The following is a 57446-nucleotide window of genomic DNA, read 5'->3' as shown; positions in this document are numbered from 1 at the left end:
GGTGGTATCGCTCCTCGTGTTCGGCGTGGTCGCCGTGGCTGAGGTTGAGTCGGGCGATGTCCATTCCGGCGTCGACCAGGCCTTTGATCTGGTCGTACGAGTCGGTGGCGGGGCCCAGTGTGCAGACGATTTTGGCTCGGCGCATGGGGGTGACCCTATGAGTTACCGGCGGGTAGAGAGTTGGCCGCGCGTGACTACACAACAGACTTTGCATGAAGCGTTATGGACAAGTGTTGAATTGTGCGGCCGGGCGCTCCGATGAGCATTCGATTGGGTTCGATTGAGTATTCGATCGGGGAATTCGTTCGCGTTTTCGCTCCGCGCTACAACCGCGGCGGCACCATCGTGAAGCGGGCGTTGATCTGGGCGTGGACGTACTGGCGCTGGGGTTCGAGGTCGAGGGGGGCCGCGGTGGCGTTCTCGGCGGCGCCGGCGAAGGCCGCGGAGCGCATGCGGCCGCCGGGGGGCTGGGGGAAGGCCGGCGGGGTGTTCTCGGCGCCGATGTCGGCGAGTTCGACGAGGGCGGCGAGGCTGGTGCCGAGTGCCTCGGCGTATTCACGGGCGCGCTGGACGGCTTCTCCGACGGCCTTCTTGCGGGCTTCGCGGTGGGCCGGTGAGTCGGGGCGCAGGGCCCACCAGGGGCCGTCGAGGCGGGTGAGTTCGAGGTCGGCGAGGCGGGTGGTGAGTTCGCCGAGGGCGGTGAAGTCGGTGAGTTCGGCGGTGACATGGACGCTGCCCTGGTAGGTGCGGACGCGTTCGCCCCGGCCGTGCTTGACGAGTTCGGGGGTGATGGAGAAGGCGCCGGTCTCCAGGCGTTCCACGGCGTCGCCGTAGGACTTGACGAGGTCGAGGACGGAGGCGTTGCGGCGGGTGAGGTCGTCGAGGGCGGAGCGGCGGTCGCGGCCGCGGGCGGCGATGGTGATGCCGATGCGGGCGATCTCGGGGTCGACTTCGAGGTGGGCCTCGCCGCGGACGGCGATGCGTGGGGCGTCTGGTGTGCCGTAGGGGACGGCGGGTTGGGCGGCATCTCCGGTGGGCGCGGTCATACGTCCCACTCTGTCATGTCTTGGCTGGTCGCAGGTGTGGAAGGGGCGACTCGAGTCATCTAATCGCAACCCTTGGGGGCTGTTGCTGCCGGTCATGTGCGGGTCAGAATCTACGCGCGTTATCTACGCGCGTCGTTCACAGATTCCGCGAGGAGAGTCAGCCATGCCGTTGAACCGCCGGAAGTTCCTGGAGAAGTCCGCCGTGACCGGGGCGGGGGTGGCGCTGGCCGGTGCGGTCTCGGCGCCGGGTGCTCGGGCGGCCGAGGAGAGCGGCACCGCCGAAGAGGGCGCGAAGCGGTACGCGTTCACCGTGATGGGGACGACGGACCTGCATGGCAACGTCTTCAACTGGGACTACTTCACGGACAGGGAGTTCGACGACAAGGACCACAACGACGTCGGCCTCGCGAAGGTCTCGACGCTGGTGAACCGGGTCCGTGCGGAGAAGGGCCGCCGCAACACGCTGCTGATCGACGCGGGCGACACCATCCAGGGCACGCAATTGTCGTACTACTACGCCAAGGTCGACCCGATCACCGCCGAGGGCGGTCCGGTGCATCCGATGGCGCAGGCGATGAACGCCATGGAGTACGACGCGGCGGCGCTCGGCAACCACGAGTTCAACTACGGCATTCCGGTGCTGCGGAAGTTCGAGCAGCAGTGCCGTTTCCCGCTGCTGGGCGCGAACGCGCTGGACGCGCAGACGCTGCGGCCGGCGTTCGCGCCGTACAGCATGCACCGGCTGCGCACGCCGCACGGGCGGGACGTGAAGGTGGCGGTGCTGGGTCTGACCAACCCGGGGATCGCGATCTGGGACAAGGCGAACGTGCAGGGGAGGATGACGTTCCCGGGTCTGGAGGAGCAGGCGGCGAAGTGGGTTCCGAAGCTGCGGTCGATGGGCGCGGACGTCGTGATCGTCTCGGCGCACAGCGGTTCGTCGGGGACGTCGTCCTACGGTGACCAGTTGCCGTACATCGAGAACGCGGCGGGGCTGGTGGCCGAGCAGGTGCCGGGCATCGACGCGATCCTGGTCGGGCACGCGCACACGGAGATCCCCGAGTACTTCGTGACCAACAAGAAGACCGGCAAGCGGGTCGTGCTGTCGGAGCCGCTGAAGTGGGGGCAGCGGCTGACGCTGTTCGACTTCGAGCTGGTCTGGGCGAAGGGCTGCTGGCAGGTCGAGAAGGTGGGCGCGAAGGTTCTCAACTCCAACACGGTGGAGGAGGACTCGAAGATCACGCAGCTGCTCTCCGACGAGCACCGGAAGGTCGTGGCGTACGTCAACCAGGTCATCGGCACCAACGCGGCGGAGATGACGTCGGCCGAGGCGCCGTACCGGGACGTGCCGATCATCGACCTGATCAACCACATCCAGGCGGACACGGTGAAGCAGGCCCTGGCGGGCACCGAGTACGCCGCGCTGCCGGTGCTGTCGCAGGCCGCGTGCTTCTCGCGGTCGGCCAGGATCCCGGCGGGCGCGGTGACGATCCGGGACGTGGCGGGCCTGTACGTCTTCGAGAACACGCTGGAGGCGCGGCTGATGACGGGTGCGCAGATGAAGGCGTACCTGGAGTACTCGGCGAACTACTTCGTGCAGACGGCGCCGGGTGCCGCGGTGGACCCGGCGAAGCTGACCAACGCGAACGGCACGCCGGACTACAACTACGACGTGGTGAGCGGGCTGCAGTACGAGATCGACATCGCCAAGCCGGCTGGTTCGCGGGTGACGAACGTGCGGTTCGAGGGGCAGCCGCTCGCGGACGACGCGAAGTTCGTGTTCGCGGTGAACAACTACCGGGCCAACGGCGGCGGGAACTTCCCGCATGTCGCCGCTGCCCGGCTGCTGTGGTCCAACTCGGAGGAGATCCGCAACACCATGATCGCCTGGGTGAAGGCGAAGGGGTCGATCGATCCGGCCGGGTTCGCCGCGGTGGACTGGCGGCTCACGCGGGACGGTGCGCCCGTCTTCTGAGCCCGGGGCTTTGTCACCTTCGGTCGACGAGCGGGGTCAGGACCGGTGCCTCGCGGGGTGGCGGTACCTGCTGCGGCCGGGTCAGGCCGAAGGTGGTGAAGGCGGTTCGGCGCGGCAGCGCGTACGCCTCGCGGCCGGTCAGGGAGTTGAGGATGAGCGCGCTGCGCCAGGCGGTGAGGCCGAGGTCCGGGGTGCCGATGCCGTGGGTGTGGGTCTCGGCGTTCTGGACGTAGACCGTGCCGGTGACGGACGGGTCGAGGACGAGGCGGTGGTCCTCGTCGACGCGGGGGCGTTCGCGGTTGTCGCGGCGCATGTAGGGGTCGAGGCCGGCGAGGATGCGGTCGAGGGGGCGCTCGCGGTAGCCGGTGGCCAGGACGACGGCGTCGGTGGTGAGGCGGGAGCGGCTGTTCTGCGGGCCGTGTTCCAGGTGCAGTTCCACCTTGGTGGTGGCGACGCGGCCGGCGGTGCGTACCCGGACGCCGGGGGTGAGGACGGCGTCGGGCCAGCCGCCGTGCAGGGTGCGGCGGTAGAGCTCGTCGTGGATGGCGGCGATGGTGGCGGCGTCGATGCCCTTGTGGAGCTGCCACTGGCCGGCGACCAGGCGGTCGCGGGTGGGCTCGGGCAGGGCGTGGAAGTAGCGGGTGTGGTCGGGGGTGAAGTGCTCCAGGCCGAGTTTGGAGTACTCCATGGGCGCGAAGGCCTCGGTGCGGCCGAGCCAGTGGAGTTTCTCGCGGCCGGCGGGTCTGCCCCGCAGCAGGTCGAGGAAGATCTCGGCGCCGGACTGCCCGATGCCGACGACCGTGACGTGCTCGGCGGCGAGGAGGGCGGCGCGGTGGCCGAGGTAGTCGGCGGCGTGCAGGACGGGCACGCCGGGGGCTTGGACGAGGGGCTTGAGGGGGTCCGGGACGTGGGGCTCGGTGCCGATGCCGAGGACGACGTTCCGCGTGTGGGTGCGGCCGAGGGCCTCGGCTTCTCCGTCGGTGCCGAGCTGGGTGAAGTCGACCTCGAAGACGTCGCGTTCGGGGTTCCAGCGGACGGCGTCGACCTGGTGGCCGAAGTGGAGGCCGGGGAGGTTCTCGCAGACCCAGCGGCAGTAGGCGTCGTACTGGGCGCGCTGGATGTGGAAGCGTTCGGCGAAGTAGAAGGGGAAGAGCCGCTCGTGGGATCTGAGCCAGTTGAGGAAGCTCCAGTGGCTGGTGGGGTCGGCGAGGGTCACCAGGTCGGCGAGGAACGGGACCTGGATGGTGGCGCCGTCGATGAGCAGGCCGGAGTGCCATCCGAAGGCGGGGCGCTGCTCGTAGAAGGCGGTGTCGAGTTCGCGGAGCGGGTGGGCGAGCGCGGCGAGGGAGAGGTTGGCGGGGCCGATGCCGATGCCGACGAGGTCTCGGGGGGCGTGGGGCTCGTGGTGCGGGTGGGGTTGCGGGGTGGGGCCGGGGGTGGGGGCGTTCATCGGGGGGTGTTTCCTTCCGCGAGTGTCGCTTGCCTCGCTGCGACGAGGTGCAGCAGGGCGGCCAGGTCGTCGGGGCCGGTGGCGGGGTTGAGGAGGGTGGCCTTGAGCCAGAGCCGGCCGTCGAGGCGGGCCCGGCCGAGGACGGCGTGCCCGTCGGTGAGGAGCGCGCGGCGTACGGCGGCCACGGTGTCGTCGGTGGCGTCGGTGGGCCGGAAGAGGACGGTGCTGATGGCCGGTGGGGAGTGGAGTTCGAAGCCGGGGTGCTCGTGGACGAGCCGGGCGAACTGGCGGGCGTGGGCGCACACCTGGTCGACGAGCGCGCCGAGGCCGCCGCGTCCGAGCGTCTTGAGGGTGACGGCGAGTTTGAGGACGTCGGGGCGGCGCGTGGTGCGCAGGGACCGGCCGAGCAGGTCGGGCAGGCCCGCTTCGGTGTCGTCGGCGGCGTTCAGGTAGTCGGCGCGGTGGCGCAGGGCGGTGAGGTCCTGGGAGTTTCTGACGGCGAGGAGGCCTGCGGCGACCGGCTGCCAGCCGAGTTTGTGCAGGTCGAGGGTGACGGTGTCGGCGGTGTCGAGGCCGGTGAGCCGGGGGCGGTGGCGGTCGCTGAGGAGGAGGCCTCCGCCGTAGGCGGCGTCGATGTGCAGGCGGGCGCCGTGGGCGGTGCAGCGGTCGGCGATCTGTGGCAGGGGGTCGATGAGCCCGGCGTCGGTGGTGCCTGCGGTGGCGGCGACGAGCAGCGGGCCGGGTGTGCGGGTGAGTGCCTCGTCCAGCGCGGCCGGGTCGAGGCGGCCGGCCGGCGCGGGGAGCACGAGGGGCTCGGGCAGGCCGAGCAGCCAGGCGGCCCGGGCCAGCGAGTGGTGGGCGTTCGTCCCGCACATGAGCCGCACGGTCCCGCCGTACGTCTCCCGTGCGAGGAGGAGGGCGAGTTGGTTGGCCTCGGTGCCGCCGGTGGTGATCAGGGAGCCGGCTGTCGCGCTGTGCGGGTAGACCTCTTCGGCCAGTGCGGCCGTCACGAGGGCCTCCAGCTCCGAGGCCCCCGGTGCTTGGTCCCACGAGTCGAGGGACGGGTTGAGGGCGCAGGCCGCGAGGTCGGCGGCTGTGGCGAGGGCGAGGGGCGGGCAGTGGAGGTGGGCGGCGCACAGGGGGTGGGCCGGGTCGGCCGCGGTCTCGGCGAAGGCGTGGACCAGGGTGTGCAGGGCGTGCGGGTCTCCCTGGCCGGGCAGGATCTCCCCCACCGTCTCCCGTATCCGCGCCGCGACCGCGTCCGGCCCGCCCGCCGGCAGCGGCCCGCCCCGTGCCCTGGCGCCGGTGTCGAGCGCTGTGAGCACGGTGTGCAGCAACGGCCGCAGGGCGGACGGGCCTTGGGGGCCTGAGGCGAGGGGCGGCGTGCTCATGGGCTGTCCTCCGGGGCGCTGGGGCGGCGCGCCCGGATAGCCCAACGACCGGATGGGGCATGAGGTACCTCCGTGCGGGGGAACCTGCCGGAACCCGCGGGGCGGGCTGTCGTCCCGCTACGTCGTCCGCCCGGTCCTCGCCCCGGTCCGCGCGGGGGCGGGCAGGGTGGTCGGTGCTCTCCCGGACGGTGACCGCGCTCTGCGGCGGCGTGCCGACCGGGCGGCGGACGGCCTCAGCAGGCGCCCCCGGCGGGGTACGTGGGGATGGGCTCCGGCCCGCCTCGTCGCGGCGGACCGCGCCCGGAGGCCGGGGGAACACTCACCGCCCGCCCGTCTTGGCGGGAACAGCCTGCCGGCCCGCGGACAGGGGCCGCCGGCCCGGCCCGCCGGCGAGGGGACGGGACAGGTGACGAGCCCTTGCCGCGCCTCAGTCCTCCCGCGGGCCCCGCTGCACTCGCAGGGCCCGTGCCAGGTCGTCGAGTTGGTCGGTGAGCTTGCGGCGGAGCGCGGGGATCGGCGCGGCGTCGCGCAGGCACTCCTCGCCGAGTCGGAGGTTCTCGGCGTCGACGGCGTGGGCGGGGAAGGCGTCGTGGCCGACGGCGACGGCGATGGCGGGGCCCCGGCGGTCGGCGACGGTGACCGCGTCGGTGTAGTAGCGCGGTACGTACGCGCGTACCAGGTCGGCCTGTTCGGGCTGCCAGAAGCCCTGGGCGGTGGCGGTGAACAGGTAGGCGGACAGGTCGTCGGAGTCGAACATCGACTGCCAGGCGCGCGCCTTGCCCTCCGGGTCGGGCAGGGCGGCCCGGCAGCGGGCGGCGCCCTCCTGGCCGGTGGCGCTCGGGTCGCGTTCCAGTTCGGCGGTGATGGCTGCCTCGTCGGTGGCGCCGAGGACGGCGAGCCGGGCGAGGACGCGCCAGCGCAGCTCGGGGTCGAGTTCGGGGCCGCCCGGCACGGTGCCGTCGGCGAGCCAGGCGGCGATGGTGTCGGGGTGGGCCGCGACGTCGATGCGGTGGCGTACGGCGATCAGGCGCAGGCCGGGGTTGTCGCCGTCCTCGGTGCGGCGGATGAGGTCCCGGCACAGTTCGGTGAGGGTGGCGAGGGCGGCGGGCCGCTCCTCGGGCGTGACGTAGCGGTCGGCGATGTGTGTGGCCGCGAAGGCGAGCACGCCTTGGACGATGGCGAGGTCCGTCTCCAGCGGGAGATGGGCCCGGGCGGTCTCCAGGTAGGCGGCGGGTGCCAGTTCGCCGTCCCGGACGGCGTCGCGCAGGGCGTTCCAGACGACGGCCCGGGTGAGGGGTTCGGGGAGGCCGGACAGGTCCTTGCGGACGGTTTCGAAGGATTCCGGGTCGAAGCGGACCTTGGCGTAGCTGAGGTCGCCGTCGTTGAGGAGGAGCAGGGCGGGGCGCTTGCCGATGGGGTGGGCTGTGGTCCGCGGCAGGTCCAGGTCGAGGCGTTCGCGCAGGACGAGGTGTCCGCCGTCGTCGCCGAGGTCGCGGTCGTACAGGCCGGCGGCGATGTGGTGGGGGCGGCTGCCTGCGCGGTCGACGGTGAGGGCGCAGGTGCCGTGGTCGCCGGGGGCGACGTGCGGGGTGAGGGTGTCGACGCCGGTGGTGCGCAGCCAGGCGTCGGCCCAGGCGGGCACGTCGCGTGTGGTGGCGCCGGCGAGGGAGTCGATGAAGTCGGCGAGGGTGGCGTTGGCGAACCTGTGGCGGGCGAAGTGGGTGTTGATGCCGGCGAGGAAGTCCTCCTCACCGAGCCAGGCGACCAGTTGACGCAGCGCGCTCGCGCCCTTGGCGTAGGAGATGCCGTCGAAGTTCATCAGTGCGGCGGCGGTGTCGTCGACGGCCTCGGGGGCCACGGGGTGGGTGGAGGGGCGCTGGTCGGCGTCGTAGCCCCAGGCCTTGCGGTTGATGCCGAAGTCGGTCCAGGTGTCGCGGAAGCGGGTGGCTTCGGTGAGGGTCTGGTAGCCCATGTACTCGGCGAAGGACTCGTTCAGCCAGATGTCGTCCCACCACTTGAGGGTGACGAGGTCGCCGAACCACATGTGGGCCATCTCGTGGGCGATGACCATGGCGCGGGTCTGCCGCTCGGTGTCGGTGACGGCGGAGCGGTAGACGAACTCGTCGCGGAAGGTGACCAGTCCGGGGTTCTCCATGGCGCCCGCGTTGAACTCGGGGACGAAGGCCTGGTCGTAGGAGTCGAACGGGTAGGGCTCGTCGAACTTCTCGTGGTAGCGGTCGAAGCAGGCGCGGGTGACGTCGAGGATTTCGTCGGCGTCCTCGTCAAGGTGGGGGGCGAGGGAGCGGCGGCAGTGCAGTCCGAAGGGCAGGCCGCGGTGTTCGGTGCGCACCGAGTGCCAGGGGCCGGCGGCGACGGCGACGAGGTAGGTGGAGATGAGGGGGGTGGCGGCGGCCTTCCAGAGGCCGTCGCCGGTGTGTTCGGTGATGCCGTTGGCGAGGACGGTCCAGCCTTCCGGTGCTTTCACGGCCAGTTCGAAGACGGCCTTCAGGTCGGGCTGGTCGAAGGCGGCGAAGACGCGCTGGACGTCGTCCATGAACAGCTGGGTGTAGACGTAGGTTTCGCCGTCGGTGGGGTCGGTGAAGCGGTGCATGCCCTCGCCGGTGCGGGAGTAGCGCATCCGCGCGTGGACGCGCAGTTCGTGCTCGCCGGCGGTGAGGTTCTTCAGGGGCAGCCGGTTGTCTTCGAGGGTTTCGGGGTCCAGGGGTTGTCCGTCGAGGGTGACGGAGCGCAGTTCGGCCGGCTTGATCTCGACGAAGGTGTCCGCGTGCGCGCGGGCGCTGAACCTGATCAGGGTGCGGGAGTCGAAGGTCTCCGCGCCGGTGGTCAGGTCGAGTTCGATGGCGTAGCGGGTGACGTCGAGGAGCTCTGCTCGGGTCTGCGCTTCGTCGCGCGTCAGTACGGACATGAAGGACATGCTGCCTGATGGCACCGGCGAGGCACAGAGGCGGATCGGTATGCGCCCGATGTCCGCTCTACGTACGGTCTTTTTCCAGTTCCCCGGCGTGCGCCCCCATGGGTCGCGGGGGTGGTACCCGCGTGCCGGGAGGCATCAGGGAGGGGCGCGCGGGGTCCGCGTCGGTGCCTTCGTGCTCCTGGACGACGGCGCGCAGGCGGCGCACCTCTCGTTCCAGGGCGAGGTGGCGCCGGCGCGCGTCGAAGAGGTAGCGGACCTTGGTGCGCAGGGCCCAGGGGTCCACGGGTTTCAGGACGAGGTCGGCGACGCCGAGGCCGAAGGCGGCGGTGGTCAGTTCGTGGTCGGCGCCGAATCCGGTGAGCAGGATCACCGGGATGTGCTGGGTCTGTTCGACGCGCCGCATGTAGCGCACGACCTCCAGGCCGCTGACGCCTGGCATGCGCACGTCGAGCAGGAGCAGGCCGACCTGGCCGCGTAGCACCTGTTTGAGTGCCTCGTCGCCGCTGGTGGCCCGGCCGAGCAGGTAGCCCAGCGGGGCCAGTGCGCTCTCCAGCGCGTACAGCGTGTCCTCGTGGTCGTCGACGATGAGGATCCTGGTATCCGACGGCATGGCCCGACGCCCCTCCCTCGTGGAGGACCAGAGTAGTCCGGGACACTGACGCGCAGTGCTCGTCAGCTGACATGCTGTGCACAGCGCAGCATGCCCCGCGCGCGCCGTGGTGTCACTCCCCCTGCGGGAGCTCGCGCGCCGTCAGTCGTGGCCCGGCGCGGTGCCGTTGAGTGCCTCCTCGGCGATGCGCTCGTGGTGGCGGATGACCTCGGCGACGATGAAGTTCAGGAACTTCTCGGCGAAGGCCGGGTCAAGTTTGGCGTCCTCGGCGAGCGCGCGCAGCCGGGCGATCTGGCGGGCCTCGCGGGCCGGGTCGGCGGGTGGCAGCTGGTGCTCGGCCTTGAGGTGGCCGACCTGCTGGGTGCACTTGAAGCGCTCGGCGAGCATGTGGACGACGGCGGCGTCGATGTTGTCGATGCTGTCGCGCAGCCGGGCGAGTTCCTCGCGGACGGCGGGGTCGACGTCACCGGTTCCGGTGTTGCTGGTGGTCATGGAGCGTCAGCCTACGGGGAGGGCGCCCGGCGTCCGCGGGGTGTCTCACGACTCGGCGGGGCTCAGGCGCTTGTGGAAGCAGACGTCCTCGTGCCCGCCGGGCACGCCCTGGACGCGGCCGCTTTCCCGGTACCCGAGCCTCGGGTAGAAGCCGGGCGCCTGGAAGCTGTAGGTGGAGACGATCATGTCGGTGCAGCCGCGCCGGACGGCCTCGGTCTCCGCCGCGCGCATCAGCCGGCTGCCCCAGCCGGCGTGCCGCTGGTCCTCACGCACCCAGAGCAGGTCGACGGAGCACAGGGTGCCCCAGGTCCAGGCGGTCAGGCCGCCGATCAGATCGCCGCTCTCGTCGGTGATGCGGACCGAGAGGGGTTCGGTGGTGGCCCCGCCGGCGGCGGCGGTGTTGAAGGCGGTCAGCTCCTCGTCGAGCCGCTTTTCCAGTTCGTCGTCCTGGCCGTCCACCCGGAGCCGGGCGGCGACGGAGCGCTGTTCGCTGGTCACGGCACGGATTGTGCCAGCGGCGGCGGGCGGCCACGACCGGTTTTCGCGGCCGCGGCACGGTCCCGTGGCCGTCACACTTCCGTAGAGTGGAACCGGGTTCTGGGCGTCTTGGGGGTGAGGCGTGGCGAACGACGGGCCGGTCGAGCACGGCTACCCGCATCTGGAGACGGTGCGGGCCGCCGTCACGGCGCTGTACAGGCGGCTGTCCTGGGACACGATCCAGACGTTCGGGACCAGTGTGCTCCCCGCCGACGTGGCGTTCTGCGACACCGACGACCTGTATCTGGGGGCGCAGCGGGTGGCGCGCGAGCTGGTGCGGCACTTCCGGCTGCCGGACGCCCGGCTGATCGTGAGCTTCCGGGAGATGCGGCACGCGGCGAGCGTCGAGCTCGCGGCCGGGCCGGAGTACTTCGTGGAGCTGAACGACCGGTTCCGTACGCATCGGCGGGACATCGGGGCGGCCCTGGCCCACGAGGTGGCGCACGTGTATCTGCACCGCCTGGACCTGTCGTTCCCCGGCGTGAGGGACAACGAGATCCTGACGGACACGGCGACGACGTACCTGGGCGCCGGCTGGCTGCTGCTGGACGCGTACCGGGAGCACGGGGCGTCGTCGCAGAAACTGGGGTATCTGACGCCGGAGGAGTTCGGGTACGTGCTGGCCAAGCGCGCGCTGGTCTTCGGGGAGGACCCCTCGCTGTGGTTCACCAGCCCCCAGGCTTACACGGCGTACGTCAAGGGCATGACGCTGGCCCGCCGCGACGGGCAGGAGCCGCCGCTGACGGCGGCGGGATGGGCCGGGCGGCGCCGCTACGCACGGGACCGGCGGCACGCCCCGGCCGGACCGCCGCAGCCGGGGGTGCGCTACCGGTTCTCTCCGGACGGGGGCGGGCGGCTGCGGGTGTCGTTTCCCTGCCCGACCTGTCATCAGCGGATCAGGGTGCCGGTCAGCGGGCGGGTCCGTGCGCGGTGTGCGCTGTGCCGGAGCGTGCTGGAGTGCGACACCTGAGCGGCCGGCGCGTTCAGTGCCGGTGATCGCCGCTGGTGATCTCCCGGTACTCCTCCACCGTCGGCTTCTCGATCCGCGCGTCGGGCCCGAACATGGCCTTCGCGAGCCGGGCGCGCAGCCGCTCGGAGCGCTTGACCCTGCGGCGCACGCCGTGCGCGTCGACCACGGGTCCGATCTCGTACGGCGGGTTCTGCTCGTGCTGGGTGAGGGTGAACAGCTGATCCTGCGACAGGGGCTCGTGCACCTCGGTGTACTCGCCGGTGGGCAGCCGTTTGACGGTGCCGGTCTCCCTGCCGTGCAGCACCTTGGCACGGTCGCGGCGCTGGAGCCCCATGCAGATCTTCTTGGTGACGACGAAGGCGGCGACCGGCAGCACGAACACGCCGATCCGCACGAACCAGGTGATCACGTTGATGGACAGGTGGAGATGCGTGGCCACGATGTCGTTGCCGCCGCCGATGAGCAGCACCGCGTACAGGGTCAGCCAGGCCACGCCCAGGCCGGTGCGCACGGGCGCGTTGCGGGGCCGGTCCAGGATGTGGTGCTCGCGTCTGTCGCCGGTGATCCACGCCTCGACGAACGGGTAGACGCCGATGGCGAGCAGGATCAGCGGGAACAGCGAGAAGGGGATGAACACGCCGAGCACCAGCGTGTGGCCCCAGAGGTTGATCTCCCATCCCGGCATCACCCGGATCAGGCCCTCGGAGAAGCCGAGGTACCAGTCGGGCTGGGCACCGGTGGTGACCAGGTCGGGGCGGTAGGGGCCGAAGGCCCACACGGGGTTGATCTGGGCGAGGGCGCCCATCACCGTCAGGACCCCGAAGACGAGGAAGAAGAATCCGCCGGCCTTGGCCAGGTAGACCGGCAGGAAGGGCATCCCGACGACCGACCGCTCCTTGCGTCCGGGGCCCGGGAACTGGGTGTGCTTGTGGTAGAAGACCAGGATCAGGTGGGCCGTCACCAGGCCCAGCATGAGCCCGGGCAGCAGCAGGATGTGGACGGGGTACAGCCGCGAGATGATGTCCTCGCCCGGGAACTCCCCGCCGAAGAGGAAGAACGACAGGTAGGTCCCGACGATCGGGATCGACAGGATCGCGCCCTGCGCGAAGCGGATGCCGGTCCCGGACAGCAGGTCGTCGGGGAGGGAGTAGCCGGTCAGGCCGGTGATGATGCCGAGCATCAGCAGCGTCCAGCCGAACACCCAGTTGAGTTCGCGCGGCTTGCGGAAGGCTCCCGTGAAGAACACCCGCATCATGTGCACCAGCATGCCGGTGATGAAGACGAGCGCCGCCCAGTGGTGGATCTGCCGGATCAGCAGCCCGCCACGCACGTCGAAACTGATGTCCAGCGTGGACTCGAACGCCTTGGACATGAGCACGCCGTTGAGTTCCGTGTAGGAGCCGTCGTAGACGACCTCCTGCATGCTCGGTTCGAAGAAGAGGGTGAGGTAGACGCCGGTGAGGATCAGGACGACGAAGCTGTAGAGGGTGACCTCGCCCAGCATGAACGACCAGTGGTCCGGGAAGACCTTGCGCATGTTGGCCCTGGCCAGGGCGTAGAGGCCCAGCCGCCCGTCCGCCCAGTCCGCGAGCTTCTCACCCTTGCCGGCCGGGGGCCTGCGGTGAGCGGAACCCGTCCCGTACACCCGGCGTGCGCCGTCGTCGCCCATGCGTCGTCGCCTCCCCGTGGGATCCTTCCCAGCGTGGCACGGCGCGGCCAGGGCGCAAACGGGGCGACAGCCAGCTGGGCCAAGGGGCGGGTTGAGGGCGAGCGGCGTCTCAGCGGTCCTCGGGGCCGGGCACGATCCCCCGGGCCCTGGCGGCCACCAGCCACCTCGGGAACTCCCCCACCAGCCGGTCGTACAGCTCCTCGTCCGGCACGCTCCGAGGATTTTCACCCGCGGGGAAGAACCCGGCGTTGTCGACGATCCGCTTCTCCGGTACGGCCAGCTCGTCGAGCCCCCGCAGGAAGTCGAACTGCTTGCCGCCCGGGTCGCCGAAGCCGATGAACTGCCAGAACAGGGGCAGCTTCGCGGCCTTGCACAGGTACCGTTCCGCGGCGGGTCTGCTGCTGGGCCCGCCGTCGGTCTGGAAGACGACCAGGGCGGGATCCCGGGACCCGCTGTCCAGGTAGTGGTCGATGACGGCGTCCATCGCCAGGTGGTAGCTGGTCTTCCCCATGTGGCCGAGCCCGGCGGCGATCCGGTCGATCCGCCCTTGATGGCCGGCCAGGGCGATCTCGGTCTCGGCGTCGACACCGGTGGAGAAGAACACGACCGGCACGGTGCCGTCGTCGTCCAGGTGCGCCGACAGCCCGAGCACCCGGTCGGCCAGCGCCTGCACGCTGCCGTCCTTGTAGTACGGCCGCATCGAGCCGGAGTGGTCGATCACGAGGTAGACGGCGGTGCGCAGCCCGTCGAGGCCGTGCTCGGCGAGGGACACGCCGGCGCTCTTGTAGAGGTTCACCAGCGCGGGAGCGGTCTGCTGGACCTTGCTCAGACTGATCGCGGCCATGGCCGACAGCCTTTCACGCCTCGACGACCACTCCGTCGCTCAGTTCCAGCACCCGGTCGGCCAGGCCGAGGAGTTGGGGGTCGTGGGTGGCGACGAGGGCCGTGACGCCCTCGCTGCGGACCACGGCCCGCAGCAGTTCCATCACCGCCAGAGCGGTGGCCGCGTCCAGCTGGCCCGTCGGCTCGTCGGCGAGCAGCAGGGCCGGGCGGTTGGCGAGGGCCCGGGCGATGGCGACCCGCTGCCGCTGACCGCCGGAGAGCTCGGCGGGCCGCTGCGCCTCGTGTCCGGCTAGACCCACCAGGGCCAGCAGCAGCGCCACCCGCTCCTCGCGGTCACGCGGCTCGGCGCGGCGCAGCCGCAGCGGCACGCCCACGTTCTCGGCGGCCGTGAGGATGGGGATGAGCCCGAAGGACTGGAAGACGAAGCCGATCCGGTCGCGGCGCAGTTCCAGCAGTTCGCTCTCGCTCAGCGCCGACAGGTCGGTGCCGTCGACGACGACACGGCCGGCCTGCGGCGAGTCGAGGCCGCCGATCATGTGCAGCAGCGTCGTCTTGCCGGAGCCCGAACGGCCCCTGAGGGCGACCAGTTCACCGCGCCGCACGGAGAAGGAGGCCCCGCGCAGCGCGTGCACGGCCCCGGCGCCCGTGCCGTAGGAGTGGTGGACGTCCTCCACCCGCAGCATCTCCTCGCCGGACGCGTCGCCGGCGAGGGCGGCACCGGATCCCGGGCTGGTGTTCTCGGTCATCACCGCATCCCATACGGAACCGGTCGGGAAGGTCAAGAGCTGGACGACCGGCGCTCGAACTCATGTGCCGGGCCGGTAACTCCGTGATATTCATGCGGGGTTGGGGAAACGGCTGGGCCGACGGGTGGGGAAAGAGTGACGGGCTTACTGCTGCTGCGCGCACGCGCGCATCGGCTGCTGCTCACCGCGGCCCTGCTCGCCGTACTGCTGACCACCTCGGTACTCGCCGCACTCGCGGCCTTCTCCGGCTCCGTCGGCGACACGGCGCTGCGCGGTGCCCTCAGCGGCCGGGCCGCCGGCTCCACCGCCCTGCTCGTCGAGGCGGACGTCTCCGGAGAGGACCGGGAGGCGGCGCAGCGGGCCGTGGCGCGCGGGGCGCGGGAGGCGTTCGGCGGACTGCCGGTGACCGTGCGGAGGCTGGAGCGGTCCGGGCCGTACGCGCTGCCCCGTTCCCTCCAGGACGCCGACGCCCGCGCCGGGCAGCCCGACCTCACGCACTTCGCGGCCCTCGACCGGTCGCGGATCAGGCTGGTCTCGGGCAGCCTGCCGGGCCCGGCCCCGGCGGACCGCACCGCCGCCGTGCCCGTCGCCCTGCCCGAGGCGGCCGCCGGCCGGCTGGGGCTGCGGCCCGGAGCGCGGCTCACGCTCACCGACCGGCTGGGCGACGAGCCGCTCCGGGTGCGGGTGACCGGCGTGTACCGGGCGGCCGACAGCTTTGATCCCTACTGGCAGGCGGACGCCCTCGGCGGCCATGGCGTGCGCACCGTCGACTTCACCACGTACGGGCCGCTGCTGGCCGACGCGTCGGTGCTGGCCTCCGGCCGCACCTCCGCGGACGGCACCGGCTGGGTGGCGACCGCCGACTACCGCACCTTGACCACCGACGGCATCGGCGGGCTCCGCGCGGCGGCGGTGCGCGCGGCCGAGTCGCTGCGTGAGGCCCCGGAGCTCGGGGGCGGCGCGGACGTGCGCACCAGGCTGCCCGAGGTGCTCGACCGGACCGAGCGGGCCCTGCTGGTGTCCCGGTCCACCCTGCTGATCGTCTCCGTGCAGCTGGTGCTGCTCGCCGGGTACGCGCTGCTGCTGGTGGCCAGGCTGCTGGCCGGCGAGCGGGCGGGCGAGACCGAGCTGCTGCGGGCCAGGGGCGGCTCGCGCGGCCGGATCGCGGCACTGGCCGCGCTGGAGGCGCTGCTGCTGGCCGTACCGGCCGCCGTCTGTGCCGCGCTGCTGTCCGGCCCGCTGGCCCGGCTGCTCGCCCGGTGGTCCTCGCTCGACCGGATCGGACTGCGGCTCGGCGTCGTCCCGGCGGCCCAGGTCTGGCTGGTCGCGGGCGGGGCGGCGGTGGCCTGCGCGGTGGCGGTGGTGGCGCCCGCGCTGGCGACGGCGGGCACGCCGGTGCGGCTGCGGCGGGTCCGGGCCGCGACGTCGGCGGCGCCCGTGCGCGCCGGAGCCGATGGGGCGCTGCTGCTGATCGCGGGCGTGGCGTACTGGCAGCTCGGCCGGCAGACCGACGCGACCGGCGGCGGGGTGCTGAGCCGGGACCGGGCCGGCCGGCTGGGCATCGATCCGCTGCTGGTCGTGGCACCCGCGCTGGCGCTGCTGGCGGGCACGGTGCTGACGCTGCGTCTGCTGCCGCTCGCGGCCCGGCTCGCCGAGCGGCGGTCCGCGAGCGGGCGCGGGCTGCCCGCGGCGCTGGCCGGATGGCAGTTCAGCCGGCGCCCGCTCGCCGGGGCCGGTCCGGTGCTGCTGCTGGTCGTCGCGGTGGCGACCGGGATGCTGGCGATCGGGCACGGCGCGTCCTGGGACCGGTCGCAGGGCGACCAGGCCGACTTCCGGACGGGCGCGTCGGTCCGGGTCCTCGACTACCGGCCCGGGAGCCCCGGGCAGACCGGTCTCTACGCGGCGCTGCCCGGGGTCCGGGAGGCCGCTCCCGCGCACCGCGCGGCCGTGGGCCTCTCCGGGGAACGGCAGGCGACGGTCCTCGCCCTGGACACGGCCCGCGTCGGGGACGGGATGCGGATGCGCGGCGATCTCGCCGGCGAACCCCCGGCGGAGCTGCTGCGGGCACTGGCGCCGCCCGCTCCGGACCGGGACCGGGCCGTGCGGCTCCCCGAGGACACGCGGCGGCTCGCCCTCGACGTGCGGATCAGGGACGAGCAGGCCCGGTCGGGGCGCTCCCCGTCCGGCCGTTCACCCGCGCTGACCGCGGTCGTCGAGGACCGGTACGGCATCGCGTACCGGCTGGGCGCCGGGAACGTCCCGGTGGACGGCCGGGTCCACCGGATCACGTTCGGGCTGGACGTGACGGCGACGGGCCGCCGCGCCGCCCCGGCCGGGCCGTTGCGGCTGACCGGACTGCAGCTCGACGACACCTCCCCCACCGGCCGCGCCGAACGCCACCGGTTCACCGTCGAGCGGCTGCTCGCCGCCGGCCGCGACGGCTTCGCGCGGACCGTGCCGGTGCCCGCCGGGACACGGTGGCGGGGCGGCCGGACCGTGACGAAGAACGGCGAGGTCGTCGCCCGTGGGGCCGTGGAACCCGCCGCGTCGGGGAGCGCGCCGCCGGCCGTGTCGTACGGCACCGGCTCCGACAGCGGCGAGGCATACGGATCGGCTCAGACCTGCACCGTCCGCGTCGACACCGCCGGGGCCGAGGCTCCGAGGACCCTCAACGCCGTCGCCACGCGAGACTTCCTGCGGGCGGCGGGGGCCGAGCCGGGCGACACCGTCGACGTACCGCTGTCCGGGGAACAGCTGCGGGTGCGGATCGTGCGGTCGGCCGAGGAACTGCCCACCACCGCCACCGACCTGGCCGGTGAGACCATGACAGGTGGAGCGCTGCTGCTCGATCTGCGGGCCGTCGAAGCCGTGCTGGCCCAGCGGGGCAGCGCGCCGCTCGCCCCCACCGAGTGGTGGCTGGACGCCTCCCCCGGCAAGGCCGCCGAGGTCGCCGCCGCGCTGCGGACGCGCCCGGACCTGCAGCCTCAGCAGGTGCTGGTGCGGGACGAGACCGCGGCCGAGCTGCTGCGGGATCCGCTCGGCGCCGGGCCGCGCTCGGCGTTGACGGCGGTGACCGTGGCCGCCGTGGCCCTCGCCGCCGGGGGTTTCGCGGTGAGCGCCGCCGGTGCGCGGCGGGAGCGGTCCGCGGAGTTCGCGGTGCTGCGTGCTCTGGGCACGCCCCGCCGGGATCTCGCCCGGCTGGTCGCGACCGAGCAGAGTCTGCTGATCGGTGCCGGTCTGCTCGCCGGGCTCGGCCTCGGCACCCTGCTGGCCCGGGCCGTCGTGCCGCTGATCGTGCTGACCTCCGGTGCCGCACGGCCGGTTCCGCCCGTGCTCGTCGAACTGCCGGTGTCCCGGGTGGTTCTGCTTCTCGTGGGGGTGGCCGCCCCGCTGCTGCTGATCACCGCCGCGTCGGCGCTGCGCCGGGCGGAGCCGGCGGCCGCGCTCCGCCATCAGGGAGAGGACTGACATGCCGCGCAACACTCGGGGCGCGCCCTGGGTGCGGACCCGGCTGCGGGCCGCGCCCTGGTCCGCTGTCGCGTTCGGGGCGCTGGTCCTGGTCACGGCGTTTCTCGTGGCCGTCCTGCCCCGGGCCGTCGAGGCGTACGAGACGGAGGGGCTGCGCGTGTCCGTCGCCACCGCCGCCCCCGAGTCCACGGTGCTGGAGCTGAGGGCGCCGCGGCCCGGTCTCGAACAGCCGGACGAGGCGCGTGCGGACGCGGTGCGGCCGGAGGCGCTCGCGGCGGTCGGCGGCACGGCGCGAGCACTGCTGCCCGAGCCGCTGCGGGCGGACCCGGCCGAGTCGGCGTACGGGCTGCGGACCGGGCAGAGCCTGGAGGGCCTGGACGCGGCGCTGCCCCGGCCGGACGGACTGCCGCCCCGCTTCACCCTGCTCGCGCAGTCGGGTGCGGCCGGCCACGCCACCGTGCGGGAGGGCCGGCTGCCCACCGCCGGCACCTCGGTGACCATGGAGACGCGGGCGGTGGAAGGCGCCGTGACCGCCGAGACCGCCCGCACATTGCGGCTGCGGGCCGGGTCCACGCTCACCCTGGCCGGCTTCCCGGACGGCCCGCTGACCGTGCGGATCACCGGCGTCCTCGAACCCCGGCATCCGCAGGGCAGTTACTGGTCCGCTGAGCCGGTCCTGCGTACACCGGCCCTGGCGAGCACCAACGCCCGTCCGCCGCGGTACTACTGGGAGGCGGGCGTGCTGCTGGCGCCCGGGGCCGCCCCGGCGCTGCTGGGCGGCCAGGGCGAGCCGGAGAGGTACTGGCGGTTCGCGCCCGCGACGGGGCGGCTCACCGCGGCGGACGCCCCGGCGCTCGTCGAGGCGGTCGCGTCCCTCGAGGACGGGCCGGGGCTGGTGCGGATGCGGGGAGCCGCCGGTCCGACGGCGCAGTTGTCCACCGGCCTGGAGCAGGTCGTCGGCGCCTATACGGAGACGCGTGAGGCGATCACGCCCGTGGTCGCCGTCGCGGCCTTCGGGATCGCCACGGTCGCCGTGATCGTCCTGGTCATGAGCGGTTCTCTGGCCGCCGCCCGCCGCTACGCCGAACTCGCCCTGCTGCGCGCCCGGGGCGGCTCCCTCGGCGGCATCGCCGGGCGGCTGCTGGCCGAGAGCGCCGTTCCGGCGGTGCCCGCCGCGGCCGGCGGTCTGCTGCTCGCGGTGTTCGCCGTGGAGGGGGCCCGGTCGCTGTCCTCCGTACTCGGGGCGGGTGCCGTGGCCCTGCTCGCCTGTGCCGTGCTGCCGGTGCGCGCCGTGGTGGCGCATCGCCGGCCGCGGGCGCACCAGGAGCGCGACGACCTCGCCCACGCCAGACCCGGCGGCCGCCGCGCGGTCGCCGAACTGACCCTGCTGGCGCTGGCCGCCGGCTCGGTGGCGGCGCTGCGCCGCCGCGGTACGGACGGTGGTGCGGGCGATCTGCTGGTGAGCGCCGCCCCGGTGCTCGTCGGGCTGGTCGCCGCCCTGCTGCTGGTGCGGCTGTACCCGCTGCCCCTGCGGTGGGCCGCGGGTCCGGCCGGGCGACTGCGCGGCGTGGTCGGGTTCCTGTCGCTGGCCCGCGCGGGCCGCTCACCGGCGGCGGTCGCCACGCTCCCGCTGCTCGCCCTGCTGACGGCCCTGACTACGGCCGCGTTCGGCGGGTCCGTGCTGACGGGCGTGGCGGACGCCCGGGACCGGGTGGCGCTGCTTGAGACGGGTGCGGACGCGCGGATCGAGACGACCGACGGCGCCCCGCTCCCGGCCGGGCTGGCGCGGGCGGTACGGGATGTGGCGGGCGTGCGGCAGGTCACGGCGGTGGGGATCGGGTTCGCGTCGGAGCGCGCGTCCGACGACAGGAGGTCGCTGACGGTGGTCGGGGTGGAGCCGGACACCTACGCGGGGCTGGCCCGGCGGACGGGGCTCGGGGGGTTCGCGCCCGAGCGGCTGGGGACCGGGGGCGGGGTGCTGGACGCTGTCGCCTCCCCCGGGGTCGCCGAGCGGCTCGGGCGGTCGCCGCGCAGGATCTGGACGGACGGCGGTGCCGTCACCGTGCGGATCACCACCGTGCGCTCCCGCACCCCGGCCGTCCCCGATGGTGAGTTCCTGCTGGTCGACGCGGCGGGCCTGAAGGGCTTCGGCGGTCCCGCGATCCTGCTGGCGACCGGTGCCGGGCTCGACGCGAAGGCGCTGCGGGCGGCCGTGCGTGGCGCCGGACCGGATGTCTCGGTGACGCTGCGCGCCGAGGAACGCGCGGCGCTGTCGGACTCGCCGTCGCAGTCCGGCGCCGAACGGATCTACGTCTGGGCCGTCGCCGCGGGCGCGGGATACGCCCTGCTCGCCGTGGTGCTCGGCATGCTGCGGTCCGCGCCGGAGCGGGCCGCGCTGCTGGCCCGGCTGCGCACCCTGGGCCTGACGACCCGCCAGGGGCGAAATCTGCTCGGTCTGGAGGCACTGCCCCTGGCGCTGCTCGCGGCCGGCGGCGGGATGGCCGTCGGCTGGGCCACGGTGGGGCTGCTCGCCCCCGGCATCGACCTGGACCGGCTCGCCCTCGCCGACGCGTCCGGCACCGTGGGGCCGGGAGCCGCCGTGCTGCGGGCCGACGTGTGGTCACTGGCCCTGCCCGCCGCGTGCGCGGTGCTGCTGGCGGGGGCGGTGGCCGTCGCGCAGGCATGGTGGGCGGGCCGTCGGACACCGGTCACTCACCTCAGGGCAGGAGACATGCGATGAGCGGTACGACTCGGTCGCTGGCGGAGCTGGAGCGGCGGGCGGCGCGGCACCGCGACCGGCCGGCGTACGGGCACGACGCGCTGATCGCCTGCGACCGGCTGGTGCGGATCTTCGCCAGGCGCGGGGGCGGGGACGCCGTGGAGGTGCAGGCGCTCCAGGGCCTGGATCTCCTGGTCCGGGAGGGCGAGTTGATGGCCCTGGTGGGGGCGTCCGGCAGCGGCAAGTCGACGTTGATGAACATCCTCGCGGGCCTGGACGTCCCGACCGCGGGCGCCGCGAGGGTGGCGGGCCGCGACCTGCTGACGATGGACGCGAAGGCCCGGCTGCGGTACCGGCGTGAGGTGGTCGGCTTCGTCTGGCAGCAGACGGCCCGCAACCTGCTGCCGTATCTGACGGCGGCGCAGAACGTCGCCCTGCCGCTGCAGCTGGCGGGCCGCCCGCGGCGGGAACGGGCCGGACGGGCGGAGGAACTGCTGGGCCTGCTCGGGGTCGCCGACTGCCGGGACCGGCGTCCGCGAGCGATGTCCGGCGGGCAGCAGCAGCGCGTCGCGATCGCCGTCGCCCTCGCCAACTCCCCCGCCGTCCTGCTCGCCGACGAGCCGACCGGCGAGCTGGACTCGGCGACCGGGCAGCAGGTCTTCGCCGCGTTCCGCCGGGCCAACGAGGAGCTCGGCACGACGATCGTCGTCGTCACCCACGACCAGGCGGTCGCCGGCGAGGTCCGCCGCACGGTCGCGATCCGTGACGGCCGCACCTCGACGGAGGTCCTGCGCCGCACCGAGGTCGACGACAGGGGCCAGGAGTCCGTGGTGGCCCGTGAGTACGCGATGCTCGACCGCGCGGGCCGCCTCCAGCTGCCGGCCGAGTACACCACCGCCCTGGACATGCGGGACCGGGTGCTGCTGGAACTGGAGGAGGACCACATCCAGGTGTGGCCCGACGTGAACGGGAACGGGACCGGGACCGGCTGAGGACGTGCGACAGCGCCTGCCCGGCGTCCGGTCGGGGACTGTGGGGCAGGCGCTGTCAGTGTTCCGCACGCCGTTGTGCGGGACGTCTATAGGGGTGCCGGTCAGACCATCAGCGCACGGTCCGTCGGCTTGATCGGCGCCGGCAGCTCGCTGGCGCCCGTGAGGTGGCGGTCCACCCCGCGCGCCGCCGAACGGCCCTCCGCGATCGCCCACACGATGAGCGACTGGCCGCGGCCCGCGTCACCGGCGACGAACACGCCCGGCACGTTGGTCTGGTAGTCGCCGTCGCGGGCGATGTTGCCGCGCTCGTCGAGCTCCAGGCCGAACTGCTCCACGAGGCCGTTCTCGCGGTCGGTGCCGGTGAAGCCCATGGCGAGGGTGACCAGCTGGGCGGGGATCTTGCGCTCGGAGCCCGGCTTCGGGGTCAGCTTGCCGTCGATGAACTCCACCTCGGTGAGGTGCAGCCACTGGACGTTGCCGTCCTCGTCGCCCTCGAAGTGGGTCGTCGACACCGAGTAGACGCGCTCGCCGCCCTCCTCGTGAGCCGAGGTGACCTTGTACAGCATGGGGAAGGTCGGCCACGGCTGGTTGACCGGGTGCCGCTCGTCGTTCGGGCGGGGCATGATCTCCAGCTGCGTGACGGAGGCCGCGCCCTGGCGGTGGGCGGTGCCCACGCAGTCCGCGCCGGTGTCGCCGCCGCCGATGACCACGACGTGCTTGCCCTCGGCCGAGATCGGGGGCGCCACGAAGTCGCCCTCCTGCACCTTGTTGGACAGGGGCAGGTACTCCATGGCCTGGTAGATGCCCTTGAGCTCGCGGCCGGGCACCGGCAGGTCCCGGGCCGTGGTCGCGCCGACGGCCAGGACGACCGCGTCGTAGCGCTTCTTCAGGTCCGTGGCCTTCAGATCGCGGCCGATCTCGATGCCCGTGCGGAAGCGGGTGCCCTCCGCGCGCATCTGCTCGATACGGCGGTTGATGTGCCGCTTCTCCATCTTGAATTCGGGGATGCCGTAGCGGAGGAGGCCTCCGATGCGGTCCGCGCGCTCGTAGACGGCGACGGTGTGGCCGGCGCGGGTCAGCTGCTGGGCGGCGGCGAGACCGGCCGGGCCCGATCCGACGACCGCGACGGTCTTGCCGGACAGGCGCTCCGGGATCTGCGGGGCGACGTCCCCGGTCTCCCACGCCTTGTCGATGATCGAGACCTCGACGTTCTTGATGGTGACCGGCGGCTGGTTGATGCCGAGCACGCACGCCGACTCGCACGGGGCGGGGCACAGGCGGCCCGTGAACTCCGGGAAGTTGTTGGTCGCGTGCAGGCGCTCGGAGGCGGCGGCCCAGTCCTCGCGGTAGGCGTAGTCGTTCCACTCGGGGATGAGGTTCCCGAGCGGGCAGCCGTTGTGGCAGAACGGGATGCCGCAGTCCATGCAGCGGCTGGCCTGCTTGCTGATGATCGGCAGCAGGGAGCCGGGGACGTAGACCTCGTTCCAGTCCTTGACGCGCTCCTCGACGGGGCGGGACCTGGCGACCTCGCGCCCGTGGTTCAGGAAGCCCTTCGGGTCAGCCATTGATCGCCGCCTCCATCATCTTCTCGTGGGTCTCGGTCTCGGAGAGACCGGCTCGCTCGGCGGCGTCCTTGGCGGCGAGCACTGCCTTGTACGTACTGGGGATGATCTTGCTGAAGCGCTCGACGGCGGTGTCCCACTCGGCCAGGAGCTTCTCGGCGACGGTGGAGCCCGTCTCCTCCTGGTGGCGGCGGACCACGTCGTGCAGCCACTTCTTGTCGGTGTCGTCCAGCGCCTCGATCGCGTCGACGTTGCCGGCGTTGACGTTGTCCCGGTCGAGGTCGATGACGTACGCGATACCGCCGGACATGCCGGCCGCGAAGTTGCGGCCGGTCTCGCCGAGCACCACCGCGTGACCGCCTGTCATGTACTCGCAGCCGTGGTCGCCCACGCCCTCGGAGACGACCGTCGCGCCGGAGTTGCGGACGCAGAACCGTTCACCGGTCTTGCCGCGCAGGAACATCTCGCCGCCGGTGGCGCCGTAGCCGATGGTGTTGCCGGCGATGACGCTGTACTCGGCGAGGTGGTCGGCGGCGCGGTCCGGGCGGACCACGATCCGGCCGCCCGAGAGGCCCTTGCCGACGTAGTCGTTGGCGTCGCCCTCCAGGCGCAGCGTGACACCGCGCGGCACGAACGCGCCGAAGGACTGGCCGGCGGATCCGGTGAAGGTGATGTCGATGGTGTCGTCGGGCAGGCCCGCACCGCCGAACTTCTTCGTCACCTCGTGGCCGAGCATGGTGCCGACCGTGCGGTTGATGTTGCGGATCTGCACCTGTGCGCGGACCGGCTGGGCCTCGGTGGCGTCCGTGGCGGCGAGGGCGTCGGCGGCGAGCTTGATCAGCTCGTTGTCGAGCGCCTTCTCCAGGCCGTGGTCCTGCGCGATCACCTGGTGGCGCACCGCGCCCTCGGGCAGCTCGGGCACGTGGAACAGCGGCTCCAGGTCCAGGCCCTGCGCCTTCCAGTGGTCGACCGCGCGGGTGACGTCGAGGGTCTCGGCGTGGCCGACGGCCTCCTCGATGGAGCGGAAGCCCAGCTCGGCGAGGATCTCGCGGACCTCTTCGGCGATGTACTGGAAGAAGTTCACGACGTACTCGGCCTTGCCGGTGTAGCGCTCGCGCAGGACCGGGTTCTGCGTGGCGATGCCGACCGGGCAGGTGTCCAGGTGGCAGACGCGCATCATGACGCACCCGGAGACGACGAGCGGCGCGGTCGCGAAACCGAACTCCTCGGCGCCGAGCAGCGCGGCGATGACGACGTCGCGGCCGGTCTTCAGCTGGCCGTCGGTCTGGACGACGATGCGGTCGCGCAGGCCGTTGAGCAGCAGCGTCTGCTGGGTCTCGGCGAGGCCGAGCTCCCAGGGGCCGCCGGCGTGCTTGAGCGAGGTCAGCGGCGAGGCGCCCGTACCGCCGTCGTGGCCGGAGATGAGCACGACGTCCGCGTGCGCCTTGGACACACCCGCGGCGACCGTGCCGACGCCGACCTCGGAGACCAGCTTCACGTGAATCCGCGCCTGCGGGTTCGCGTTCTTCAGGTCGTGGATCAGCTGGGCCAGGTCCTCGATGGAGTAGATGTCGTGGTGCGGCGGCGGGGAGATCAGGCCCACGCCCGGCGTCGAGTGACGCGTCTTGGCGACCCACGGGTAGACCTTGTGACCGGGCAGCTGGCCGCCCTCGCCGGGCTTGGCGCCCTGGGCCATCTTGATCTGGATGTCGTCGGAGTTGACCAGGTACTCGGAGGTCACGCCGAAGCGGCCGGAGGCGACCTGCTTGATGGACGACCGGCGGGCCGGGTCGTACAGGCGCTCCGGGTCCTCGCCGCCCTCACCGGTGTTGGACTTGCCGCCCAGCTGGTTCATGGCGATGGCGAGGGTCTCGTGCGCCTCCTGGGAGATGGAGCCGTACGACATGGCGCCCGTGGAGAAGCGCTTGACGATCTCGGAGACCGGCTCGACCTCGTCGATGGAGATCGGCTGGCGGTCCGACTTGAAGCCGAACAGGCCGCGCAGCGTCATCAGCCGCTCGGACTGCTCGTTCACGCGCTCGGTGTACTTCTTGAAGATGTCGTAGCGGCCGGAGCGCGTGGAGTGCTGGAGGCGGAAGACCGTCTCCGGGTCGAACAGGTGCGGCTCGCCCTCGCGGCGCCACTGGTACTCGCCGCCGATGTCCAGCGCGCGGTGCGCCGGGGCGATGCCGGAGGCCGGGTAGGCCTTGGCGTGCCGGGCTGCGACCTCCTTGGCGACGACGTCGATACCGACGCCGCCGATCTTGGTGGCGGTGCCGTTGAAGTACTTCTCGACGAAGGCCTCGTCGAGACCGACGGCCTCGAAGACCTGGGCTCCGCGGTAGGAGGCGACGGTCGAGATGCCCATCTTGGACATGACCTTCAGCACGCCCTTGCCGAGGGCGTAGATCAGGTTGCGGATGGCGCGCTCGGGCTCGATGCCGGGCAGGAAGGTGCCGGCGCGGACCAGGTCCTCGACGGACTCCATCGCCAGGTACGGGTTGACCGCGGCGGCGCCGTAGCCGATGAGCAGGGCGACGTGGTGCACCTCGCGGACGTCACCGGCCTCGACGAGCAGGCCCACCTGGGTGCGCTGCTTGGTGCGGATGAGGTGGTGGTGGACGGCCGCGGTGAGCAGCAGCGACGGGATCGGCGCGTGCTCGGCGTCGGAGTGGCGGTCCGACAGGACGATCAGACGGGCGCCGTTCTCTATGGCGGCGTCGGCCTCGGCGCAGATCTCCTCGATGCGCGCGGCCAGCGCGTCACCGCCGCCGTGCACCCGGTACAGGCCGGACAGGGTGGCGGCCTTGAAGCCGGGCATGTCGCCGTCGGCGTTGATGTGGATGAGCTTGGCCAGCTCGTCGTTGTCGATGACCGGGAAGGGCAGCACCACGCTGCGGCAGGAGGCCGCGTTCGGGTCGAGCAGGTTGCCCTGCGGGCCCAGCGCGGAGCGCAGCGAGGTGACGAGCTCCTCGCGGATGGCGTCCAGCGGCGGGTTGGTGACCTGCGCGAACAGCTGGGTGAAGTAGTCGAAGAGCAGCCGCGGGCGGTCCGACAGCGCGGCGATCGGCGAGTCGGTGCCCATCGAGCCGATCGGCTCGGCACCGGCCTTGGCCATCGGCGCGAGGATGACGCGCAGCTCCTCCTCGGTGTAGCCGAAGGTCTGCTGGCGGCGGGTGACCGAGGCGTGGGTGTGGACGATGTGCTCGCGCTCGGGCAGGTCGCCCAGTTCGATCTCGCCGGCCTCCAGCCACTCCTCGTAGGGGTGCTCGGCGGCGAGCTCGGCCTTGATCTCGTCGTCCTCGATGATGCGGTGCTCGGCGGTGTCGACGAGGAACATGCGGCCGGGCTGCAGGCGGCCCTTGCGGACGACCTTGGAGGGGTCGATGTCCAGGACGCCGACCTCGGAGCCGAGGACGACGAGGCCGTCGTCGGTGACCCAGTAGCGGCCGGGGCGCAGGCCGTTGCGGTCGAGGACCGCGCCGACCTGGGTGCCGTCGGTGAAGGTGACACAGGCGGGGCCGTCCCAGGGCTCCATCATCGTGGAGTGGTACTGGTAGAAGGCGCGCCGGGCCGGGTCCATGGAGTCGTGGTTCTCCCACGCCTCGGGAATCATCATCAGCACGGAGTGCGGCAGGGAGCGGCCGCCCAGGTGCAGCAGTTCCAGGACCTCGTCGAAGGAGGCGGAGTCGGAGGCGTCCGGCGTACAGACCGGGAAGATGCGCTCCAGGTCCTTCTCGGAGGAGCCGAACAGGTCGGAGACCAGCTGCGACTCGCGGGCCACCATCCAGTTGCGGTTGCCCTTGACGGTGTTGATCTCACCGTTGTGCGCGACGAAGCGGTAGGGGTGTGCCAGCGGCCACGACGGGAACGTGTTGGTCGAGAACCGGGAGTGCACGAGCGCGATCGCGGAGGCGAACCGGCGGTCGGACAGGTCCGGGAAGAAGGGCTCCAGCTGGCCGGTGGTCAGCATGCCCTTGTAGACGATGGTCCGCGCGGACAGCGACGGGAAGTACACGCCGGCCTCGCGCTCGGCGCGCTTGCGCAGCACGAAGGCCTTGCGGTCGAGGGCGATACCCGTGGCGGGCACCGCGGCGTCGTCGCTGACGAAGATCTGGCGGAAGACCGGCATGGTCGACCGGGCGGTGGCGCCGAGCAGCTGCGGAGCGACGGGCACCTCGCGCCAGCCGAGGACGGTGAGGCCCTCGTCGGCCGCGATGGTCTCGATCTGCGAGATCGCTTCGGCGGTGGCGTTCTCCGGCAGGAAGGCGATGCCGACGGCGTAGGCACCGGCCGCCGGCAGTTCGAATCCGGCCACGTCACGGAAGAAGGCGTCCGGGACCTGCGACAGGATTCCGGCACCGTCACCGGAGTCGGGCTCGGAGCCGGTGGCACCGCGGTGCTCCAGGTTGCGCAGGACGGTCAGGGCCTGCTCGACCAGCGTGTGGGACGCCTCGCCGGTAAGGGTGGCGACGAAGCCGACGCCGCAGGCGTCGTGCTCGTTGCGGGGGTCGTACATACCCTGCGCAGCAGGGCGAGCATCCATGAACGACCAGTTCTGGCCATTCGCGGAGTGCTGGGACGGCTGGCGCGGCGTACGCATCGGCTCTCCCGTCGTCGTCATGTGGCATATGCAAAGTGCCGAGGGACGACGCTGGCCCTCGCGTGATCGCAAAATTTCGTGCAGGTTACATGATGGAGCGGTTCTCGGGAACCGGGATAATCCGTTCCAACATGCGGACACTGCGGGTTCGCGGCAGGGGTTCCGCGCCAGCAGTGGAGGCTATGGGGGGCCACGTGGAACGATCGGGTGAGATCGTCCTTCGTCGGCCCGGGGGCGGGTAGGGCGCCTTCGCCCACCCCGCCGAGGTGCGCGGCGAGCCTCATTGCCCACAGCGCTTACGGCTCATGCCCGGTGGTCATGCGTCTGAAACCAGCGAGTAACGGCTATTTATGCGGCCGAGCGCATAAACGCAAGCCGAGCTATCCTACGGCCGTTCCGAACAAAGTCCCCAGGGCGTACGTCACACCGGCCGCCGCGCCTCCCAGGTACAGCTGCCGCAGGCCGCTGTACCACCAGGTGCGTGCCGTCACCCTGGCCACCACCGCACCGCACAGGAAGAGCCCGAGCAGCGCCGGCAGCACGGCCGCCCAGAGGCTGCTCGCACCCAGCAGGTACGGCAGTACGGGCACCAGCGCGCCCAGCGCGAAGGAGCCGAAGCTCGACACCGCGGCCACGGTGGGCGAGGGCAGATCCCCGGGATCGATACCCAGCTCCTCCCGGGCGTGGATCTCCAGCGCCTGCTCGGGATCCTTCGACAGCTGCCGGGCGACCTCGTCGGCCAGCTTCGGCTCGACCCCTCTCGCCCGGTAGAGCGCGGCGAGCTCGGCCTCCTCGTCCTTCGGATGCTTGCGGAGCTCACGCCGCTCCACGTCCAGCTCGGCCTCGACGAGCTCGCGTTGCGAGGCGACCGAGGTGTACTCGCCCGCGGCCATGGAGAAGGCGCCGGCGGCCAGCCCCGCGAGCCCGCTCAGCACGATGGTGTGCTGACTGACCGCTCCGCCGGCCACGCCGGTCATCAGTGCGAGATTGGAGACGAGGCCGTCCATCGCACCGAACACCGCGGGGCGCAGCCAGCCGCCGTTCACGTCCCGGTGGGTGTGGTTGTCCCGGTGCGCCTCGTGCAGCGTCGCCTCGGTTTCGATGATGGCCATGAAGGCTCCCCACTTCCCGCTGCCGGAACGGCTTCTTGGACAAGTTCCAGACTTTTACAACAGCCAAACTACGCCGCGAATTCCGTTCCCGCCAGCAAGGAAAGGCTGGGCTAACCTGCGGTTTTGCCGCTCAACGTGCCGAGGGGCGCCCGGATCGTTCCGGGCGCCCCTCGGTGTCGTGCCGCTGATCGTCAGGTCTTCTTCGCCGACCCGGCCTCGTTCTTGGAGTCGTCGTCGGCGTCGCCGTCCTCGCCTTCGGTGCCGGCGCCGGGCTCGCTGTCGGACTTGCTCTCGTCGCCGGCGTTGCTCTCACCGTCGCCCTTGTCGGCCGCGGCGGTCTCGCCGCCGGGGACGGCGGGCTCCACCACGGCCTCCCGGCCCGGGCGCTTCTTCGCCGACAGTACGAGGTACGTGACCGCGAGCAGGAAGACGAAGATCGCCGTCCACACGTTGAGCCGCAGCCCCAGGATGTGGTGGGCGTCGTCGACACGCATGTACTCGATCCAGGCCCGGCCCGCGCAGTACGCGGCGACGTAGAGCGCGAACGCCCGGCCGTGGCCCAGCCGGAAGCGGCGGTCCGCCCAGATGACCAGCAGCGCGACACCGACGCACCACAGTGACTCGTACAGGAACGTCGGGTGGTACGTGCCCGGAACCCGCCCGTCGGCGGAGGACGTGATCTCCAGGGCCCACGGCAGGTCGGTGGGCTTGCCGTACAGCTCCTGGTTGAACCAGTTGCCCCAGCGGCCGAGTGCCTGCGCGAGGGCGATGCCCGGCGCGACGGCGTCGGCGTACGCCGGCATCGGGATGCCCCGGCGCCGGCAGCCGATCCAGGCGCCCAGCGCGCCCAGCGCGATCGCGCCCCAGATGCCGAGGCCGCCCTCCCAGATCTTGAAGGCGTCCACCCAGTCGCGGCCCTCGCTGAAGTACAGCTCGTAGTCCGTGATCACGTGGTAGAGCCGGCCGCCGACCAGGCCGAAGGGCACGGCCCAGACAGCGATGTCGGCCACCGTGCCGGCCCGCCCGCCACGGGCGATCCAGCGCTTGTTGCCGAGCCATACGGCAACGAAGACGCCGATGATGATGCAGAACGCGTAGCCGCGCAGCGGAATGGGACCGAGGTACAGCACCCCGCGCGACGGGCTGGGAATGTAGGCAAGTTCCATGGCAAGGTCGACGCTACCGTGCCGGACCAGGGCCGCGGCAGGCAGCCCGGCTACGGGTCCATAACGGGCGCGTGAGAAGGGTTGTTACCCCTTGTTCTGCGCCTTGTTCCGCTGTTTGTCCTTCTCCTGCACCATCTTCTTCAGCTTCGCCGGGGTCATCGTGCGGTCCTGGTAGATGTTCTCGCCGTCGAGCAGCACGGTCGGCGTGCCCGAGAAGCCGCCCTTGCCGAAGGCCTGGTGGGACTTGTCGACCCAGCCGTTGTGCGTGCCCTTCTCGACACACTGGCGGAAGGCGGGGCTGTCCAGGCCGTCGACCTTGCCGGCCAGATCGATCAGCTTGCCGGTGTCGGCGTAGGCGTCGTCGACCTCCGGGGGCTGGTTGTCGAAGAGCACGTCGTGGTACGCGGAGAACTTCCCCGCGTCCTGGGCGCAGGCCGCGGCGTTGGCCGCGTTGCGGGAGCCGGTGCCGCGCATGTTGCCGTCGATGAGGGTGACCAGGTGGTACTCGGCCTTGAGCTGTCCGGCTTCGGTCAGCTCGTGGATCACCGGCCGGTACGCCGTCTCGAAGGACCTGCAGGCCGGGCAGCGGAAGTCCTCCCACACCGTGAGCGTGGACCTGGCGCTGTCCTTGCCGACGGGGATGGCGAGGCCGTCCTTGCCCTGCGCTCCCGAGGGGGCCACGACCGGGCCCGACGCCTCGCTGCCGTCGTCCTTTCCGGCGTTGGCTGCGACGACGCCGATCACCGCCGCGAGCCCCAGGACGGCGACGACGGCCCCGCCCACGATCATCGCGCGCCGGCGCTTCTCCGCGGACTTCTGCTTCTCGCGCTCGACCGCCAGCCGCTCACGGGCGGTGCGCTTTGCCTCATGGTTCTTCTCGCTCACACCCCGGAAACGAACCGGGGAGGCGCACCGCGCCTCCCCGGCCCCAGGTCCACCCGTACGAGCGACCGGTATGACTTCCGGTTCGTCACGCCTGCCGGCGCACGCCCTTCGCGAGGTCGCCCGCCAGGGCGCGGACGGCCTCGACACCGGCCGCGTCGTCCGGCGCGTCCAGCATCGCCTTGACGAAGGCCGAGCCGACGATCACGCCGTCGGCGAATCCGGCGACCTCGGCGGCCTGGGTGGCGTCGGAGACGCCGAGCCCGACGCAGACCGGCAGGTCCGTACCCGTGGCCCGGGTGCGTCCCACCAGGTCCTCGGCCTGCGAGCTGACCGACGCACGGGTGCCCGTGACACCCATCAGGGAGGCCGCGTACACGAAGCCGCTGCCCGCCGCGGTGATCCGCGCGAGCCGCTCGTCCCTGCTGCTGGGCGCGACCACGAAGACGGTGGCGAGGCCGTGCTTCTCGGCGTGTTCCCGCCACAGCGCGGATTCCTGCACGGGCAGGTCGGGCAGGATGCACCCGGCGCCGCCCGCCTCGGCGAGCTCGGCGGTGAACCGCTCGACGCCGTAGCGGTCGATGGGGTTCCAGTACGTCATGACGAGGACGGGCTTGCCGGTGGCCGCGTGTGCCTCGCGGACCGTGCGCATCACGTCGGCGATCTTCACGCCGCCACGCAGGGCGATGTCGTCGGCGGTCTGGATGACGGGGCCGTCGAGGACGGGGTCGCTGTGCGGCAGGCCGACCTCGACGACGTCGGCGCCGCCGTCCAGGACGGCCTTGATCGCCTCGATGCCGCCGTCCACGGTCGGGAATCCGGCCGGGAGGTACGCGATGAGGGCGGAGCGCCCTTCGGACTTCGCCGTGGCGAGGGTGTCCGTCAGCAGCTGGATGTTGCCGCTCACTTGGCGTCTCCCTCGATCTCGGCGGTGCCGGCGTCCGCGTCGGCGGCGACCTCGGCGTCGGTGTCGTAGAGGCCGAAGTAGCGGGCGGCGGTGTCCATGTCCTTGTCGCCGCGGCCGGAGAGGTTGACCACGATCAGCCCGTCCTCGCCCAGCTCCCTGCCGACCTCGAGGGCGCCGGCCAGGGCGTGGGCGCTCTCGATGGCCGGGATGATGCCCTCGGTGCGGGACAGCAGGCGCAGGGCCTGCATGGCCGCGTCGTCGGTGACCGCGCGGTACTCACCGCGGCCGGAGTCCTTCAGGTAGGAGTGCTCCGGGCCGATGCCCGGGTAGTCCAGGCCGGCCGAGATCGAATACGGCTCGGTGATCTGGCCCTCCTCGTCCTGCAGGACGTAACTGCGGGAGCCGTGCAGGATGCCGGGCTCACCGGCGGTGAGGGTCGCGGCGTGCTCACCGGTCTCCACGCCGTGGCCCGCGGGTTCGCAGCCGATGAGGCGGACGGACTCGTCGGGGATGAAGGCGTGGAAGAGGCCGATGGCGTTGGAGCCTCCGCCGACGCAGGCGACGGCCGCGTCGGGGAGGCGTCCGGCGCGCTCCACGAGCTGGCGGCGGGTCTCCACGCCGATGACGCGGTGGAAGTCGCGGACCATGGCCGGGAAGGGGTGCGGGCCGGCGACGGTGCCGAAGAGGTAGTGAGTGTGGTCGACGTTGGCGACCCAGTCGCGGAAGGCCTCGTTGATGGCGTCCTTGAGCGTGCGGCTGCCGGACTTCACGGCGATGACCTCGGCGCCGAGCATGCGCATGCGGGCGACGTTCAGAGCCTGGCGCCGGGTGTCGATCTCGCCCATGTAGATGGTGCAGTCGAGGCCGAAGAGCGCGCAGGCCGTGGCCGTGGCGACGCCGTGCTGGCCGGCGCCCGTCTCGGCGATGACGCGGGTCTTGCCCATGCGCTTGGTGAGCAGGGCCTGGCCGAGGACGTTGTTGATCTTGTGGGAGCCGGTGTGGTTGAGGTCCTCGCGCTTGAGGAAGACGCGGGCGCCTCCGGCGTGCTCGGCGAACCGGGGCACTTCGGTGAGCGCCGACGGGCGGCCGGTGTAGTTGACCAGGAGGTCGTCGAGTTCCCTGGCGAACTCCGGGTCGTGCTTGGCCTTGTCGTACTCGACTGCGACCTCGTCGACGGCGGCGACGAGGGCCTCCGGAATGAACTTGCCGCCGAACGCCCCGAAGTAGCCTTCGGGGCTGGGTGTCTGACCCTCGGGGTCGGGGATGAAGAACTGGCTGGGCATGCGGATACCTCACGGTGAGTGTGTGTGTTGATCACTAATCGCCGTGGGGGCGGGGTGTCGATGTGGGCTGCGAGCCGCGTGTGGCTGATCGCGCAGTTCCCCGCGCCCCTAACGGGCGCGCTGCCATCGCATGCCGTTGACCTGCCCGGGCTCGTCACCGATGACGTAGCGGACCCGGCGGCCGTGGACCCGGCGGGCGGGGGCACGGCAGCCGCGGGGGCGGCAGCCGCGCGCGAGGCGGGCGTACCGGTCCACGGTCGTCATGGTGAGAGTCATCGGGGCAAGCCTATCGGGTGATCAGCTCCGGCCGTGCCGGATCGCGGGGTGTTCTCCTGCCGCCACCAGGTCGGCCACCGCCGTCTTGGGGTCCTTGCCGGTGACCAGGGACTCGCCGACCAGCACCGCGTCGGCGCCGGCGTTGGCGTAGGCGATGAGGTCGTGGGGGCCGCGGACGCCGGACTCGGCGATCTTGATGATGTGGCCGGGGATCTCCGGTGCCACGCGCTCGAAGGTGCCGCGGTCGACCTCGAGGGTCTTGAGGTTGCGCGCGTTGACACCGATCACGCGGGCGCCCGCGTCGACCGCGCGCTCCACCTCGTCCTCGTCGTGCACCTCGACGAGCGGTGTGAGCCCGATGGACTCGGCGCGCTCGATGAGGGACTCCAGGGCGGGCTGCTCGAGGGCGGCGACGATCAGCAGGACCACGTCGGCGCCGTAGGCCCGGGCCTCCCACAGCTGGTACGACGTGACGATGAAGTCCTTGCGCAGGACCGGGATGTCCACGCGGGCGCGGACGGCCTCCAGGTCGGCGAGCGAGCCGCCGAACCGGCGCTGTTCGGTGAGCACGGAGATGACGGCCGCGCCGCCCGCCTCGTAGTCGGCGGCGAGACCGGCCGGGTCGGCGATGGCGGCCAGCGCCCCCTTGGAGGGGCTGGAGCGCTTGACCTCGCAGATCACCTTGACGCCGTCGCCGCGCAGTGCGGCCGCGCCGTCCTTGGCGGCGGGAGCCTTCGCCGCTCGCTCCTTGAGCTCGTCGAGGCTGACGCGCGCCTGCCGCTCCGCGAGGTCGGCACGGACTCCGTCGATGATCTCGTCGAGCACACTCACGCGAGCGGCCCCCTTCCAGACTCTTGACAGTTCCAGCGACCGATCGAAAACCGATGGTCACTGCGATGGTATCCGCAGCGGGGCGTAGGCCCCGCATCCGGTTGACGGCGGTCCCGGAACCTGGACAGTCCGCCCGTGGATCAAGGGTGGAGCCAGCCGCCGAACTGCAGGTTCCGGACAACCGTGAAGACCAGCAGCAACGCGCCCAGGCTCCACACCAGCCCCGGGCGGGGGTCGATCCGCAGCGGGCGCCCGCGGACCGCGTGGACCACCCATACGGTCCAGAACACGGCGAAGGCCAGATAGCCGAGGACGGCGAGCGCGTTGGCGTGCAGCGCCGCCGGGAGGTCGCCGTGGACGAACGCGTGCGCGCTGCGCAGTCCGCCGCAGCCGGGGCAGTACAGGCCCGTGTACCGCAGGAGCGGGCAGGCGGGATAGTGGCCGGGTTCGTTCGGGTCCACCGCGCCCACGTAGGCGAAGGCGGCGGCGACGGCCGCGGCCACCCCGGCGGGGACGGCCAGGCGACCGGGGACGCTCCGCGTCGTCCTTGGGTTGTCGGCGTTCACGCCAGGCATTGTGCCCCGCACACGCGTGAGGGGCGGTCCCGGCACCCGAGTGCCGGCCGCCCCTTGTGCGACAACGCGGTGTTCCTGCCGGGGGTCAGCCCTCGGCGCGCGCCGGCTCGCGGTCGCCCGTCATCTGGTGCGGCTGGTGCAGGTCCTTGGGCTGGCCCAGGCCCATCATCCGCATGATGCCGCCGACGACACCGCCGAGCAGCACGACCACCATGCCCGCCCAGAAGCCCACCGGCTGGTCCATCACCATGAACGCGCCCGCGACGCAGAAACCGATGAAGGCGATCGTGACACCGGTCCAGGCGGCCGGGGTGTGACCGTGGCTGCTGCCCGCCATTGCTTGCTCCTCGTTGCTGTGTGCGTGTCTGAGCAGGACGCTCGCGCCCATTGTCCCGCACCCGCGCGTGAGCGGTGAGCGGGGGTGCGCCTCGGGTGTCCCCGCGACTCCGGACGGGCCCGGTGAAAGGTTCCCTCAGGCCCCGGTCGGGTCCTCGCCCCGGTCCAGCGCCTTCCACAGGTCCTCGGGCCGGTCCGGGTCGACGGCGGGCGCCTCGCGGCGCGGCCTGGGCGCGCCGTCCCTCTCGTAACGGCCGGACATCGCGGGCCACAGCCGGCCGTAGCGCAGGGCGAGCAGCCCGGCCAGGAGGAGCAGCAGGCCGCCGGCGGCCGCGACGAACGGCCAGGCGGTGTGGCTGAGGGCTTCCACGGAGGCGGAGGTGTCACCGGAGGCCTCCGCGGCCTTCTCGTCGAGGGCGGAGCCGTCGAAGGCGCCGATCAGGGCGGCGGCGACGGTGCCCGCGCCGGTCAGCGCCAGCAGCGCGGCCACGACGACGCGGCCGGCTCGGCGGACGGCGAAGACGGCGACGAGCGCGGCGAGGCCCACGACGGCGAGCGCCGCAGGGACGCCCGTGACGTCGCTGCCCTTGGCGGTCAGGGGGAAGGCGCCGCCGGCCACCGTCGCGGTGCCCTCCGCCCAGCGCTGCCGGGTGGCGAGCAGCGCCACGGCCGCGCCGAGCGCGCCGGCGAGGAGGGCCACGGCGAGGCTCAGGCGGCCGGCCCGGGCGGATCCGGCGGCTTCGGAACGGGAGGGAGGTACGGCAGTCACGTACCCCACTATCGCTCGAACCCCGGGCGAACCGTCACCCGGGGTTCGTCTCACGGTTCCCTCAAGCCTTGCCCAGCCGGTTCGCCGTGTGCACGGCGCGCAGGACCGCCGCGGCCTTGTTGCGGCACTCGGTGTCCTCGGCGACCGGGTCGGAGTCGGCGACGATGCCCGCGCCGGCCTGCACATACGCGGTGCCGTCGCGGAGCAGGGCGGTGCGGATGGCGATGGCGGTGTCGGAGTCGCCGGCGAAGTCGAGGTAGCCGACGCAGCCGCCGTACAGCCCGCGGCGGGACGGTTCGAGTTCGTCGATGATCTGCATGGCCCGGGGCTTCGGGGCGCCGGAGAGGGTGCCGGCCGGGAAACAGGCGGTCAGCACGTCGAAGGCCGTGCGGCCGGGGGCGACACGGCCGGTGACCGTCGAGACGATGTGCATGACGTGCGAGTACCGCTCGACGGACATGAAGTCGACGACCTCGACGGAGCCGGGCTCGCAGACCCGCCCCAGGTCGTTGCGGCCCAGGTCGACGAGCATGAGGTGCTCGGCGCGCTCCTTGGGGTCGGCGAGCAGTTCCTCGGCGAGGGCCTGGTCCTCCTGCGGGGTGGCGCCGCGCCAGCGGGTACCGGCGATGGGGTGGACCATGGCCCGGCCGTCCTCGACCTTGACCAGGGCCTCGGGCGAGGAGCCGACGACGTCGAAGCCGTCGAAGCGGAACAGGTACATGTACGGCGACGGGTTGGTCGTCCTCAGGACCCGGTAGACGTCCAGGGCGCTCGCCGTGCACGGGGTCTCGAAACGCTGGGAGGGGACCACCTGGAAGGCCTCGCCGGCCCGGATGCGCTCCTTGATGTCCTCGACGGCCTCCTGGAAGTCGGGGCCTCCCCACAGGACCGTGTGGTCGGGGAGCTCGGAGGGCGGGAGCGCCGCCGGGGGCTGGGCCACCGCGCGGGACAGGTCGGCCTGCATGGCGTCGAGGCGGGCGACGGCGTCGGCGTAGGCCTCGTCGACGCCCGTGTCCAGGTCGTTGTGGTTGATCGCGTTGGCGATCAGCAGGACCGAGCCCTCCCAGTGGTCCATGACGGCGAGGTCGCTGGTCAGGAGCATGGTCAGCTCGGGCAGTCTCAGGTCGTCGCGCTCGCCGGGGCCGATCTTCTCCAGGCGGCGGACGATGTCGTAGCCGAGGTAGCCGACCATGCCGCCGGTGAAGGGCGGCAGGCCGTCGTGGTGGGGGGTGTGCAGGGCCTCGACGGTGGCGCGCAGCGCGGCGAGGGGGTCACCGTCGACGGGGACGCCGACGGGCGGGGTGCCGAGCCAGTGCGCCTGCCCGTCGCGCTCGGTCAGCGTGGCGGCGCTGCGGACACCCACGAACGAGTAGCGGGACCACGAGCGGCCGTTCTCCGCGGACTCCAGCAGGAAGGTGCCGGGGCGCTCGGCGGCGAGCTTGCGGTAGAGCGCGACCGGGGTGTCGCCGTCGGCGAGGAGCTTGCGGGTGACCGGGATGACCCGCCGGTCGGTGGCGAGCTTGCGGAACGTCTCGAGGTCCATGGCGGCCGGCCTCACCGATCCGTCGTGGCGGCGTCGGAGCCGCCGTCCTCGAAGAGCACGTCCGCGTCGAAGCAGGTGCGGGCTCCCGTGTGGCAGGCGGCGCCGACCTGGTCGACCTTCACCAGGACGGTGTCGGCGTCGCAGTCGAGGGCGACGGACCTGACCCGCTGGAAGTGGCCGGAGGTGTCTCCCTTGACCCAGTACTCCTGGCGGCTGCGTGACCAGTACGTGCAGCGGCCGGTGGTCAGGGTGCGGTGCAGCGCCTCGTCGTCCATCCAGCCGAGCATCAGCACCTCTCCGGTGTCGTACTGCTGGGCGATGGCGGGCAGGAGACCGTCGGCGCTGCGCTTGAGGCGGGCGGCGATCTCCGGGGCGAGGCGGCTGTGCCGGGGGGACATGCTGGTCATGCCGACCATTGTGCCGCGCGCCACTGACCGGCCAGGTGGAGTGTCCACTGTGCGGACCCGGCACGCGGCCGTAGGCTGGCCGCATGTCGACCCATGCCAAGCGTGAACGACTTCTCCTCGCCGACCTGTTGGAGACCGCGGGCTCGGACGCGCCCACTCTGTGCGAGGGCTGGACGACCCGGGACCTCGCCGCGCACGTGGTGGTGCGTGAGCGACGCCCGGACGCCGCCGGCGGGATGCTGATCAAGCAGCTGGCGCCGCGTCTGGACCGGGTGATGGCGGAGTACACGGACAAGCCGTACGAGGAGCTGATCCAGCTGATCCGTACGGGCCCGCCCCGCTTCTCGCCCTTCTCGCTCAAGCCGGTGGACGAGGCGTCGAACATCATCGAGTTCTACGTCCACACGGAGGACGTCCGCCGCGCCCAGCCGGACTGGTCCCCGCGCGAGCTCGACCCGGTGTTCCAGGACGCCCTGTGGTCCCGGCTGGAGCGCACCGCCCGCCTGATGGGCCGGGGCGTCCCGACGGGCCTGGTGCTGCGCCGCCCGGACGGCCAGACGGTGGTCGCCCATCGCGGCACGCCGGTGGTGACGGTGACCGGCGAGCCGTCCGAGCTGGTGCTGTTCTCGTACGGCCGGCAGAGCCAGGCCAAGGTGGACCTGGACGGCGACGAGGACGCGATCACGAAGCTGCACGAGACGAAGCAGCTGGGGATCTGAGCCGGGGCCGGGCGTCACCTCACGGGATGCCCGGCCTCCCGCAGCGTCTCCTTGACCTGGCCGATCCGCAGGTCCCCGAAGTGGAACACCGACGCCGCGAGCACCGCGTCCGCGCCCGCGTCGATGGCCGGGGGGAAGTGGGACAGCCTGCCCGCGCCGCCCGAGGCGATGACAGGGACGGTGACGTGTTTGCGTACCGCCCGGATCATCTCGAGGTCGTAGCCGTCCTTGGTGCCGTCCGCGTCCATCGAGTTGAGCAGGATCTCGCCGGCGCCCAGCTCGGCGGCCCGGTGTGCCCACTCGACGGCGTCGATGCCGGTACCGCGACGGCCGCCGTGGGTGGTGACCTCGAAGGAGCCCGACTCGGTGCGGCGGGCGTCCACCGAGAGGACCAGGACCTGGCGGCCGAAGCGTTCGGCGATCTCACGGATCAGCTCGGGGCGGGCGATCGCGGCCGTGTTGACGCCGACCTTGTCCGCGCCGGCCCGCAGCAGCTTGTCGACGTCCTCGGGGGTGCGGACGCCGCCGCCGACGGTGAGCGGGATGAACACCTGCTCGGCGGTGCGGCGCACCACGTCGTAGGTGGTCTCGCGGTCGCCCGACGAGGCGGTGATGTCCAGGAACGTCAGCTCGTCGGCGCCCTCGGCGTCGTACACCTTGGCCATCTCGACGGGGTCGCCCGCGTCGCGCAGGTTCTGGAAGTTGACGCCCTTGACGACCCGGCCGTTGTCCACGTCCAGGCAGGGGATGACTCGGACCGCCAGGGTCATGTGGTCACGGCTCCTCTGAATGCTTCTATTTCCACGGACACCAGCACGCGCGGGTCGATGAACCCGTCCACCACCAGGAAGGTCGCGACCGGGCGCGCGGTGTCGAACAGTTCCTTGTGGGCGCGGCCCACCTCTTCGAGGTCACGCGCGTGTGCCAGGTACATACGCGTACGGATCACCGCTCCGGGTCCGAGCCCGAACTCGGCGATCGCGTCGAGTGCGCTGGAGAAGGCCACCTTCGCCTGCTCGTACGGGTCGCCCTCCCCGTACAGCACGCTGCCCTTGAAGGACGTGGTGCCCGCCACCAGCACGTGGTCGCCCGCCGCGACGGCACGTGCAAAACCGAAGGACTCTTCCCAGGGACTTCCGCTCTGCACCCGCCGCACGGCTTCCGACGTCATGACGACACAGCCTCCAAGGCTTCCTCGAGGGTGAACGCTTTCGCGTACAGCGCCTTCCCTACGATCGCGCCCTCGACACCGAGGGGGACGAGGGCGGCGATGGCCCGGAGGTCGTCCAGCGAGGACACGCCGCCGGAGGCCACGACCGGGCGGTCGGTGGCGGCGCAGACGTTCTTCAGCAGTTCCAGGTTCGGGCCCTGGAGCGTGCCGTCCTTGGCGATGTCCGTGACGACGTAGCGGGCGCAGCCCTCCTTGTCGAGGCGCTCCAGCGTCTCGTAGAGGTCGCCGCCGTCCCGGGTCCAGCCGCGGCCGCGCAGGGTGGTGCCGCGGACGTCGAGACCGACCGCGATCTTGTCGCCGTGCTCGGCGATGACCTTGGCGACCCACTCGGGGGTCTCCAGGGCGGCCGTGCCGAGGTTCACCCGGGTGCAGCCGGTGGCGAGGGCGGCGGCGAGGGTGTCGTCGTCGCGGATCCCGCCGGAGAGCTCCACCTTGATGTCCATCGCCCTTGCGACCTCGGCGATCAGCTCGCGGTTGTCGCCGGTGCCGAACGCGGCGTCCAGGTCGACCAGGTGCAGCCACTCGGCGCCGGAGCGCTGCCAGGCGAGGGCGGCGTCCAGCGGCGAGCCGTAGGAGGTCTCCGTACCGGACTCGCCGTGCACCAGGCGGACCGCCTGGCCGTCACGGACGTCGACGGCGGGGAGGAGTTCGAGCTTGCTCACAGTGTTCCGATCCAGTTGGTGAGGAGCTGGGCTCCGGCGTCGCCGGACTTCTCGGGGTGGAACTGCGTGGCCCACAGGGCGCCGTTCTCGACGGCGGCGACGAACGGCTTGCCGTGCGTGGACCAGGTGACCTTGGGGGCCTCCATCGCCGGGTTGTGCGTCTCAAGCGACCAGTCGTGGACGGCGTAGGAGTGCACGAAGTAGAAGCGGGCGTCCGCGTCCAGGCCGGCGAACAGCTGTGAGCCGGGCGCCGCGTCCACGGTGTTCCAGCCCATGTGGGGCACGACCTCGGCCTGCAGCGGCTCGACGGAGCCGGGCCACTCGTCGAGGCCCTCGCTCTCCACGCCGTGCTCGATGCCGCGCGCGAAGAGGATCTGCATGCCGACGCAGATGCCCATGACCGGGCGGCCGCCGGAGAGCCGGCGGTCGACGATCCAGTCGCCGCGCGCCTCGCGCAGGCCGGTCATGCAGGAGGCGAAGGCACCCACGCCCGGCACGAGCAGCCCGTCGGCGTTCATGGCCTTGTCGTAGTCACGCGTGATCTCGACGTCGGCTCCCGAGCGGGCGAGGGCGCGCTCGGCGGAGCGGACGTTGCCGAAGCCGTAGTCGAAGACCACTACCGTCTTCTGCTTCTTCGATGTCTTCTCAGGGGCGCTCAATTCCACACCTCCAGCCTCAGGACACCGGCCGCCAGGCACATGGCCGCAGCGATGGACAGCAGCACGATCAGGCCCTTGGGCATCTTCTGCTTGACGAACGAGTAGATCCCCCCGGCCAGGAACAGGCCGACGACGATCAGCAGGGTCGAGATGCCGTTCACAGGGCGCCCTTCGTGGACGGGAGGATGCCGGCCGCGCGCGGGTCGCGCTCGGACGCGTAACGCAGGGCCCGGGCCAGGGCCTTGAACTGGCATTCCACGATGTGGTGGGCGTTGCGCCCGTAGGGCACGTGCACGTGCAGCGCGATCTGGGCCTGGGCCACGAAGGACTCCAGGATGTGCCGCGTCATGGTGGTGTCGTACTCGCCGATCATCGGCGCCATCTTCTCGGGCTCGGTGTGCACGAGGTAGGGGCGGCCGGACAGGTCGACGGTGACCTGGGCGAGGGACTCGTCCAGCGGGACCGTGCAGTTGCCGAAGCGGTAGATGCCGACCTTGTCGCCGAGGGCCTGCCTGAAGGCGGCGCCGAGGGCGAGGGCGGTGTCCTCGATGGTGTGGTGCGAGTCGATGTGCAGATCGCCCTCGGTCTTCACGGTCAGGTCGAACAGACCGTGCCGGCCGAGCTGGTCGAGCATGTGGTCGTAGAAGCCGACGCCGGTGGAGATCTCCGTCTTGCCGGTGCCGTCGAGGCCGATCTCGACGAGGACCGAGGTCTCCTTGGTCGTCCGCTCCACGCGTCCGGTGCGGCTCATGAACTCTGCTCCTTCTTCAGTGCACGTACCGCGTCCAGGAACGCGTCGTTCTCTTCGGGGGTTCCGGCGGACACCCGCAGCCACCCGGGGATGCCGTTGTCCCGGACCAGCACGCCGTGGTCGAGGATCTTCCGCCAGGCCGTGTGCGCGTCCTCGAACCGGCCGAACTGCACGAAGTTGGCGTCGGACTCGACGACCTCGTAGCCGGTCGCGCGCAGTTCGGTGACCAGGCGGTCCCGCTCGGCCTTGAGCTGCTCGACGTAGCCCAGCAGCGTGCCGGTGTGCTCCAGGGCGGCCAGGGCGGTCGCCTGGGTGACCGCCGACAGGTGGTAGGGCAGCCGGACCAGCTGGACGGCGTCGACGACGGCCGGGTGCGCGGCGAGGTAGCCGAGGCGCAGGCCCGCCGCGCCGAACGCCTTGGACATGGTGCGGGAGATGACGAGGTTCGGGCGCCCCTGAAGCAGCGGCAGCAGCGAGTCGCCGTGGCTGAACTCGATGTACGCCTCGTCGACCACCACCATCGACGGCTTGGCCGCCTGGGCGGCGTCATACAGCGCGAGGACCGTCTCACGCGGCACGGCGTTGCCCGTGGGGTTGTTCGGGGTGGTGACGAAGACGACGTCCGGCCGGTTCTCGGCGATGGCCTTCTCCGCGGCGGCGAGGTCGATCGAGAAGTCGTCGCCGCGGGGGCCGGAGATCCAGCCCGTGCCGGTGCCGCGCGCGATGAGCCCGTGCATGGAGTACGACGGCTCGAAGCCGATCGCCGTGCGGCCCGGCCCGCCGAAGGTCTGCAGCAGCTGCTGGATGACCTCGTTGGAACCGTTGGCCGCCCAGACGTTCGCCAGCCCGACCTGGTAGCCGGAGGTGTCGGTCAGGTACTTCGCCAGCTGGGTGCGCAGCTCGACCGCGTCCCGGTCCGGGTAGCGGTTGAGGTCGCGGGCCGCCTCACGGACCCGCTCGGCGATGCGCTCGACCAGCGGCTCGGGCAGCGGGTAGGGGTTCTCGTTGGTGTTCAGCCGAACGGGGACGTCCAGCTGGGGCGCGCCGTAGGGGGACTTGCCGCGCAGCTCGTCCCGTACGGGGAGATCGTCGATGCGTACGTCGCTCACTTGCCCTGGGGAACCTTCCAGTCGAACCTCGCCTTGATCGCCGCGCCGTGGGCCGGCAGGTCCTCCGCCTCGGCGAGCGTCACCACGTGGTGCGCGACGTCGGCCAGCGCCTCCCGCGTGTAGTCGACGATGTGGATGCCGCGCAGGAAGGACTGGACGGACAGGCCGGAGGAGTGGCACGCGCAGCCGCCGGTCGGCAGGACGTGGTTGGACCCGGCCGCGTAGTCGCCCAGCGACACGGGCGCCCAGGGGCCGATGAAGATCGCGCCGGCGTTCCTGACCCGGTCGGCCACGGCGGTGGCGTCGGCGGTCTGGATCTCCAGGTGCTCGGCGCCGTACGCGTCGACCACCTTCAGGCCCTCCTCGATGCCGTCGACCAGCACGATCGCGGACTGCTTGCCGGACAGGGCGGGGACGATCCGGTCGTCGACGTGCTTGGTGGCGGCGACCTGCGGTGCCAGCTCCTTCTCGACGGCGTCCGCGAGGTCGGCGGAGTCGGTGACCAGGACGGCGGCGGCCAGCGGGTCGTGCTCGGCCTGGCTGATCAGGTCGGAGGCGACGTGCACCGGGTCGGCCGTGTCGTCGGCGAGGACCGCGATCTCGGTCGGGCCGGCCTCGGCGTCGATGCCGATCCTGCCGGTGAAGTAGCGCTTGGCGGCGGCGACCCAGATGTTGCCGGGGCCGGTGACCATGTTGGCCGGCGCGCAGGACTCGGTCCCGTAGGCGAACATCGCGACGGCCGTGGCGCCTCCGGCCGCGTACACCTCGTCGACGCCGAGCAGGGCGCAGGCGGCGAGGATCGTGGGGTGCGGCAGGCCCTCGCATTCGGCCTGGGCCGGCGAGGCGAGCGCGATGGACTCGACGCCGGCCTCCTGCGCCGGCACCACGTTCATGATCACGGAGGACGGGTACACCGACCGGCCGCCGGGCGCGTAGAGCCCGACACGCTGGACCGGAACCCACTTCTCGGTCACGGAGCCGCCGGGCACGACCTGGGTGGTGTGCGTGCCGCGGCGCTGCTCGCGGTGGACGGTCCGGGCGCGCCGGATCGACTCCTCCAGGGCCGCGCGCACGGCCGGGTCGAGTTCCTCCAGGGCACGGGTGAGCGCGGCGGCCGGCACCCGCACCTGGTCCAGCCTGACCCCGTCGAACCGCTCGGCCGCGTCGATCAGCGCCGCGTCGCCCCGATGATGCACGTCCTCGCAGATCGGACGCACCTTCTCCAGGGCGGCCGCTACGTCGAACTCGGCTCGGGGCAGCAGGTCGCGCAGGGCGGGGCCCTCGGGAAGGGCGTCGCCGCGCAGATCGATTCGGGAGATCACGTGCTCAATTCTCTCAGACCCGAATTGCGCGCCGTCCGCACGTATCAATGGCTGATACGGCACACCGCGCAAGCCTGGAAGATCCCCTTCACGTTTCGCGTTCGCGGCGTCACTCAACGGGCATGAACGGTTGTACGAGGAGCTTTACCCGCGAGTACCGGAGGAGGAAGGAAGAGACGTGACCGAGGGGGCCGGCGTGCGCGCCGGGGAACCGCCCGGGGACCTGACCGCGGCCGAGGCCGGCATGTGGCAGGCCTTCCGCAACGGCAGCGTGTACGACCTGAGCAGCGGCGACCCGGTGGTCGACGATCCGCACGGGGGTCACCCGTGGGGCGAGGAGCGGACCGTGCGGGCCCGGATCGTCTGCTGGCTGCTCCTCGACGGCCCGCCCGCCCTGGCCGGCCGGGTGTCCTCGCTGAAGCTGGCCGGTGTGCGGGTCAGCGGCTCGCTGGACCTCGCGGGCGGCACGGTGGTGCCGTACGCCGAGATGCGGCAGTGCCGTTTCGAGCAGGACGTGCTGCTTCCGGAGGCCCGCTTCACGACCCTGCGGATGGTGGACTGCTCGGTGCCGCGACTGGAGGCGGCCCGGGTGCAGACCGAGGGCGATCTGCATCTGCCGCGCTGCCGCTTCCATCGCGGCATCCGGCTCACCGACGCGCAGATAGGCACGGACCTGATGCTGAACCAGGCGGTCGTGCACCGGGACCGCAGCGGCCGGTCGGTGGCCGCGGACGGCCTGACCGTCGGCCAGGACTTACAGGCGGAGCTGCTGGAGTCGCACGGCGAGCTGAGTCTGCGCGCCGCCACGATCGGCGTGTCGCTGAGTCTGCGTGGTGCCCGGCTGGCCAACCCCTACGCGCGGCTCGCGCTGAACGCCCCGCAGCTGACCGTCGGGCGCAGCCTGTATCTGACTCCGGCGGGCGTCGGCGCCCAGGCGATGAGCGGTATGACCCCGGCGCAGGGCACGCGCATCCAGCGGTTCGAGTGCGAGGGCGGGGTCCGGCTGGACGACGGGCGCTTCGGTGACGCGGTCGACTTCGAGCGGGCCCGGTTCACCCTCACGGAGGACCAGGAACTGTCGATGCGCCGGATGCAGACGCCGGAGCTGCGGTTCCTCGGGGAACAGCCGGCCCGCGGGCAGGTGGTGCTGTCGGGGGCGAAGATCATCAACCTGATGGACCGGGCGGACGCCTGGCCCGGCCCGGGGCGGCTTCACATGGGCGGCTTCACCTACGAGAACCTCGTTCCGCGCGGCCCGTTCCCGCTGGCCGAGCGGCTGGACTGGGTGGCGGCGGCGACCGCCGAGTACAACCCGGAGCCCTATGAGCGGCTCGCGGCCGTACTGCGGGCCGGCGGGGAGGACGAGGACGCCCGTGAGGTGCTGCTGGCCAAGCAGCGCCGGCACCGGGAGAGCCTTCCGCCGGCCGCCAAGCTGTGGGGCTACGCCCAGGACTGGACGGTCGCCTACGGGTACCGGCCGGGCCGGGCCGCGGTGTGGATGGCGGTGCTGTGGGCGGCGGGCTCGCTCGCCTTCGCGCAGGCCGGCCATCCGCCGATGAAGCAGGGTGAGCATCCGGAGTGGAACCCCGCCCTGTTCACCCTCGATCTGCTGCTGCCGGTCATAGACCTGGGCCAGGTGGGGTTCTGGCAGCTGCGCGGGGGCTGGCAGTGGCTGGCGACGGCGATGATCCTGCTGGGCTGGATCCTGGCGACGACCGTGGCCGCCGGGGCGACCCGGCTGCTGCGGCGCAATTGACGGCGGCGGCGTCCGCTTCGCGCTGCCCCTGATGCCGGTGTGACCAGCGTTGTGGAACTGGCACACCTTTGCCTCCTCTTGACCACGCGCCGTACAACTTTCCGCGAGTTCCATGAACCTACTGGCGCCCTCGTGACCAGCGGTCTTTCAATGGTCGGCACCATGGCTCTGCAGCTGCCCTTCATCCGCGCCGGCCGGATCACCAGGACCGCCTCCCACCTCGTCGGCGGCCCGAACGCCGACGACGAGGTGCTGCTCGACGCGCCCGACGCACGGCTGAGCCCCGCGCTGGTGGCCGCCGCCCGCGGCGACCACGGACCGGCCGCCGGGCTGCTCCACGCCACGCGCGCGGCCGCCGAGTGGGAGCGGCGCGACCGGTACGTGACCCGGCTGGCCGCCTTCGCGCGCTCGCGTCCCGAGTGGCTGGACGCCTGGCTCGCCACCACGCCGAAGGACCCGGACGCGACTCTGGTCGCGGCCCAGCTGGCGGTGGACGGAGCCTGGCGGTCGCCGGCCCGGGCCGAGGCGCTGCGCGAGGTGACCCCGCTGATCACGGCGGCGGCCCGGGGCGACCGGCGGGACCCGGTGCCGTGGCGGCTCGCGCTCGACCACGCCCGGGGCGGACAGGCCGGGCACAAGTACTTCGAGGAGCTCTGGGCGGCGGCCGTACGCCGCGCCCCGCACCACTACGGCTGCCATGTGGCGGCCCTGCGCTACCTGGCCTCCTCCTGGCACGGCTCACACCACGAGTGCTTCGACTTCGCCGACCGGGCCGCGCAGGACGCGCCCGCCGACGCCCTCGTCCAGGCCCTCCCGCTGCGGGCGGCCTTCGGCTACCTCACCGACGGCTGCGGGCCCGAGGTGCCGCGCGAGCGGCTGGACGCGGCCGCCGACCGGGCGATCGCGCTGTCACCGCGGCTGCCGGCGGCCGACCCCTGGCCCGCCCGGATGCGCAACCTGCTCATCTTCGTCCTGGTGTGCCTGGAACGCTGGGCGGACGCCCAGGAGCAGCTGCGCCTGAACGGCCCGTACGCCACCTCGTTCCCCTGGGACCGCGCGTCGGACGATCCGCTCGGCCACTTCCTGCGCGTCCGTGACGACATCCGGCTGCGGGCGGCCGGCCGGCCCTCCGGGCATCCACGGAGTGAACGGGGCGGACGAGTCCGCTCGGGCGACCATTAGGCTTTTGCGTCGTGACCACCGTCCGGCTCCCGCTCTTCCCCCTGAACTCCGTGCTGTTCCCGGGGCTCGTGCTCCCGCTCAACGTCTTCGAGGAGCGGTATCGCGCCATGATGCGCGAACTGCTGAAGACGCCGGAGGACGAGCCGCGCCGGTTCGCCGTCGTGGCGATCCGCGACGGCCACGAGGTGGCCCCCAGCGCCCCCGGCATGCCCGACCCGACGGCCCTGCCCGAGCGGGGGGCCGCAGCCGGTTTCGGCCCGGACCCGGCCGCGTCGTTCCACAGGATCGGCTGCGTGGCCGACGCGGCGACGATCCGGGAGCGCACCGACGGCTCCTTCGAGGTGCTGGCGACCGGCACCACCCGGGTGAAGCTGCTGTCGGTCGACGCGTCGGGTCCCTTCCTGACGGCCGAGCTGGAGACGCTGGAGGAGGAACCCGGCGACGAGGCGGCGCCGTTGGCGGAGGGGGTGCTGCGGTCCTTCCGCCAGTACCAGAAGCGGCTGGCGGGCGCGCGGGAACGGTCCCTGACGACCGGCGCCGACCTGCCCGACGAGCCGGGCGTGGTCTCCTACCTGGTGGCCGCGGCGATGATGCTGGACACCCCGACCAAGCAACGCCTGCTCCAGGCGCCCGACACGGCCTCCCGCCTGCGCGACGAGCTGAAACTCCTTCGCTCCGAGACGGCCATCATCCGTAGTCTGCCGTCGTTGCCGTCGTCGGACCTGACGCGCGGCCCGACGAGCCTCAACTGAAACGGGCGGGGATGGCGAAGAAGCCGAAGAAGCAGCAGGGCGGCGGCACGCCCGCGACGGTCGCGCTGACGACCGCGGGCGTGGAGTTCACGGTCCACTCCTACGACCACGACCCCGCCCACCCCTCCTACGGCGAGGAGGCGGCCGAGGCGATGGGCGTCTCCCCGGACCGCGTCTTCAAGACACTGGTCGCCGACGTCGACGGCACGCTGACGGTGGCGGTGGTCCCGGTCGCGGGCCAACTCGACCTGAAGGCCCTGGCGTCGGCGGTCGGCGGCAAACGCGCGACGATGGCCGACCCGGCCCTGGCGGAACGCACCACGGGTTACGTCCGCGGCGGCATCTCCCCCCTGGGCCAGCGCAAGAAGCTCCCGACGGTCCTCGACGCCTCGGCGTCCTCCCACCCGACCATCTGCGTCTCGGCGGGCCGCAGGGGCTTGGAGGTGGAGCTGTCCCCGCAGGACCTGGCGAAACTGACCGAGGCGGTCCTGGCGCCCATCGGGCGCGTCGGCTGAGCTGCGGGCAATCGTCCGCTGGGGCCATGGGGGTCCCCCTGCTCGAGCGAAGCCGAGAGCTTGGGGAGGGCGGGCGCAGCGGCACCCCGCGGCTCGCTTATCGGCCGTGTCAGCCGAGCTGCGGGCAGTCGTGCCGCTCGGGGCGGCACGGGTGGGCGATGGAGGTGCCCCCTGCTCGAGCGAAGCCGAGAGCTTGGGGGAGGCACCCCGCAGCGCCGGGTTGCGCACAGCCCCGCCCCGGCAAGAACGCCGAGCACCTACGAAACAGACGGCCCCTGATACGCCCCGTCCCCATACTCCGGATACTCCGGTTCCGGATCCCGCGGCCCGAACAACGCCGTGAGCCCGAGATGCAGCACCAGCGCGGCAAGCGGCCAGGCCAGCAACGCCCCCTTCGCCCCCAGCCGCAGCGGCGCGGAGAACGTCACGCCCCGCCCCACTTCCCTCGCCCGCGCGACCACATCCTCCGCGGGCCCGAGCCACACCCCGACCCGCCAGGCCAGCAACGACCCGAGCAGTCCCCCGACGGCCAGCCCCACCACCAGCGGCACACCCCCGCGCCGCCGCAGCAGAAAGACGACCAGAGCGCTGACGGCCCCGAACCCCAGCCCGAGCATGGTGAACGTCCCGTCGACCCCGACCGCCTGCTCGCCCTCGGTGTCCTTGAGGAAGACGACCCAGTCGCCGTCCACGACGTCACCGACCAGCGGCACGTGCGGCGCGAGCCACCACCACAGCACCCCGAGCAGCACCCCGCCGAGCGCCACGGCCACCGAGATCACGGCGGCCTCCCGTACTTCCGTCTTCATCCCGGGCCCGTCCTGTCCGTACCAGCCGTGCCCGGCGTACCCGGCATGCTGGGACCCGGGAACCTGAGTCCCCCGGGCCTGGGGCCCGTGCGCCGCGGACCCGGCGTCCGGCGGCTGCCACGCATCCTGTGCGGAACGGTCGTGCGGGGGCGGTGGCGGAGTCAGTGGTGCGGTCACCCTGCCATCGTGCCAGGCCCGCCTGTGCTCCGCGTCACCGGACGATCCCTCCCCGCTCACCGGACGGCCGCCCGGCGGTACGCCCAGGTCGCCACGGCCAGCGAGACGACGCCCACGACGGCGCACACGGCGAGATCCCCCAGGACGAAGGCCCAGTCGGGATCAGCCCCGAACGTCCGGGCGAAGGCCTCGACGCCGTACGTCGACGGCAGCAGATCCCGCGCGAAACGCACGATCTCCGGCATCCGGTCCGCCGGCAGCACACCCAGCAGCAGCGCCGCGGACATGCCCAGCTGACCGAGCAGCGTGGCCAGCTCCGGCCGGGGCGCGAGCAGCCCCAGCGCCGCTCCAAGGCCGGCGAGCGCGGCACCCGCGAGCGGGATCACCGCCACGAGGATCCAGAGATGAGCCAGCGGCAGCCCGAACAGCACACAGCCGAACACCGCCGTCACGACGGTCCCCGGCACGGTGAACGACGCGTACGCGCCCGCCGCGCCCAGCACCACCGCCGCGGGCGGCACCGGCAGGGTCGCGTAGTGGTCGAGTCCGCCGCTGGCCCGCAGCTGCCCGAAGTACTGGGCGAGGAGGTTCAGCGCGACGAAGGCGACCACCAGGACCGACGACCCGGCGACGACCGCCTGGGCCTCCGCCCCGTCGTCCACCACGCCGCGCATCAGGACCATGATCCCGATCGACTGGAACGTCGCCACGAACAGCAGCGGGATCCGCGCCACCCGTGCCCGGGACAACTGCGCCCGGTACACGGCCGCCAGCGACGGCCACAACCGCGCGCGAGGTCCGAGCTCGGCCGCGCCGGCCGCGGGCTCCTCAGCGGCCAGGGCGCTGCCCGGCAGGACATCGGCGGGTACGACACTCACGTCGTGCTGCTCCCCTTCGTCGGGTCCACTGCGGCAGTCGGTACGTACGCGGCGGCCCGCGCGCTCAAAGGGTTTCTCACGCCTTCACCAGCCCCTGCCGCACGGCACCGCCCAGGGCCAGGTACACGTCCTCCAGGCTCGGCGTGGTCAGCGTGAAGTCGTCCAGGGCGGCGAAGGCGGCGCCTCCGGTGACGGTCGCGACGACCGCCCGGGCCTCCTCGGGCCCCAGCCGGAGCGTCCAGCGGCGGCCCGACTCCACGACTCGGTCCCGCAGCGCGGCCACCTCGGGGACGTGCAGCGGCGCCGCGTCCCGCCACACCAGGTCCACCCGCACCTCACCGGCCACCTGCTCCTTGAGCCCGCCGGGCGTGTCGCAGGCGATGACCCGCCCCCGGTCGAGGACGGCCACCCGGTCCAGCACGGTCTCGGCCTCGATGACGTTGTGGGTGACGAGCAGCACGGTCGTGCCGCGCTCGGCCCGCCGCCGGTCGACCGCCGACCACACGGCCCGCCGCGCCACCGGGTCCATACCGGTGGTCGGCTCGTCCAGCACCAGCAGCGGCCGCTCCCCCACCAGCGCCGCGGCGAAGCACGCCAGGCGCCGCTGGCCCCCCGAGAGCTTCTTCAGCGGCCGCCCGGCGAGCGCCGCGAGCCCGAGCTCGTCGAGCACCTCGTCGCGCTCGGCCCGCGCCTGCCGTACGTCCAGGCCGCGCAGCCGCCCGGTGGTCTCGGCGGCGAGCGACACGGTCAGCTCGTCCAGGGCGGTCGACTCCTGGCCGAGGTAGGCGAGGATCCGCGCGGCCCGCTCGGGGTGGCGCACGATGTCGTGCCCGAGGATCTCCACTCGGCCGGCATCGGGCCGCATCAGCCCGGTGAGCTGGCGTACGAGGGTGGACTTGCCGGCGCCGTTCGGCCCGAGCAGGCCGAAGATCTCACCGCGGCGGATGTCCAGCGTCACGTCGTCCGTGGCCCGGACCTCGGGTGTGCCGGGCGCGCCGCGCCGGCCCCGGACCGCCGGATAGGTCTTGGTCAGCCCGCGCACCGCGCACACGACGTCACCATCGTGCCGAAATGCCTGTGCCGCGCGCTTACTCACAAGGGACGAGACTACGGGGTCGGGCGCCCCGGTCCGCTCCCGGGTCGGTCCTGGGCGGCAAATCCGACGGCCACGATCTCAGTCGGCGACGGGTGCGTGCTCCACGCCCGTGCGCACGCCGATCTCCTTCCAGAAGCCGGCCCGGATGGCGTAGCGGTCCCGCTCGTCGATCTGGTCGTCCTTGTGGGCGAGCAGGCCGAAGCGGGCGGCGTAGCGCAGCAGCTCCCCGTCCACGCGGTGCGGGATGCGCGGGTACATCCCGGACAGTTTCTGCAGATGGCTCTGGTCGCCCAGGCGCTCGACCCAGCGCCGGGCGAAGACCTGCCCCACCTCGAAGGGGTCGCCGCCGACCGTGGTGATGTCCTCCTCGCGGTCGGCCCACCGCTGCTCGGCCGTGGTCAGCTGGGCGAGCGTCGGCATCGAGGCGGCCTCGGGGGGCTCGGGCGCGGGCCGGTCGACCCAGCCCTTGTCTGAGGACCAGCGCAGGGTGGCGGAGGCGGGATGCTGGGTGTGCTGGGTGCCGGGGGCACGCAGGGCGGCCAGGTCCTTGGGCGTGGGGACCCCTTTGGCGGCGGGCACCCGTTCCTCCGTGCCGTTCTGCCCGGGGCCGGCCGCCGGATGCGGGGGCTGCGGGGCGGGCCGTTCGGCCGCGGCGGCGAGGGAGGAGTCGGGCAGCGGCGCGGAGAGGATCGCGGCGATCTCCGGCCGGGACGCGGACTGCGGGGCGCACACGCCGGTGTACTCCCTGGCGCGGACGGCCTTGGTGATCCACGCACGGTCCAGGACGCGCCGCTCGTCGGCCTCCGCGACCAGGTCCTCGGACTGGTTGTAGTCCCCGTCGGCGGCCTGGACGGCCCACAGGTGGACGGCGACACCGTGTTCCTTGGCGGCCATCATGCCGGGCAGCAGGTCCCCGTCGCCGGTGACGAGGACGATGTCGGAGCAGGCGCGGTTGCGGGCCAGTTCGGTGAGCTCGGCGTGCATCGCCGCGTCCACGCCCTTCTGCGCCCAGCGGCCGTCGCTGCGGGTCAGCGCCCCGAGCCGGACGGTGACCCGGGGCATCACGCGCAGCCTGCGGTGCTCGGGCTGCGGAACGCGGTCGGGGGCGCCGTCGAACCAGTAGATCCGCAGCAGCGGCTGCTGGGTGTCGGACTCGGCGCGTTCGCGCAGGCCCTGGATGAGGGCCGTGTGGTCGACGGTGATACGGGACCGTGAGGGCTCCCCGGCGAGGAGGCTCGCCGCGGCTCCCAGCAGATACCCGGCGTCCACCAGGACGATGCAGCGGTCCACGCGACTCACCCTCTTCCCAGGAGGTTTGTTTCGGGCTTGCTTCGAGTCTGCCCGACGGCGCGGAGGTTAACGGCCGGAACTCGATCTTCGGCGTGGCGTTTCGGAGGTTCCCGGCGCGACCAATCCTGTCACGCACGGTAATTGTCCGACATGCGATCGATGTCGGCCTGTGTGAATCTGGTCCCGGCCCTGGCCCCTAGATCCCCCACAGGAGGCATCACCATGGCCAAGAACAAGAACCGTGACCGTAAGCAGCAGCGTCCCACCGAGCGTGGCCAGCGGGCGGACCGCCGCCCCGCGGCCGAGGCGGAGCCCCAGCAGGAGGCCGAGATGACCCCCGGCGACGTGGCGTCCCGCAAGCGGAAGCGCAGCTTCGGCCACAACTGACATCCGCGTGACGGGTCGTCGGGACCCGGACACACCGAGGGGCGTACCCGGTGCCGGGTACGCCCCTCACGCGCGTCGAGTGCCCTCAGGGGTCCTGGGTCAGCCCGCCAGGCAGGCGGGGCCCAGCAGCACCTTCAGGTCACCGAAGAGCGCCGGATCCGCCTTCACACGGTGCCGGTCGAGGCGGAGCACGGTCGTCTTCGTCGGTCCCTGGAGCTTGATCCGGACCTCGCTGTCACCCTTGTGGTGGCTGAGGACCTCGCCGAGGCGGCTGACCAGCGGCGGGGTCACCCGGGTGGCCGGGATGGTGAGGATCACGGGCGCGTTGGTGCCCGCGTTGGACAGGTCCGGCACCATCAGTTCCATCGCGACGAGCCGCGGCACGTCCTCGCGCTTGTCGAGCCGGCCCTTGACGAACACCACGGCGTCCTCGACGAGTTGGGTCGAGACGAGCTGGTAGGTCGCGGGGAAGAACATGCACTCGATCGAGCCGGCGAGGTCCTCGACGGTGGCGATGGCCCAGGCGTTGCCCTGCTTGGTCATCTTGCGCTGCAGGCCAGAGATGATGCCGCCGATGGTCACCACGGATCCGTCGGAATAGTCACCACCGGTCAGCTGGGAGATACCGGCGTCGGCCTTGTCGGACAGGATGTGCTCAAGGCCGAACAGCGGGTGATCGGAGACGTACAGACCGAGCATCTCCCGCTCCTGGGCGAGCAGATAGGTCTTGTCCCATTCCTCGTCGGTGAACTGCACGTCGAGGCCGAAGCCGGGCTCGCTGCTCTCCTCCTCGCCCATGCCGCCGAAGAGGTCGAACTGGCCCTCGGCCTCCTTGCGCTTGACGGCGACCACGTTGTCGATCATCGGCTCGTACTGCGCGGTCAGGCCCTTGCGGGTGTGGCCCATGGCGTCGAAGGCCCCGGCCTTGATCAGCGATTCGGTGGTGCGCTTGTTGCAGACCACCGCCTCCACCTTGTCCAGGTAGTCCGGGAAGGAGACGTACTTCCCCTTGGCCTTGCGGCACCTGATGATCGACTCGACGACGTTCGTACCGACGTTGCGGACGGCGGAGAGGCCGAAGAGGATCACGTCGTCGCCCTGGGCGGCGAAGTTGGACATCGACTCGTTGACGTCCGGCGGGAGCACCTTGATGCCCATGCGGCGGCACTCGTTGAGGTAGACGGCCGACTTGTCCTTGTCGTCCTTCACGGAGGTCAGCAGCGCGGCCATGTACTCGGCGGGATGGTTCGCCTTGAGGTACGCCGTCCAGTACGAGACGAGTCCGTACGCGGCGGAGTGGGCCTTGTTGAAGGCGTAGCCGGCGAAGGGGACCAGCACGTCCCAGAGCGCCTGGATGGCCTCGTCGCTGTAGCCCTTCTTGCGGGCGCCCTCCTGGAAGAGGACGAAGTTCTTCGCCAGTTCCTCGGGCTTCTTCTTGCCCATCACGCGGCGGAGGATGTCGGCCTCGCCGAGCGAGTAGCCGGCGATGATCTGGGCGGCCTTCTGCACCTGCTCCTGGTAGACGATCAGGCCGTAGGTGACGTCCAGGACCTCCCTGAGCGGCTCCTCCAGCTCGGGGTGGATGGGCGTGATCTCCTGCTGGCCGTTCTTGCGCAGCGCGTAGTTGGTGTGGGAGTTCATGCCCATGGGGCCCGGGCGGTACAGGGCTGACACGGCGGAGATGTCTTCGAAGTTGTCCGGCTTCATCAGCCGGAGCAGGGAGCGCATGGGTCCGCCGTCGAACTGGAAGACGCCGAGGGTGTCGCCGCGCTGGAGCAGTTCGAAGGTCGTGGGGTCGTCGAGCGGGAGGCTCAGGAGATCGACGTCGATCCCCTTGTTGGACTTCACCATCTTGACGGCGTCGTCCATGATCGTCAGGTTGCGAAGACCCAGGAAGTCCATCTTCAGCAGGCCGAGCGACTCACAGCTCGGGTAATCCCACTGCGTGATGGTCACGCCGTCGGTGTGCCTGACCCAGACGGGCACGTGGTCGGTGATGGTCTCGCTGGACATGATCACGCCGGCGGCGTGCACGCCCATCTGCCGGACCAGGCCCTCGACGCCCTTGGCGGTGTCGATGACCTTCTTCACGTCCGGCTCGTTCTCGTACATCGCCCGGATCTCGCCGGCCTCCGAGTACCGGGGGTGCTCGGGGTTGGTGATGCCGTCCAGGTTGATGCCCTTGCCGAGGACGTCGGCGGGCATGGCCTTGGTGAGGCGGTCACCCATCGCGTACGGGTAGCCCAGCACGCGCGCCGAGTCCTTGATCGCGTTCTTGGCCTTGATGGTGCCGTACGTGCCGATCATGGCGACCTTGTCGGCGCCGTACTTCTCGGTCACGTACCGGATCACCTCGACGCGCCGGCGCTCGTCGAAGTCGATGTCGACATCGGGCATGGAGATGCGCTCGGGGTTGAGGAACCGCTCGAAGATCAGGCCGTGCGGGATGGGGTCGAGGTCGGTGATGCCGAGGGCGTAGGCGACGATCGAGCCGGCCGCGGAACCACGGCCGGGGCCGACCGCGATGCCCTGCTTCTTGGCCCACATGATGAAGTCGGCGACCACGAGGAAGTAGCCCGGGAAGCCCATCGAGATGATGGTGTCCATCTCGTACTCGACCTGCTTCATGCGGTCGTCCGGGATGCCGTCCGGGAAGCGGCGGTGCATGCCGCGCATGGTCTCCTCGCGGAACCAGCTGACCTCGGTGTACCCGTCCGGGATGTCGAACTTGGGCATCAGGTCGCGCTTTTCGAACATGCCCGTGGTGTCGACCATCTCGGCGATCAGCCGGGTGTTGGCGCAGCCCTCCTGCCAGGCGTCCGAGGAGTCGATGGCGTACATCTCGTCCGTGGACTTCAGGTAGTAGCCGGTGCCGTCGAACCTGAAGCGGTCCGGGTCGGAGAGGTTCTTGCCGGTCTGGATGCACAGCAGGGCGTCGTGGGCGCTCGCCTCGTGCGAGTAGGTGTAGTGGGAGTCGTTGGTGACCAGCGGGGGGATGCCGAGCTTCTTGGCGATGTCCAGCAGGCCGTCGCGGACCCGGTGCTCGATCTCGATGCCGTGGTCCATCAGCTCCAGGAAGTAGCGGTCCTTGCCGAAGATGTCCTGGTAGTCGGCGGCGGCCTTCAGGGCCTCGTCGAAGTGACCGAGGCGGAGCCGGGTCTGGACCTCGCCGGAGGGGCAGCCGGTGGAGGCGACGATGCCCTCGGACCACTTGGCGATGGTCTCCTTGTCCATCCGGGGCCACTTCTGCAGCCAGCCCTCGGCGTACGCGTCCGAGGACAGCCGGAAGAGGTTGTGCAGACCGGTCTTGTTCACGGCCCACATCGTCTTGTGGGTGTAACCACCGGAACCGGAGACGTCGTCCCGCTTCTGGTGCGGCTGGCCCCACTGGATCTTGCGCTTGTTGCGGCGGGACTCGGGCGCGACGTACGCCTCGATGCCGATGATCGGGGTGACCCCGGCCTTCTGCGCGGAGTGGAAGAAGTCGTACGCCCCGTGGAGGTTGCCGTGGTCGGACATGGCGATGTGCGTCATGCCCATCTCGTTGCACGCGTTGAACATGTCCTTCAGCCGCGCGGCACCGTCCAGCAGCGAGTACTGGGTGTGGACGTGCAGGTGCGTGAACGGCGGCTTCGACATGCGGCGGCCTCCAGAGAAAACATACGACGAATGGGGCCCGGCAGGCTGCGGACAGTCTGGGGGACAGCGTCGAAGTCTATGCCGCGACGGTGACACCAGGGCGCGTGACCCGCGTACCTTCGGGCGGGGATCGCGGGCACTCCCGCGGACCGCCGCACGTTGTGCGGAGGGCGGACCCGCCGTCCCCCCGATGAAGCCAGACGCACGCACCAGGAGGCACCCAGCGATGTCGTTCCCGCAGCTCGACGACGAGCACCGCGGTGAGGAGATCCTCGCCGTCTTCGACACCGCCTTCGGCGAGCTCCTGGCCGCCGACCCGGCCGCGTTCCGCGTGAAGTTCCGGAAGATGGCGGCCTCGGCCTTCGCCTTCTACCGGGGGACGGCGTGCCTCTTCTACCACGACCTCGACGAAGCCGGGCG

50 protein-coding genes (1 of these 50 running past the window's edge) are annotated in these 57446 nt (G+C 72.0%); 12 read left to right on the top strand and 38 right to left on the bottom strand.

All coding sequences use genetic code 11. From position 1 onward, the window contains the following. Both pyk and IE212_RS26135 read right to left on the bottom strand, forming a co-directional pair. Positions 1-145, bottom strand: partial view of a pyruvate kinase gene (gene pyk, locus IE212_RS26140; protein WP_190200407.1) — the 5' end (the start) only. The gene continues 1292 nt to the left of window position 1, outside the view; 145 of the gene's 1437 nt are visible here — the first part of the coding sequence; the start codon lies at positions 143-145; its stop codon lies beyond the left edge, outside the window. 178 nt (positions 146-323) lie between these two features. Next, positions 324-1046 carry an SIMPL domain-containing protein gene (locus tag IE212_RS26135; protein WP_190200406.1) on the bottom strand — a complete coding sequence of 241 codons (723 nt, stop codon included), beginning with the start codon at positions 1044-1046 and terminating at the stop codon, positions 324-326. Between the two features lie 163 nt (positions 1047-1209). Between IE212_RS26135 and IE212_RS26130 the strand changes: the two genes are divergently transcribed. After that, positions 1210-3018, top strand: coding sequence for a bifunctional metallophosphatase/5'-nucleotidase (locus tag IE212_RS26130; protein WP_190200405.1), 1809 nt, complete (start codon positions 1210-1212; stop codon positions 3016-3018). A gap of 13 nt (positions 3019-3031) precedes the next feature. Here the strand turns inward: IE212_RS26130 and IE212_RS26125 are convergent, their stop codons facing one another. The 6 genes from IE212_RS26125 to IE212_RS26100 form a co-directional block, all read right to left on the bottom strand. Continuing rightward, positions 3032-4468, bottom strand: a complete 1437-nt coding sequence (locus tag IE212_RS26125; protein ID WP_190200404.1) for a lysine N(6)-hydroxylase/L-ornithine N(5)-oxygenase family protein — start codon at positions 4466-4468, stop codon at positions 3032-3034. Then, positions 4465-5859: a pyridoxal phosphate-dependent decarboxylase family protein gene (locus IE212_RS26120; RefSeq protein ID WP_190200403.1), complete on the bottom strand. Its 1395-nt coding sequence runs from the start codon at positions 5857-5859 to the stop codon at positions 4465-4467. Before IE212_RS26120 ends, IE212_RS26125 begins: the two co-directional genes overlap by 4 nt. Before the next feature lie 427 nt (positions 5860-6286). Beyond that, positions 6287-8785: an aminopeptidase N gene (gene pepN / locus IE212_RS26115; protein ID WP_190200402.1), complete on the bottom strand. Its 2499-nt coding sequence runs from the start codon at positions 8783-8785 to the stop codon at positions 6287-6289. A 67-nt stretch (positions 8786-8852) separates the two neighbouring features. Next, positions 8853-9404, bottom strand: a complete 552-nt coding sequence (locus tag IE212_RS26110) for a response regulator (RefSeq protein ID WP_190200401.1) — start codon at positions 9402-9404, stop codon at positions 8853-8855. Positions 9405-9545: 141 nt separating this feature from the next. After that, positions 9546-9896, bottom strand: coding sequence for a chorismate mutase (locus IE212_RS26105; RefSeq protein WP_190200400.1), 351 nt, complete (start codon positions 9894-9896; stop codon positions 9546-9548). A 45-nt stretch (positions 9897-9941) separates the two neighbouring features. After that, entirely contained in the window at positions 9942-10394 is a 453-nt protein-coding gene (locus IE212_RS26100) for a GNAT family N-acetyltransferase (RefSeq protein WP_229864589.1), read from the bottom strand. A gap of 121 nt (positions 10395-10515) precedes the next feature. On the opposite strand from IE212_RS26100, the gene IE212_RS26095 reads away from it, so the two are divergent. After that, complete coding sequence (locus IE212_RS26095) at positions 10516-11403, top strand: hypothetical protein (protein ID WP_190200399.1); 888 nt, start codon at positions 10516-10518, stop codon at positions 11401-11403. A 13-nt stretch (positions 11404-11416) separates the two neighbouring features. On the opposite strand, the gene qcrB is transcribed toward IE212_RS26095, so the two are convergent. The 3 genes from qcrB to IE212_RS26080 all read right to left on the bottom strand — a co-directional run bounded on the left by qcrB (position 11417) and on the right by IE212_RS26080 (position 14661). Beyond that, positions 11417-13072 carry a cytochrome bc1 complex cytochrome b subunit gene (gene qcrB, locus IE212_RS26090; RefSeq protein ID WP_190200398.1) on the bottom strand — a complete coding sequence of 552 codons (1656 nt, stop codon included), beginning with the start codon at positions 13070-13072 and terminating at the stop codon, positions 11417-11419. 109 nt (positions 13073-13181) lie between these two features. Then, entirely contained in the window at positions 13182-13916 is a 735-nt protein-coding gene (locus IE212_RS26085; RefSeq protein WP_190200397.1) for a vWA domain-containing protein, read from the bottom strand. Positions 13917-13929: 13 nt separating this feature from the next. Beyond that, positions 13930-14661, bottom strand: a complete 732-nt coding sequence (locus tag IE212_RS26080; RefSeq protein ID WP_190200396.1) for an ABC transporter ATP-binding protein — start codon at positions 14659-14661, stop codon at positions 13930-13932. A gap of 135 nt (positions 14662-14796) precedes the next feature. On the opposite strand from IE212_RS26080, the gene IE212_RS26075 reads away from it, so the two are divergent. The 3 genes from IE212_RS26075 to IE212_RS26065 are packed head-to-tail and all read left to right on the top strand — an operon-like array spanning position 14797 to position 21840. Further along, entirely contained in the window at positions 14797-18129 is a 3333-nt protein-coding gene (locus tag IE212_RS26075; RefSeq protein ID WP_190200395.1) for an FtsX-like permease family protein, read from the top strand. Position 18130: 1 nt separating this feature from the next. Then, a complete protein-coding gene (locus tag IE212_RS26070; protein WP_190200394.1) occupies positions 18131-20869 on the top strand; it encodes an ABC transporter permease in 2739 nt (912 codons plus the stop codon). Beyond that, positions 20866-21840, top strand: a complete 975-nt coding sequence (locus IE212_RS26065) for an ABC transporter ATP-binding protein (protein ID WP_190200393.1) — start codon at positions 20866-20868, stop codon at positions 21838-21840. The genes IE212_RS26070 and IE212_RS26065 overlap by 4 nt, the downstream gene beginning before the upstream one ends. 101 nt (positions 21841-21941) lie before the next feature. On the opposite strand, the gene IE212_RS26060 is transcribed toward IE212_RS26065, so the two are convergent. The 14 genes from IE212_RS26060 to hisI all read right to left on the bottom strand — a co-directional run bounded on the left by IE212_RS26060 (position 21942) and on the right by hisI (position 38101). Beyond that, positions 21942-23405 carry a glutamate synthase subunit beta gene (locus IE212_RS26060; RefSeq protein ID WP_190200392.1) on the bottom strand — a complete coding sequence of 488 codons (1464 nt, stop codon included), beginning with the start codon at positions 23403-23405 and terminating at the stop codon, positions 21942-21944. Beyond that, on the bottom strand, positions 23398-28005 hold the full coding sequence (gene gltB / locus IE212_RS26055) for a glutamate synthase large subunit (RefSeq protein WP_190200484.1): 4608 nt from the start codon (positions 28003-28005) through the stop codon (positions 23398-23400). Before gltB ends, IE212_RS26060 begins: the two co-directional genes overlap by 8 nt. Positions 28006-28385: 380 nt before the next feature. Continuing rightward, complete coding sequence (locus IE212_RS26050) at positions 28386-29117, bottom strand: VIT1/CCC1 transporter family protein (RefSeq protein WP_190200391.1); 732 nt, start codon at positions 29115-29117, stop codon at positions 28386-28388. 191 nt (positions 29118-29308) lie between these two features. Beyond that, positions 29309-30283, bottom strand: a complete 975-nt coding sequence (gene lgt / locus IE212_RS26045; RefSeq protein ID WP_190200390.1) for a prolipoprotein diacylglyceryl transferase — start codon at positions 30281-30283, stop codon at positions 29309-29311. Between the two features lie 84 nt (positions 30284-30367). Beyond that, a complete protein-coding gene (locus IE212_RS26040) occupies positions 30368-31168 on the bottom strand; it encodes a DsbA family protein (protein ID WP_190200389.1) in 801 nt (266 codons plus the stop codon). Between the two features lie 85 nt (positions 31169-31253). Next, positions 31254-32072, bottom strand: coding sequence for a tryptophan synthase subunit alpha (gene trpA, locus IE212_RS26035; protein WP_190200388.1), 819 nt, complete (start codon positions 32070-32072; stop codon positions 31254-31256). Then, a complete protein-coding gene (gene trpB / locus IE212_RS26030; protein ID WP_190200387.1) occupies positions 32069-33355 on the bottom strand; it encodes a tryptophan synthase subunit beta in 1287 nt (428 codons plus the stop codon). Before trpB ends, trpA begins: the two co-directional genes overlap by 4 nt. Before the next feature lie 108 nt (positions 33356-33463). Further along, positions 33464-33631, bottom strand: a complete 168-nt coding sequence (gene trpM, locus IE212_RS26025) for a tryptophan biosynthesis modulator TrpM (RefSeq protein WP_190200386.1) — start codon at positions 33629-33631, stop codon at positions 33464-33466. Between the two features lie 21 nt (positions 33632-33652). After that, positions 33653-34462, bottom strand: coding sequence for an indole-3-glycerol phosphate synthase TrpC (trpC, locus tag IE212_RS26020; RefSeq protein ID WP_190200385.1), 810 nt, complete (start codon positions 34460-34462; stop codon positions 33653-33655). 140 nt (positions 34463-34602) lie between these two features. After that, positions 34603-35037 (bottom strand): DUF2752 domain-containing protein, encoded by a 435-nt coding sequence (locus IE212_RS26015; protein WP_190200384.1) that lies wholly within the window; start codon positions 35035-35037, stop codon positions 34603-34605. 85 nt (positions 35038-35122) lie between these two features. Beyond that, entirely contained in the window at positions 35123-35374 is a 252-nt protein-coding gene (locus IE212_RS26010; protein ID WP_190200383.1) for an HGxxPAAW family protein, read from the bottom strand. Positions 35375-35509: 135 nt separating this feature from the next. Then, the gene (locus IE212_RS26005) at positions 35510-36151 is read right to left on the bottom strand and encodes a TIGR02234 family membrane protein (RefSeq protein WP_190200382.1); all 642 of its coding nucleotides are present in this window, start codon (positions 36149-36151) and stop codon (positions 35510-35512) included. A 52-nt stretch (positions 36152-36203) separates the two neighbouring features. Further along, the gene (locus tag IE212_RS26000) at positions 36204-37685 is read right to left on the bottom strand and encodes an anthranilate synthase component I (protein WP_190200381.1); all 1482 of its coding nucleotides are present in this window, start codon (positions 37683-37685) and stop codon (positions 36204-36206) included. An 11-nt stretch (positions 37686-37696) separates the two neighbouring features. Continuing rightward, positions 37697-38101, bottom strand: coding sequence for a phosphoribosyl-AMP cyclohydrolase (hisI, locus tag IE212_RS25995; RefSeq protein WP_190200483.1), 405 nt, complete (start codon positions 38099-38101; stop codon positions 37697-37699). A gap of 74 nt (positions 38102-38175) precedes the next feature. Between hisI and IE212_RS25990 the strand changes: the two genes are divergently transcribed. Continuing rightward, complete coding sequence (locus tag IE212_RS25990) at positions 38176-38811, top strand: TIGR03085 family metal-binding protein (RefSeq protein ID WP_190200380.1); 636 nt, start codon at positions 38176-38178, stop codon at positions 38809-38811. A gap of 14 nt (positions 38812-38825) precedes the next feature. On the opposite strand, the gene hisF is transcribed toward IE212_RS25990, so the two are convergent. From hisF to hisD, 8 genes are read right to left on the bottom strand one after another with little or no spacing between them, the layout of a single operon-like run. Further along, positions 38826-39581 (bottom strand): imidazole glycerol phosphate synthase subunit HisF, encoded by a 756-nt coding sequence (gene hisF, locus IE212_RS25985; RefSeq protein WP_190200379.1) that lies wholly within the window; start codon positions 39579-39581, stop codon positions 38826-38828. Continuing rightward, positions 39578-39982 (bottom strand): RidA family protein, encoded by a 405-nt coding sequence (locus IE212_RS25980; RefSeq protein WP_190200378.1) that lies wholly within the window; start codon positions 39980-39982, stop codon positions 39578-39580. Before IE212_RS25980 ends, hisF begins: the two co-directional genes overlap by 4 nt. Then, the gene (gene priA / locus IE212_RS25975; RefSeq protein WP_190200377.1) at positions 39979-40704 is read right to left on the bottom strand and encodes a bifunctional 1-(5-phosphoribosyl)-5-((5-phosphoribosylamino)methylideneamino)imidazole-4-carboxamide isomerase/phosphoribosylanthranilate isomerase PriA; all 726 of its coding nucleotides are present in this window, start codon (positions 40702-40704) and stop codon (positions 39979-39981) included. The genes IE212_RS25980 and priA overlap by 4 nt, the downstream gene beginning before the upstream one ends. Further along, positions 40701-41363 (bottom strand): imidazole glycerol phosphate synthase subunit HisH, encoded by a 663-nt coding sequence (gene hisH, locus IE212_RS25970; RefSeq protein WP_190200376.1) that lies wholly within the window; start codon positions 41361-41363, stop codon positions 40701-40703. The genes priA and hisH overlap by 4 nt, the downstream gene beginning before the upstream one ends. After that, positions 41360-41524, bottom strand: coding sequence for a CG2302 family histidine operon protein (locus IE212_RS25965; protein WP_190200375.1), 165 nt, complete (start codon positions 41522-41524; stop codon positions 41360-41362). The genes hisH and IE212_RS25965 overlap by 4 nt, the downstream gene beginning before the upstream one ends. Continuing rightward, positions 41521-42114, bottom strand: a complete 594-nt coding sequence (gene hisB, locus IE212_RS25960) for an imidazoleglycerol-phosphate dehydratase HisB (RefSeq protein WP_190200374.1) — start codon at positions 42112-42114, stop codon at positions 41521-41523. The genes IE212_RS25965 and hisB overlap by 4 nt, the downstream gene beginning before the upstream one ends. Further along, positions 42111-43223, bottom strand: coding sequence for a histidinol-phosphate transaminase (locus IE212_RS25955; protein ID WP_190200373.1), 1113 nt, complete (start codon positions 43221-43223; stop codon positions 42111-42113). The genes hisB and IE212_RS25955 overlap by 4 nt, the downstream gene beginning before the upstream one ends. Beyond that, positions 43220-44545, bottom strand: coding sequence for a histidinol dehydrogenase (gene hisD, locus IE212_RS25950; RefSeq protein ID WP_190200372.1), 1326 nt, complete (start codon positions 44543-44545; stop codon positions 43220-43222). The genes IE212_RS25955 and hisD overlap by 4 nt, the downstream gene beginning before the upstream one ends. A gap of 178 nt (positions 44546-44723) precedes the next feature. Here hisD and IE212_RS25945 point away from each other — a divergent pair, with 178 nt between their 5' ends. The 4 genes from IE212_RS25945 (at position 44724) to ybaK (ending at position 48750) form a co-directional block, all read left to right on the top strand. Then, on the top strand, positions 44724-46301 hold the full coding sequence (locus tag IE212_RS25945) for an oxidoreductase (protein ID WP_190200371.1): 1578 nt from the start codon (positions 44724-44726) through the stop codon (positions 46299-46301). A 150-nt stretch (positions 46302-46451) separates the two neighbouring features. Next, positions 46452-47483: a hypothetical protein gene (locus tag IE212_RS25940; RefSeq protein ID WP_190200482.1), complete on the top strand. Its 1032-nt coding sequence runs from the start codon at positions 46452-46454 to the stop codon at positions 47481-47483. Between the two features lie 11 nt (positions 47484-47494). After that, a complete protein-coding gene (locus IE212_RS25935) occupies positions 47495-48235 on the top strand; it encodes an LON peptidase substrate-binding domain-containing protein (protein ID WP_190200370.1) in 741 nt (246 codons plus the stop codon). Positions 48236-48246: 11 nt separating this feature from the next. Beyond that, complete coding sequence (gene ybaK / locus IE212_RS25930; protein WP_190200369.1) at positions 48247-48750, top strand: Cys-tRNA(Pro) deacylase; 504 nt, start codon at positions 48247-48249, stop codon at positions 48748-48750. Positions 48751-49007: 257 nt separating this feature from the next. On the opposite strand, the gene IE212_RS25925 is transcribed toward ybaK, so the two are convergent. From IE212_RS25925 to IE212_RS25910, 4 genes are all read right to left on the bottom strand, one after another. Next, positions 49008-49736: an AAA family ATPase gene (locus IE212_RS25925; protein WP_190200368.1), complete on the bottom strand. Its 729-nt coding sequence runs from the start codon at positions 49734-49736 to the stop codon at positions 49008-49010. 56 nt (positions 49737-49792) lie between these two features. Continuing rightward, positions 49793-50614, bottom strand: a complete 822-nt coding sequence (locus tag IE212_RS25920; RefSeq protein ID WP_190200367.1) for an ABC transporter permease — start codon at positions 50612-50614, stop codon at positions 49793-49795. A gap of 76 nt (positions 50615-50690) precedes the next feature. Beyond that, on the bottom strand, positions 50691-51665 hold the full coding sequence (locus IE212_RS25915; RefSeq protein WP_190200366.1) for an ABC transporter ATP-binding protein: 975 nt from the start codon (positions 51663-51665) through the stop codon (positions 50691-50693). A 123-nt stretch (positions 51666-51788) separates the two neighbouring features. Next, the gene (locus IE212_RS25910) at positions 51789-53000 is read right to left on the bottom strand and encodes an NYN domain-containing protein (protein WP_190200365.1); all 1212 of its coding nucleotides are present in this window, start codon (positions 52998-53000) and stop codon (positions 51789-51791) included. 222 nt (positions 53001-53222) lie between these two features. Between IE212_RS25910 and IE212_RS25905 the strand changes: the two genes are divergently transcribed. Beyond that, positions 53223-53387, top strand: coding sequence for a hypothetical protein (locus IE212_RS25905; RefSeq protein WP_229864588.1), 165 nt, complete (start codon positions 53223-53225; stop codon positions 53385-53387). 99 nt (positions 53388-53486) lie between these two features. Here IE212_RS25905 and dnaE read toward each other — a convergent pair whose 3' ends face one another. Beyond that, on the bottom strand, positions 53487-57026 hold the full coding sequence (gene dnaE, locus IE212_RS25900; protein ID WP_190200363.1) for a DNA polymerase III subunit alpha: 3540 nt from the start codon (positions 57024-57026) through the stop codon (positions 53487-53489). A 226-nt stretch (positions 57027-57252) separates the two neighbouring features. Between dnaE and IE212_RS25895 the strand changes: the two genes are divergently transcribed. Continuing rightward, positions 57253-57446: DUF2252 family protein (locus IE212_RS25895; protein WP_190200362.1), on the top strand; the 194-nt coding region annotated here is incomplete at its 3' end.

The organism is Streptomyces djakartensis (assembly GCF_014651075.1).
Lineage (GTDB): Bacteria > Actinomycetota > Actinomycetes > Streptomycetales > Streptomycetaceae > Streptomyces > Streptomyces djakartensis.
This window is presented reverse-complemented; position numbering and strand designations above follow the sequence as displayed.

Coding starts and splice junctions, on each gene's coding strand:
- IE212_RS26135 (WP_190200406.1), bottom strand. CDS start 1,046: ATGACCGCGCCCACCGGAGATGCCGCCCAACCCGCCGTCCCCTACGGC.
- IE212_RS26130 (WP_190200405.1), top strand. CDS start 1,210: ATGCCGTTGAACCGCCGGAAGTTCCTGGAGAAGTCCGCCGTGACCGGG.
- IE212_RS26125 (WP_190200404.1), bottom strand. CDS start 4,468: ATGAACGCCCCCACCCCCGGCCCCACCCCGCAACCCCACCCGCACCAC.
- IE212_RS26120 (WP_190200403.1), bottom strand. CDS start 5,859: ATGAGCACGCCGCCCCTCGCCTCAGGCCCCCAAGGCCCGTCCGCCCTG.
- pepN (WP_190200402.1), bottom strand. CDS start 8,785: ATGTCCGTACTGACGCGCGACGAAGCGCAGACCCGAGCAGAGCTCCTC.
- IE212_RS26110 (WP_190200401.1), bottom strand. CDS start 9,404: ATGCCGTCGGATACCAGGATCCTCATCGTCGACGACCACGAGGACACG.
- IE212_RS26105 (WP_190200400.1), bottom strand. CDS start 9,896: ATGACCACCAGCAACACCGGAACCGGTGACGTCGACCCCGCCGTCCGC.
- qcrB (WP_190200398.1), bottom strand. CDS start 13,072: ATGGGCGACGACGGCGCACGCCGGGTGTACGGGACGGGTTCCGCTCAC.
- IE212_RS26085 (WP_190200397.1), bottom strand. CDS start 13,916: ATGGCCGCGATCAGTCTGAGCAAGGTCCAGCAGACCGCTCCCGCGCTG.
- IE212_RS26080 (WP_190200396.1), bottom strand. CDS start 14,661: ATGACCGAGAACACCAGCCCGGGATCCGGTGCCGCCCTCGCCGGCGAC.
- IE212_RS26070 (WP_190200394.1), top strand. CDS start 18,131: ATGCCGCGCAACACTCGGGGCGCGCCCTGGGTGCGGACCCGGCTGCGG.
- IE212_RS26065 (WP_190200393.1), top strand. CDS start 20,866: ATGAGCGGTACGACTCGGTCGCTGGCGGAGCTGGAGCGGCGGGCGGCG.
- IE212_RS26060 (WP_190200392.1), bottom strand. CDS start 23,405: ATGGCTGACCCGAAGGGCTTCCTGAACCACGGGCGCGAGGTCGCCAGG.
- gltB (WP_190200484.1), bottom strand. CDS start 28,005: ATGCGTACGCCGCGCCAGCCGTCCCAGCACTCCGCGAATGGCCAGAAC.
- IE212_RS26050 (WP_190200391.1), bottom strand. CDS start 29,117: ATGGCCATCATCGAAACCGAGGCGACGCTGCACGAGGCGCACCGGGAC.
- lgt (WP_190200390.1), bottom strand. CDS start 30,283: ATGGAACTTGCCTACATTCCCAGCCCGTCGCGCGGGGTGCTGTACCTC.
- trpB (WP_190200387.1), bottom strand. CDS start 33,355: ATGCCCAGCCAGTTCTTCATCCCCGACCCCGAGGGTCAGACACCCAGC.
- trpM (WP_190200386.1), bottom strand. CDS start 33,631: ATGACTCTCACCATGACGACCGTGGACCGGTACGCCCGCCTCGCGCGC.
- IE212_RS26015 (WP_190200384.1), bottom strand. CDS start 35,037: ATGCCTGGCGTGAACGCCGACAACCCAAGGACGACGCGGAGCGTCCCC.
- IE212_RS26010 (WP_190200383.1), bottom strand. CDS start 35,374: ATGGCGGGCAGCAGCCACGGTCACACCCCGGCCGCCTGGACCGGTGTC.
- IE212_RS26000 (WP_190200381.1), bottom strand. CDS start 37,685: ATGGACCTCGAGACGTTCCGCAAGCTCGCCACCGACCGGCGGGTCATC.
- hisI (WP_190200483.1), bottom strand. CDS start 38,101: ATGGTCGGCATGACCAGCATGTCCCCCCGGCACAGCCGCCTCGCCCCG.
- IE212_RS25990 (WP_190200380.1), top strand. CDS start 38,176: ATGTCGACCCATGCCAAGCGTGAACGACTTCTCCTCGCCGACCTGTTG.
- hisF (WP_190200379.1), bottom strand. CDS start 39,581: ATGACCCTGGCGGTCCGAGTCATCCCCTGCCTGGACGTGGACAACGGC.
- IE212_RS25980 (WP_190200378.1), bottom strand. CDS start 39,982: ATGACGTCGGAAGCCGTGCGGCGGGTGCAGAGCGGAAGTCCCTGGGAA.
- hisB (WP_190200374.1), bottom strand. CDS start 42,114: ATGAGCCGCACCGGACGCGTGGAGCGGACGACCAAGGAGACCTCGGTC.
- IE212_RS25940 (WP_190200482.1), top strand. CDS start 46,452: ATGGTCGGCACCATGGCTCTGCAGCTGCCCTTCATCCGCGCCGGCCGG.
- ybaK (WP_190200369.1), top strand. CDS start 48,247: ATGGCGAAGAAGCCGAAGAAGCAGCAGGGCGGCGGCACGCCCGCGACG.
- IE212_RS25905 (WP_229864588.1), top strand. CDS start 53,223: ATGGCCAAGAACAAGAACCGTGACCGTAAGCAGCAGCGTCCCACCGAG.
- dnaE (WP_190200363.1), bottom strand. CDS start 57,026: ATGTCGAAGCCGCCGTTCACGCACCTGCACGTCCACACCCAGTACTCG.